Here is a 57671-nt window from a genome sequence, read left to right on the forward strand (position 1 = left end):
GGCTCGGCTCTACAGAAGGCGCGCTGCCTGCTTCCTTCTTCTGGTGGGTGCGGACCGTTGGTCCGCACTGTGCATCAGGCATCCGGACACCTGGCCCAAGAGCAGCCGAGCATGGCTCGGCTCTACAGAAGGCGCGCTGCCCTACCAGACATCATGGTGCTGCTCCTCCGGCTCATCGCCAAGCAGGCGCATCAGCCACGGTGCTCCCACCCGCTGCGGGTACGCCATCATCATCCGCGCGTGCATGTTCTGCAGATCGCCCAGCAACCAAGTCTGGTTGTAGACATCGCCGAACGGGTCCGACCACGCCGTCTGTATCCGCGCGCGCTCACCGCCGTTGAGGTTGGGCATCCTGTCCAACGGCACCTCCAGCACCGGCTCCAGCCCCCGGTTGATGGCTGCGTTCTCCGCCTCCGCCGCACGCATGAGCTCCAGCCGGTGGCTCACCTGCCAGCATGGGAAGGGGAAGCAGCTGCCCGTGGCTTCGATGTACGCCGCCATGTCGGCCAGCATGTGGGCTTTCAGCTGCCACACCCTCTCACTGTCCAGCAGTTGTCGCACCCGCAGGGTGCGCAGCGTTCCCGCGCGGACGTCTTCCGGCGTGGTGAACGGCTCGCCCGGTGTCGGGCCGCCATGGCGCACCAGCACGATGCGGTGGATCGCTTCCTGGGTGATGTTGTCCACGCGCAGCGCGGCGGCCTCCGGATGCACGCGCGGTGGCGGCACGCTCGCCACCCGCCAGTGGTACCAGAGCACCAGCACCATGCCCACCAGGCACAACAAGGTGAACTGCACCCAGCGATCCAGATTGCGGGTGTAGTAGTAGAAACGCGCCCGCCACAGATAGAACGTGCGGTAGCTGATGAATCGGCTTACCCATCGATACATTGCCATCTCCTCGGCAAGGACCCCGGCGCGGCGGGGTTCATTACGCGCACCACGCCGGGGCTGCACGGCTTACCAGCCGATGCCCACGCCGACGCCCATGCTGCGCTCACCGCTGTTGGTGAACGCACCATTGAGGCTGAAGGTGGCCGAACCCTTCTCGTTCAGCACACGCTGGTAGCCCACCGCCATCGCCGACTCACCCTCGCTGTAACCCACGCCCGCACCCAGGCGGTTGTAGGTAGCCAGGCCGGCGGTATTCATCGCCATCGCACTCTGCGCACTGCTCATCGCCGCCATGCGGTTGAAGCGCTTGTCCATCTTGTCCAGGCGGCGTTCGAAGGTGCTGATCGCACCATCGGTGTACTCGTTGGCCCGGGCCAGCATCTTTTCCAGGTCGGCGGTGTCGACCTGCGGCTTGGGCGTGTCGTCCTGCTTCGGCTTCGGCTGCGGCGTCGGCTTGTCACCTTCACCGGTAGAGGCGATCTGCGGCGAGCCGCTGGTTTCCGGCGTCGGCGCGATCTCTTCGGTGGACGGCGAAGGTGTGGATGCCGCCGCCATGGCGCGGGCCTGCGGATGATCGTCGATACGCTGCTCCAGCCCATCCATGCGGCCGTTGATCTGCTGCTGCATCGAATGCAGCTGGCCGCCATTGACCGCATCGCGGCTGCCGGCCGCGATCAGGCCGTTGGCCACGTTGGAGATGACCATGCCGTTGGCACCGGCCAGGGTGAGCTGGTGGGTGCCGTCTGCACGCACCGAGGGAGTTTCCTGGAACACGGAGCGGAGCTGGGATTCGACCTGGTTCACCCGCGAGGTGGTGCTGACGACTGCGCCGTCGAGCGCTTCCAATGCACCATTGAGCGTGGATTGGGACTGGCCCTGCACGTTGAAGCTGGGGCCGACGATGTTGCCATTGGTATCGACTTCTCCGCCGAGGGCGGACAGTGCGCCACGCAGCTGGCCGACGGTGGCGGCGTTGTGGTTGGCGGTGCCGTTGGCGATGTTTACGAGGCGGCGCTTCGTACCAACACTACCAAACGACACAACCCCCGCCTCGGCTGCATAAGAGCCGCTTCCGAGCGCGATAGAACCATCGGCCCCGGAATCGACTCTGGAACCAGCACCAAAAGCAATGGCTCCGATTGCACCGGGCTCGCCGCCCCTACCAACCTCAGCTCCAGTCCCGACGGCGAAGCTGGAATCTGAGCCTTGGAAGACAGTGGACGCCCGTCCGATGGCAATTGAGTTTTTGCCCATTGCCTCGGCGAAAGTTCCAATTGCAGTGCCACCCTCAATGCCCGTCTTTGCCAAGTTTCCAATGGCGAGACCAACCGGACCAGCCTGAGCACTGCCATGCTCAGGAGCCGTACCCACACTGACATACTGGCTGATTCCTTCCATGGCCGAAACACGGCTGTTGGTCTCATAGAGCTGACTACCGCGCACAACATCCGAGCTATCAGCCGACAGCCCTGCCTCAGCCACACCAGTCAAACGCGCACCGCCGTAGTCGATGACGCTCGCATCCAATCCACGCATGGCCTGCTCGCCCATCTCCCGCTCCTTGCGCATCGCCTCCAGATCGTTCCGATTCTGCGAGATCTTCTGCTCGGCGGCGTACAACTGACTGCCGGTTACAGCATCGCGGCTTCCTGGCGCCACTCGACCGTCAGCAAGGTTGGTCAGCACCATGCCATTCACTCCATTAAGCGCGATCTGGCTCATGCCGTCGGCGCGGGTCGAGGGTGATTCCTGGAAGATCGAGCTGAGCTGGCCTTCCACCTTCTCCGCCCGGCGGCCTGCGGTGATCACAGCGCCGTCGAGTGCCACCAGCGCGTCCTCAACGGTGCTCTGAGTTCCACTCTGTACTGCATAAGTAGGGGCAATGATGTTGCCGTTCGCATCCATGCCTGCGCCGCCGCCGAGGGTGGCGAGGGAATCCTTGAGCTGGGAGACAGTGGTGGCGTTGTGGTCAGCGGTGCCTCGGGCGATGTTTACAAGGCGGCGCTGCATGCCGACACCCCCAAATGACGCAACTCCTTCTTCATCTGCTAGGGAACTATTTCCAAGCGCCAGCGAGCCGTGAGCCCCGCTTCCAACTCTTGCGCCAGCACCAATCGCGACACCTTCATTCGCACCGCCCGCGCCTCCACCGACCTGTGCCCCGACCCCCATCGCGAATCCATTCTCGGAGTCCACAGAGACAGTTGCCCCTCTACCAATTGCAGTAGAGTTCCTCCCCATCGCCTCCGCAAATGTCCCTACCGCAGTTCCTCCCTCCAGTCCCGTCTTTGCTGAATTTCCCACCGCAACGCCTGCCGCACCCGCTTCTGCGCGCTCACTGAAGGGTGCTGAGCCGATACTCACAAACTGTGCAATGTCCTCAAGATCTGAGACGCGTGAATTGGTTGAATGCAGCTGCCTACCAGACACAGCCTCAGCACTGCTGGCGCTCAAGATCCCATCTGCCACACCACTGATCTTCCGATTGGCATTGGCGCTGTTACGCACATCCAACGTCGCACCGCTGTTCTTCCCGCCCAGGCGCACATCGCCGGACGCGGAAACCTGCGCCACCAGCCCGCCCAGCACCGCTGTTTCGGCCAGCGCCTTGGTCGCATCCGCCTTTGCCAGGGTCGCGTCCGCAGCCGCAGAGGTGGCCATGCCTTCCACAGCCACCACCTTCTCATTGGTGGCACTGAGCTGTCTGCCATTCACGGCTTCATAGCTGCTGGCACTGATCGCACCATCGGCCACGCCATCCAGTCTCCGGTTCGCATTCGCGCTGTTGCGTACATCCAGCACGGTGCCGCTGTTCTTCTCACCCAGGCGGACAGCCTCCGTGGCCGAAACCTGCCCGACCAGCCCACCCAATATGGTGGCTTCAGCCAAGGCCTTGCTGGCATCAACCTGTGCGGCGTTGGCGGTGGCCTGCGCGTCGTTGGCGGCATTCTGTGCAGTTGTTACCCGGCCGTTGGTTTCATTCAACTGCTTGCCCGTAATGGCCTCGGCACTGCTGCTGCTGACAGCGCCATCCGCCAGGTTGACGATCTTGCGCTTGATACTGGAGCTGCCGACCGAGACCTGATTGATGCCGGTGGTCTGCGAGCCGTTGCCCAGAGCGACACTTCCCGTGTGCGATGCCAGGGCGCGGTCGCCCAACGCAATGGCACTTTCGGCACCCGCCTTTGCAAGATTGCCAAGCGCCGTCGAATACAAACCCGATGCGGCGGCCTCCCGGCCAATGGCGACGGCCTGATTGCCGCTCGCATCTGCCTTGTAGCCCAGCGCGGCGGCATGGGTCGCCGCGGCCGTGGCATCATTGCCTACGGCCACGGCGCGATCGCCCACTGCCGAAGCACGCAGGCCTGCCGCCACCGCGCCGTTGCCACTGCGCGTTGCAGCACCGAGAGCGACTGCACCGGTGGCAGCGCTCTTGTCGCCGTTGGCGTCGACACTGGCCCGAGCATCTGCACCAACTGCGATGCTGTTGGTGTTGTAGGCCTTCGCCGAGCGCCCCATCGCTGCACTCGCAGCGCTTCCGCTTCCCTCCGCTTCTGCCGCCAGCCCGATGGCCGGGGCGGATGCATTCAGGCGCGCGGTTGCCGCGTCTGCGGCGCGCTGTGCATCTGCCAGCTTGGTGTTGGTGGCATTCAACTGTTTGCCGGACACCGCATCTGTGCTGGTCGTGTTCAATCTGGCATCCGCCACGCCCGTGATCGTGCGATTGGCGCTGGCGCTGTTTCGGATGTCCAGCATGGTGCCACCGTTGGATGCGCCGAGGAGGACATCTCCCGAGGTGGATGTCTCGCGCAGAAGGCCCCAAAGCGAGTTGGCCTTCGCCAGTGCGTTGCCAGCATCGATCTTCGCGGAGTCGGCGATGGAGCGCGCTCCGATGACACCGATATTGGTGGCATTCAACTGCTTACCTGACACAGCATCCGTGCTTGTCGTGCTTAGCGTGGCATCTGCCACGCCCGTGATCCTGCGATTTGCACTGGCGCTGTTGCGGACATCGAGCACTGTTCCGCTATTGCTCCCGCCGACGCGGACGTTACTGGAAGGAGACGTCTGATTGAGCAGACCGGTCACGATGTTGGCTCTGAGCAGGGCGGTGTCTGCGGTCGACTGGGCCACGTTGGCGTCGCGCAGCGCAGCGCTGGCATTCGAACTGGCGGTGCCTGCCACGCTTCCAATGGCGCTGACAGTCTGGTTTGTTTCGTACAGTTGCCCGCCCGTTACAGCATCGGTGCTCCCATAGGACGTACTGCCGCGGGCAACGTTGACGATTCTCCGTTTGTTGCTCGAACTCCCGACCGATACGATATTGTCCTCATAGGCTGTGGAACCGTTTCCCAGGGCAACCGAGTTATAGGCCAAGGCATTGGCACGGTACCCCAGTGCCACCCCATCGTATCGAGCGACCGCCTGATGGCCGATTGATACAGCACCGGAAACGCCACTCGTTCCAGCACGAGCGTCTGCGCCAATGGCAATGGCACCCACGCCGCCATTGGTGGTGACCTGCGCGCCACTTCCCACCGCTACGCTGTTGACGCCGCTGCCCCAGGAATTGTTGCCCAGCGCCGTCGAGCCCAGACCATGGGCACGCGCATTCGAACCCACCGCGGTGTTGTAACCACCGGTCACCTCGACGCGGTAGCCAAAGGCAGTGTTGTGATCGCCGTTGCGCTTGATACCGTCCCCCCAGAGCGTCTCACCTACGGCCAGGAGACCGGCGCGGGAAAGGTCACCTGTTGCCTTGAGCGACGAATTCATGCGCACCGTGTTCGTCGCAGAAGCATCCGGCGCGCACTCGGTCTGTTCGGACTCGCAGTGCGCAGGCTCCATCGCCTGCGCCAGCGGCAGGAAGAAGAAACAAGCAGCCAGTACAGCGCAGTTTCCCGACAAGCGTGCTCCGCCACCCTGCGGTTTCCCGCGCAGTGCACTCAACTCACTGCCAACCACCCAGCACTGCTTGGCGGCACTCCAGATACGACGATAGATGTGGTTCATGCTCTCTCCCTTAACAGGACATCGGAAATGAGGCCCCGCGAACAGCGCGGGGCCAGAACGTTCAGGCGCTCGGCGCCAGGGTGGTTACGTGCTCGCGGTAGCCGTCCTTGGACAGGCGGTAATGCAGCTGCACGGTGTTGCCCCGCTGAGGCTGGAACGGCAGCTTCAGCTCCGCATCCGGGTACAGGCTTTTGGCAAAGTCGTGGGTCGTGCAGGCACCACTGCCAGTGCACTCGGCCAGCCCTGTGATGCCGACCCGCAAGGTCCCCACGTTGCGCAGGGTGTCGCCCTGCAGTTGCAGATCCACGCTGCCATTGGCGGGCAGCACGTTCACCAGCGCACCCCAGACCAGGCTGACGCCGACGTTGGCCTGTGCCGCCTGCTCGTCACCCTCGAGCAGGGTCCCGTCCGGTCCCCTGACACCCTCGAAGTAGACGCGGTAGGCCACTTCCTTCTCCACGCTGCGTAGCGGAATCACCCGGATCAGGCGATTGCCTCCGCCAGTCAGTGCGAACTTCCCAGGGGTGATGGCGACCGCGGCGTCGGCCGCCTCCATTTCCACCTCTTCCTCGCCAACCTGGGCAGGATTCGAGATGCGCAACAGGCGTGCCTGCACGTACTGCGGCTGTGTGGAGTGCGAGTAGACGCGGATCTGCGTACCGCGCTTGCCATCGACGGCCGCGCGCATTGGATGGATGGAGAGGTTGGCATGCGCCGGCGGCGCTAGCAGCGCGCTCAACGGCAACAGACAGAACAGCAGCTTCTTCATGATGAGGCTCCGTGGTGATCAGGGTTTGGCGGTCGGCACGCGCAGCTCTACCGTCAGCTCGCCGTCGTAAAGACCGGGCCGCTTGCTGGCGATGGGCGTAGGCGGCGTTTCCAGCACCAGCGGGGTGGGCACGCAGTACACGGGTTGATTGATGCCCGGCAGCATCACCAGGCGCAGCTGCGCGCTGTCGATGCCACGCAGCAGCTGTTCCTCGCCGTGTTTCATGGCCAGCAGGTTTCCGCCGTACTTCAGGCCGACCTGGTAGTCCAGGCGCTGGGTGTCATCACTGCCGCCATCCCCGTGCCAGACCGCATAGTCACGCCCTGGTGGTGGCCGTGGACCGCTGTCGCGCACGGTGACGCCGAGGAACTCGCTCTGCGAGCCCACGCCGTCGTACAGGCACATGTCCACTTCCTTGTAGCCGCCGACCATCTTGCGGATGGGGTCGTAGCGCAGGTCCATGTTGACCAGCGGCGCGATGCCATCGAAGCCAGGAAAGTAGATCGAGATCGCGTCGTAGTCGGTGACGGTGAAATCGAAGTTGAAGGTGGCTGTGGCGACAGGTGCTGCGGCGGGATCGGCCTTGATGTTCAGGCGCATCGCGGCCTTCCAGTGGCCTGCCACGAGCCGCGCAAGCTCAGATGCCGGAACAATCAGAGCAGCACCTGTGCCGATCGGTTCGTCAGATGCACATTGGTACCAGAATACGCTGTTCAGAATGTGCTTCTGACGGTCCCAGTAATCGAAATTGCAGCGAGGACCCGACATAACTCGCTGCAGGCTTCCTACCGCGCGAATCTCCGTACGCAGACCAGTCCTCAGTTCAACGAGACGCAATGCTATCTCTGTTGTTCCCCCTGACGAGCTCGGCTCACCTTCCGTCGGGCACCGCCCAAACTCACTATCAGAAGCAGATCCACAAACCACATGGATCTGCCCATACTTGAACGCCAGATCGTGACTGAACCCCAGCACCGTCCGCGGCGCCCACAGCTCCACATCACCCGGCACCGCCGAGCGATCCCAGCTCATCACGATGTCCCGGCTCTGGTCAGTCGGATGCGTCTCCGGCGGCCACTGCGCCCACGCCCGTGGCATCACCAGAACCAGCGCACACACCAGCATCAACACACACATCCAACGCCGGCTCATGGCGCACCTCCTGCAGCAGCGGTCTGGGGCGTGGCGGCGATCAACGCGCGTTCCTGCAGCAGGCGGGTCACGCGGGCCTGCTGGCGGATCTCGGGGGGCAGCTGGGCCACGGCCAGCGGCTCGCAGTGCACGGCGCCGACCAGCAGCACCACCTGGCGGCGCTCGCGCACCTGCAACGGGCAATGCAGCAGACGGTCGTCCTGCAGCAGGTACAGCGTTGTTTCGCGGCGCGGGAAATCGGCAACGAAGCTGCCGTTGGCGCTGGTGCCGGGCACCGGCGCATTGAGGATGCGGGCGCCGCCCAGGGGCGCCCCCGCAAGGTCCTTGGCGTTGCCGATGAAGGTGTAGGTCACTTCGATCGGCACTGGCATGCGCATCAGCTTGCCGGGCGTGAGGAACATCGGCCGTGCACCGCCCACGCCGGTCACGCGGATCGCGGCGATGCTGTCCAGCGTGCTGGCATCCTGCACTTCGGCGCGCTGCGACTGATAGGCCTGCAGCGGCAGCAGCCGGCGCTCGCCGATCTGCAGACGCTGTCGGCGCAGCCCACCCACCTGCAATTCCGCGGCCACGCCATGCAGGTCGGCATCGTCGAAACCGTCCACCTGCACGGCCAAGCCGGCCTCGGCGCCGTTGGCACCGCTCCAGTAGAAACCACGACGGCCCAGTGCGAAGCCGGAGCTGTGGCTGCCGCTGTAGCCGGTCTCGCCACGCCCGCGCTGCTGATAGTGCGCGATGCTGGCGGTGGTGTTGCCGATGCCGTTCTGCAGCTGGCCACTCAGTGACGCGCTGTAGCGATCGTTGTTGTTGGCGCGCAGTTCGGCGTTCAGCTCCCGATAGTGCGTGTCCCGGTCCTGGCGCAGGCTCTGGCCCACGCTGTAGTCGATGGCCGGGCGCTGATGCTGCGGCTGGCGCACGTCCACCGCGTAGCGGCGCTGGCCGCTGCTGTCATGGTTACGCTGCAGGCGGGTCAGGCTGAGGTTGAAGTAGATGCCACGGTCACGCTCGTTGCTGCCGCGCACGCTGTCGGTGCTGCGCTGCTGCCATAGCCCCACGCGCGTGGACACGCTGAAGTCCTGCCAGCGGTGGCTGCGGCTGAAGCTGGCCTGCCAGGTCCGGCTGAGCACGGGCTCGCGGCGCGGCTCCAGCGGACCGGGCGGCAGCAAGGGATCCAGCCCGAACAACGGGTCCTGCTCGAATTCAGGCCGATGCCAGCCGGTGCGCCAGGTCTGGCGCCGGGTGTAGCCCACGTAGACGTTGCCGCCGGCCAGCGGCAGCGACATCGAACCGCTGAGTGAGTTGGTGCAGCCCAGCTGGTCGCGCGCATCGGCCTCGAACTGGCAGGCCTTGCCGCGCATACGCTGCTGGTAGAGATTCCACGACGCCTTGCGCCGGTACGACAGCTGGTGCTGCTGGCCATTGCTGCCATCGCTGCCGCGCATGCCGCTGAGCGTGGCGCGCATTTCCTGGGTGGCCAGCACGCGGCGCAGGTCCAGGCGCAGCTCGCCGTAGCTGTGGCCGCCGAGGTTGGCGGCACCCGCGGTAAGTGCGGCATCGCGGCCCAGCGGCACGCGCACGCCGGCCATCGCCACACTTTCACCATCAAAGCGATCACTGCGGCGCTCGTTGCGGCGGCCGCCCTGCACGAACCACTGCCACTGGCTGTTGGTCCAGTCGCCGCCCTTGTCGAACGGCGCCTCCTCGGTGCGCACCAGCACACCGTCCTCGTAGATGCGCATGCGCACCAGGTAGTTGCCGAAGGGGAAATTGCGGGTGTCGATCTGGTTGATGCCGGCCTGCAGGTAGAAGGTCTGCAGCAGGCGCTCGCCGTCGAAGACATCGACGCGGGCATCGCGCGCCAGCAGCACGGTCAGCGGCGTCGCCTGCACGGCGGCGTCGGTGTCCACGTAGGCCTGGGTGGTGCCCACGCGCGCGCCTTGGAAGCGGTCCAGCGGCAGCATGCTGAAGCTGAAGGTGCCACCCTGCGGGCTGGACAGGTTGCGGCGATCCATGCGCCCGAGCTGCAGGTAATGCGCCTGGCCCAGGTCATGGCGGTAATAGACGTTGTCGAACTGGAAGTCGTCGTCACTTCGGCTGCGGTAGCGCTGCTGGGTGTAGTACCACTCGGCGGACAGATGACCGCGGTCGAACAGGCCCAGCGTGCCCACGCCGCGCGCGGACAGTGCCTGGTTATCGCGACCACCGCTCACATTGAGCGTCTGCTGGTGCAGGAAGGCGTTCTCGGCATTGGCCGTGACCGTGTGGTAACGCTCCGCTGCCGGCTCGCCGGGAATCCACTGCCGCGCCACGAACAGGCGCACGGCGCCCTCGCCTTCGTCGTACAGCGCGCGCGCCGCGGTGGGCTCTTCGGGCGGGTCCAGATAGCCGCACCCCGCCGTGGCGCCACCAAAGCGGCAGGCCAGGTGACTGTTGCGCGGCAACGGTTGCGACAGCGCCGGTAGCAACGCGGCCTGTGCTTCGGCAGGCAGGGCCAGCGCCTGCAGCACGCGCGCAGGATCTTCCAGCTGCACGTGCTCCAGGGTCACGCGCACCGGCGACAGCCCGGCCGAGCGGCCGAACAGCTGGATGTCGAGTTGTTCGGTCTGGCCATCGACCAGATCCTCGAAACCGGCGGGCACGCCGCGGGCCGCCACCAAGGGAGCAACCATTGCCAGGGCGAGCGCGACCGCCAGCCGAGTGACGGCGGGGGCGTGTCGAATCATGGGGGTACCGCTGTAGAAGCGGCCGGCCCGGCGTGCGGACCGGCGCGCGGGGATTACGGCGTGGTGGCCTTCTGGTTCAACACGACGCTGACGATGCCGGCGTAGCGGCCCTTGGTGGCAATCGGCGCCGGCGTGGTCTGGGCAATGGTCAACGGCATCGAAATCGAGGCGCCCGGAGTGGAGCCGGCGCCGGTGAACAGATCAGCCGCCTTGTACTCGATGGCAGTGGTACCCAGTGCGCGGTTGTTGAGGCTGATGGTCATCGGCACGGTGACGGCGCCGGTCTCGTTGGCCAGCACGAATGGACCGTCGATACGGGCCTCGATATCGGCGGTTTCATCGTTGGAGTGGATGCGGACGCGCTGGGTGTCCGGAATCAGGCCGCGCAGCGGATCGTGGGTCAGCGTGACCAGGTCCGGCAGCGGGGTGCCGTCATCGCGCAGCAGCGCCAGGGTCGGGTCGACGTCGGCGTAGACGGAGATCCTGGTTTCAACAGCGTGCGCGGACAGCGAAGCAGTGGCCAGCGCTGCAGCGAGCGCGGCCTTCTTGATAATGGCGTGCATGATTGTCTCTCTCGGACAAGGGGGAATTTGAAAGCTCCCCTCCCCAAGGAGAAAAGGGAGGGAAGCGCCGCCCGCGGGGATGGGTGCGGGCGACGGAGAGAATGTTAGAAATCCATTGCCATGCAGGCCATTCAAGCATTCCTAAAACGTTGAACGTTAAGGAGAATTTTTGAAGGCGCTCTATGTTTGAGGGTTATGCAATTTCCCTCACTGTTTGAATGCAATAAACCTCATTGCATTGCGTTTGTAGAGTCGGGCATGGCTCGACTCTACTGTGGGGCATCCACGCGTGGCGTGGATCTGCGGGATGGCATCAGGCCGCCTTTCGGCGGCCTGATGGCACGGCGCGGTGGCGTGCGATCAGAAGAAGATCGCGTACAGGATCAGCAGCGGAATCGGCACGCCCAGCAACCAGAGCAGAATCATCTTCATGGCAGGTCTCCTTGCATGGAAGGGTGGATTACAGGTCGCGGCGGCGGCCGCCCCAGGTGGCGCTGAGGCTGGCAAAGAACGCGCCGATCAGCAGGGTGATGAAGAGCCACAATGCGGCGTAGGCGGTCGCCTTCCGCGCGTCGTCGGCAGCCTGCTTGGCGGTATTCCTGGCCTTCTGCAGCGCTGCACGCATGCGGGTCTGCACATCGGTCACGCGGGCCTGCGCTTCAGCCGGGCTCATCCCGGTCTCGCGCGCGATCAGCTGTGACAGGTACTGGGTATCGGCCGGATCCAGGCCTTCCCCCTGCAGGCTGTTGACGATGATGCGGTTCACTTCGGCACGCACTTCGCGGCGATCGCCGATCGGACCGTTGCCCGGCGCCGGTCGCGGCGGTGGGGCCATGCGCGCGTCGCGCGGACCGGCGCCCGCTGCCGGCGGTGGCGCGGCATCCGGGTCCATCGGTGCGCCCGGCGGCGGCGCTGCGGGATCGGCCGGCCCTGCGTGGGTCGTGCTGCGGAACAGCGCATCCACCCAATAGTCGAGGTCGCCTTCCGGTGCAGCCGCCACAGCGCCGCTGGCACCGGCTGCAGCCACGCCGACGGTGGACGCAGCGGCACCGGCAGTGGCGCCGGCCACCTTTGCGCCCGCACCCAGCACGCCACCGATGGCCGACGTCAGCAGGCCCGCGGTCAGCAGCGTGGCCACCGCCCACGACACGAAGCCGTGCGCGGTGTCGCGGAAGTAGGTTTCGTCGCCGTGGATCTGCGTCCACTTGGTACGCAGGCGACCCGCCAGATAGCCACCCAGGCCGGAAGCAGCCAGCGCGGTGAAGGTGAGCCAGGCGATGCTGGACCAGCCGAAGGTTTCCTTGCTGACGCCTTCGAACGACCAGGGCGACACCGACGACAACCCCAGGCCCACGCCGAGGATCAGCAGGATGAGAGAGAGCGCAGCGGCGGCGGCGGCGCCAGCGAAGATGGCTCCCCACGACACCGCGCTTTCGCTGGCGGGAGGAACGATGGGGGCAGTGACGACAGCGGCGACGTCAGCGCCGAGCGGGCCGCGCTCGGGTGGGTCGAATCGGGTACTCATCGGGATGGACGCTCCATTTCAGGTGCTGCGGATGCAGCTGGCGTCCTGAGGCTGCGCGAGCGCTTGTGAAGCTGGTGAGACCCCTGAATCACGCGGTCTTGTCGCGTTGAAGAGCGTGCCAACCAAGGTTGGCACCTACCAAAGGCGGGAACGCGGTAACTCCATGCCACGCGTGGATGGGGAGCGTGCCAACCAAGGGCGGGAACAAGTGGATCCACGCCATGCGTGGATGGTTTTTCGCGAGTGTCGAAAGCGTGCCAACCTTGGTTGGCACCCACCAGGGCGGCAGAAAAAAAACACGCCCCGCGCATGCGGGGCGTTCTCGGCACAACCTACGCGGGGCGATCAGCCCTGGTAGTCGCGCACATCGCTGCCGGTGTAGACCTGGCGCGGACGGCCGATCTTCATTTCCGGATCGACCTGCTGTTCCAGCCAATGCGAGACCCAGCCGGAGGTACGGCCCAGGGCGAACATGACGGTGAACATTTCGGTCGGGATCTGCAGCGCCTTGTAGATGATGCCGCTGTAGAAATCGACGTTCGGGTACAGCTTGCGCGCGACGAAGTACTCGTCCTGCAGCGCGGCCTGTTCCAGCTTCACGGCCACGTCCAGCAGCGGATCCTGCACGCCCAGCTGCTTGAGCACCTTGCTGGTCATCTCGCCGATGACCTTGGCGCGCGGGTCGAAGTTCTTGTAGACGCGGTGGCCGAAGCCCATCAGGCGGAAGCCGGAGGTCTTGTCCTTGGCCTTGACCACGGCAGACTCGACGTTGTCGGCGGTGCCGATCTCTTCCAGCATCTTCAGCACGGCTTCGTTGGCACCACCGTGGGCCGGACCCCACAGCGCGGTGACACCCGCGGCAACCGACGCGTACGGGTTGGCACCGGTCGAACCGACCAGGCGCACGGTCGAGGTCGAGGCGTTCTGCTCGTGGTCGGCGTGCAGGATGAACAGCAGGTCCAGCGCCTTGACCACATCCGGGTTCAGATCGTACTGGCCGTCAGCCGACTCGAAGGTCTGCTTCAGGAAGCGGCTGACGTAGTCCAGCGAGGTGTCCGGCTTGTTGGCGGGCAGGCCCTTGCCATGGCGGTAGATCAGCGCCGACAGGGTCGGCACCTTGGCGATCAGGCGCACGGCGGCCTGGCGGCGCTGCTCGGCGTCGGACAGGTCCAGCGCGTCGTGGTAGATGGCCGACAGCTGCGCGATCGCAGCAGCCAGGATGGCCATCGGGTGGGCGTCCTTGGCGAAGCTGCCGATCAGGGTGTTGATCGAGTCGTCGACATTGGCTTCGGCAGTCAGCTCATCGGTGAAGGCCTTCAGCTGCTCGGCGCTCGGGCGCTCGCCGTTGATCAGCAGGTAGGCCACTTCGACGTAGCTCGACTTTTCCGACAGCTGCTCGATCGGGTAGCCGCGATACAGCAGCACGCCCTTGTCGCCGTCGATGTAAGTGATGGCGGACTTGCAGCTGGCCGTCGCGGTGAAGCCGGAATCGTAGGTGAAGAACCCCGTTTCCTTGGTCAGCTTCGCGATGTCGACGCAGTCGTTGCCAAGGGTGGGTTTGATGACGGGCAGAACGACGGACTTATCGCCGGCGTTGAGCGTGACCTGATCAAGATCGGACACTGTGTGCGCTCCTTCATGGGAAGGCGCCTGCCCAAGCGCATTGGTCAGGCACGTGAATGACGTCCTCGGCCTGTGCCGGGGATCATGCCATTATCGCACAGCAGCATTTGCCCGGCGCTAGACAGAAGTCGTAGACGGCAGGCGGCCAGAACCCGGCCAGCAAGCGGCCCGGATCGGCAAAAGCGTTGTCACACGAACGCAGTGTTCTGTCCATCCAAACGCCCGTTGGGTAGGCGTTGGGGAAAAACAAACGGCCGCGCAGAGCGCGGCCGTCGGTTCGAAGCTGGATCGACAGATCAGCGCGCGTAGCGCTTCTGGAACTTGTCGATACGGCCCGAGGTGTCGATGACCTTGTGCTTGCCCGTGTAGAACGGGTGCGAAGCCGAGGAAATTTCAACCTTCACCAGCGGGTAGTCGTTGCCGTCTTCCCACTTGATGGTTTCCTTCGTCGCCATGGTCGAGCGGGTCAGGATCTTGAAATCGGAGGTGACGTCATGGAAGACGACGTCGCGGTAGTTCGGATGGATATCGGCCTTCATGGGCTCACACCGTAAATGGGCTGGTGGTCAAGAGCGGCATTATAAGCACCGGTTGCCGCCCGGGGCAACCGGTGCCGGTCAATCGGCTTCAGTCCGCGCCCAGGGCCTGGCGTACCAGGGTCTCGAAACGCTGCTGGTCGTAGGCCATCAGCAGATCGCAGTTGTCCGGCTGGCCGGTCTGGCGGTTCCAGTCGACGATGGTGGCGCCGCGGCTGAACGTGCCATTCAGCTCCACGTTCAGCGGACGCGACTCGACCCGCAGCTGCCCTTCCGGGTTCAGTGCCCAGGCCATGGCAACCGCGTCGGCGGTGTACCAGCGGCCACCCTTGCTGTCTTCGGACAGGCCACGGGTCTTGCGCGAGATCAGCTCGTAGAAGCGGGCACGATCGGAGTCGGCCTGCAGCCACTTCTCGGCTTCTTCCAGCGGCAGGCCGTGGGCGACGGTGGCCTCCCAGTCCGACACCAGCAGGTGCTTGAACGAGGTGAACACCACATGCGCCGCTTCCGGATCGAAGGCGATGTTGAATTCGGCCGCCGGGGTGATGTTGCCGTGGCAGGTGACCGCGCCGCCCATCACCACGATGCGCTTGATGCGCTGGGGCAGGGTCGGGTCCAGCTTCAGTGCCAGCGCGAGGTTGGTCAGCGGGCCAAGCATCACCAGCATCAGTTCGCCGGCATGCGCGTGCGACAGGCGCAGGATGGCCAGCGCAGCGTGCTCGGCTTCGGCCTGGCGGCTCGGCGGCGGCAGGTCCACGTCGCCATAGCCATCACGGCCATGCACGTGGGCAGCGTCTACGGAAGGATGCAGCAGCGGATCCGGGCTGCCGGCAAACACCGGCACGTCGGTGCGGCCGACGATGTCGCAGAGCTTGAGGGCGTTGCGGACGGTGTACTGCAGGCCGACATTGCCGGCGGCGATGGTCAGGGCGACCACGTCATGCCGTTCATCGGCAAAGGCCATCAGCAGGGCCAGGGCGTCGTCCACACCGGGGTCGGTGTCGATCAACAGGGGGATCTTGTGGGTCATCGTTGCCGTCTTCAGATCGGCAACGAAGTGTGGACCGGGATGATGACCGTTGCAAGTATGGGGGGGCGGCAGGGCTGCGACCTGCACCCGCGGTAGTGCCGGCCGCTGGCCGACAACTTCAACAGCAACGCCGAAAACGGGTTTCCCGCGGATGGCAGGGAGAGCTCTCTGTAGAGTCGAGCCATGCTCGACTCCCGCGCGCAACGCGCACAGCAGCCGAGCGTGGGCTCGGCTCTACAGTGGATCCACGCCGCGCGTGGATGAGCGTCCCGGGGATGGGGTCAGAGCCCTTTGCTGTGCAAAGGGGCCTGACCCCGCCACTTACGCCGAGGCGTAGCGCACGGCGGTGCCGATCCAGCGCTGCACCACGCGATCGGCCAACGCGGGCTGCTGGGCCAGCAGCCGCTCGGCCAGGTCATGCACGCCGGGCAGCAGGCCGGCATCGCGGGCCAGGTCTGCAATCCGGAAACCGGCCAGGCCGGTCTGGCGGGTGCCCAGCAGTTCGCCGGGGCCGCGCAGTTCCAGATCCTTCTCGGCGATGACGAAACCATCGTTGGTTTCGCGCATGGTCTGCAGGCGCTCGCGCGCCATCTGCGAAAGCGGAGCCTGGTACAGCAGCACGCAGCGCGATACCGCCGAACCACGCCCCACGCGGCCGCGCAGCTGGTGCAGCTGGGCCAGGCCGAGGCGTTCGGCGTTCTCGATCACCATCAACGAAGCATTGGGTACGTCCACGCCCACTTCGATGACCGTGGTCGCGACCAGCAGGTCGATCTCGCCGGTCTTGAACGCCACCATCGTCGCCAGCTTTTCGGCGGCTTTCAGGCGTCCGTGCACCAGCCCCACGCGAACGCCGGGCAGCAGTGCCTGCAGCGATTCGTAGGTGGCCTGCGCCGGGGTGGCATCCAGTTCTTCGCTTTCCTCGATGAGCGTGCACACCCAGTACACCTGCCGCCCTTCCTGGCAGGCCAGCGCGATGCGCTCGATCAGCTCCGGGCGGCGGTCATTGTTGAGGGCGACGGTCTGCACCGGCGTGCGTCCCGGTGGCAGTTCATCGATGGCCGACACATCCAGGTCCGCGTACTCGGACATCGCCAGCGTGCGCGGAATCGGCGTGGCGGTCATCACCAGCTGGTGCGGCACGCTGTTGCCACCCGCGCCCTTGTCGCGCAGCGCCAAGCGCTGGTGCACGCCGAAGCGGTGCTGTTCGTCGACGATGGCCAGAGCCAGATCCTGGAACACCACCGCCTCCTGCATCAGCGCGTGGGTACCGACCACCACCTGCGCTTCGCCACTGGCGACCTGCGCCATCACCTTGGCGCGCGCCTTGCCGGTGACCTTGCCGGCCAGCCAGGCGATACGCACACCGAGCGGCTCCAGCCAGCCGCGCAGGTTGTTGAGATGCTGTTCGGCCAGCAGTTCGGTGGGCGCTGCCAATGCGACCTGCTTGCCCTGCTCCACCGCCAGCATCGCCGCCAGTGCGGCCACCACGGTCTTGCCGGAACCGACGTCGCCCTGCACCAGCCGCAGCATCGGGCTGGGGCGCGCGAGGTCTTCACGGATCTGCTTGAACACGCGCGCCTGCGCGCCGGTGAGCGCGAACGGCAGCTGCTTCAGCAGCGCCTTGGCCAGCTTGCCAGGACCAGCCAGCGGCGGCGCATGGTGTGCCTGCAAGGCAATGCGCTGGCGACGCAGGCTGAGGTGGTGGGCCAGCAGTTCTTCCATCGCCAGGCGGCGCTGCGCCGGGTGGGTGCCGGCGGCCAGCGCGGCGAGGTCGGCATCCGGCGGTGGCCGGTGCACGGTCAGCAGCGCGCTGCGCAGCGACGGCAGGCCCAGGCCATCGAGCCAACCGCTGGGCAGCAGTTCCAGCGTGCTTTCCTCGGGCAGGCGATCCAGGGCCTGGCCGATCAGCTTGCGCATCGTCATCGGGCCCACGCCTTCGACGGTGGGATACACCGGGTCGAGGCGGTCGCCGAGTTCGGGATCATCGTTGCGGCCCAGCACCTGGTAGCTGGGATGGACGATTTCCAGGCCGAGGTGGCCGGGCTTGGGCGTGCCGAAGCAGCGCAGCCGGTTGCCGACCGCGAACTGGCCGACCTGCTGCTGGCGGAAATGGAAGAAGCGCAGCACCAGGGTGCCCTGCCCTTCGTCCTCCACCGCGACCTTCAGCATCGGTCGGTAGCGCATGCCGCGCTCGACCGCGACCACCCGCCCTTCCACCTGCGCCGGCACGCCGTTGCGCAGGTCTTCGATGCGGGTCAGCCGGGTCCGGTCTTCATAGCGCAGGGGCAGGTGAAGCCAGAGATCCTGCAGGGTAGCCAGGCCACGCGCCTGCAGTTTGGCGGCCACGGCCGGACCGACGCCGGCGAGCATCGCCAGGGATGCTTCGCCGGACGGTGACAGGACCGGGGTGACCGCCGCCTTGCGTGCCACGTGGTGGTCAGTCGATGACCATCACCGCATCGACCTCGAAGCTGGCGCCCTTCGGCAGGCCGGACACTTCGATGGTGGAACGGGCCGGGTACGGGGCCTGGAAGTAGTCCTGCATGACCGCGTTGACCTTGGCGAACTCGCCCAGGTCGGTCAGGTACAGGCCCAGACGCACGACCTTGTCCAGCGAGCCGCCGGCGGCTTCGGCCACGGCCTTGAGGTTGTCGAAGGCGCGACGGGCCTGCGCTTCGACGTCGCCAGCGCCGACGATGTCGCCGGTGGCCGGGTCAAGCGGGATCTGGCCGGAGAAGTACACGGTGTTGCCGGCGCGCACGGCCTGCGAGTACGGGCCGATGGCGGCGGGGGCCTTTTCGGTGTTGATGATCTGGCGGGACATGGGTCGCTCCGGTGCTTTGGGGGAAAACAGAGCGGTGATTGTACCGGGTGGGCGCGGCATCGGCTGGGGGTCGGATCCGTTTCCCGGCGGGAAACGGATCCGACCCCGTATGTCGTGTGCGCGGAACGTCATCCACGCATGGCGTGGACCTACTGGCGGCGTACCGACTGCACGACCGACAGGCGGCGCAGGCGGCGCATCACTTCGGCCAGGTGGTTGCGGTCGCGCACCTGGATGTTGAACGCCAGCACGGCGGCGTTGAAATCGCGATCCAGGTAGTCCACGCGCTCGATGTTGGAGTGGCTCTGCGCGATGGCAGCGGCCAGCTGTGCCAGCACGCCGGTGCCGTTCTCCACTTCCACCACCAGCGAGGTGTCGTAGTCGCCGGAGACGGTGGTGTCCCAGCCGATCGGCACCCAGCGCTCGGGCGACTTGCGCAGCTCGGCCAGGTTCGGGCAGTCCATGCGGTGCACCACGATGCCCTTGCCGGCGGTGTGGTAGCCCATGATCTCGTCGCCGGGAATCGGCTGGCAGCAGCCGGCGAAGGTGACCACGCCACGCTCGCTGCCGTTGATCAGGATCTTTTCCTGCGAGTGGTGGCGCGAATGCGGGCCACCACGCAGTTCGGCGTAGGCCATCAGCGCCTGCGCGGCCTGGGTCGGCATCCAGTTGCCCAGTGCGACCTCGGCCAGCAGGGCTTCCAGGCGCGGGAAGCGGTGTTCGGCCAGGAACGCATCCAGGCGCCCCTTCGGCAGCCGCTCCAGCGACGAATCCATCGCTTCCAGCGCACGGTCGAGCATGCGGTGGCCCAGCTGCACGGCATCCTCGTGCTCCAGCTGCTTGAGCTGGTGGCGGATGGCGGTGCGCGCCTTGCTGGTAACCACGAATTCCAGCCACTGCGGTTTCGGCGTGGCCGAGCGTGCGGTGATGATCTCCACCGACTGGCCCGACACCAGCTTGGTGCGCAGTGGCACCAGTTTCTTGTCCACGCGCGAGGCCACCGCCATGTTGCCGACGTCGGTATGCACGGCGTAGGCGAAATCGAGCGCGGTGGAATTGCGCGGCAGGGCCAGGATCTTGCCCTTCGGGGTGAACAGGTAGACCTCGTCCGGGAACAGGTCGACCTTGACGTTGTCCAGGAACTCCAGCGAGGAACCGGCGGCACGCTGCGAGTCGATCAGCTCGACGATCCACGCGTGGGCACGGCTCTGTGCGCTGTTGGGCGAATCGCCGCCGAACTTGTAGGTCCAGTGCGCGGCCACGCCGCGTTCGGCGATCAGGTCCATTTCCTCGGTACGGATCTGCACTTCGATCGGCGAGCCATACGGCCCGAACAGCACCGTGTGCAGCGACTGGTAACCGTTGGCCTTGGGAATGGCGATGAAGTCGCGGAAACGGCCATCCAGCGGCTTGAAGGTGGCATGCACCGAACCCAGCGCGTGGTAGCAGCTGGGCACGCTGCGCACGACCAGGCGGAAGCCGAACACATCCATCACCTGGTCGAAGGATTTGTTCTCGTCGCGCATCTTGTTGTAGATGCTCCACGGGGTCTTGATGCGGCTGATCAGCCGATGCTCGATCCCCTCCTTGGCCAGGCGCTGCGACAGCTGCACTTCCACCTGCGCCATCGCTTCGCGGCGCACCACCGGCTGGCTGCGGATGTGCTTCTCGATGATGGCGTGGCGCCACGGGTACAGCGCCTTGAAACCGAGGTTCTGCAGCTCGCTCTTGACCAGGCTCATGCCCAGGCGCTGGGCGATCGGCGCGTAGATCTCCAGCGTCTCGCGGGCGATGCGGCCGCGCGCTTCGCGGCTCTGCGCACCCAGCGTGCGCATGTTGTGCAGGCGGTCGGCCAGCTTGATCATGATCACGCGCAGGTCGCGCGACATCGCCAGCAGCATCTTGCGGAAGCTCTCGGCGGCCGCCTCCTGGCGGTCGCGGAACTTCAGCTTGTCCAGCTTGGTGACGCCGTCGACCAGTTCGGCCACGGCTTCGCCGAACTCGGCGGCCAGCGCCTCGCGGGTCAGCGGCGTGTCTTCGATGGTGTCGTGCAGGATCGCGGCGATCAGCGCTTCCACGTCCAGGCCGAGCTCGGCCAGCACCTGGGCCACCGCCACCGGGTGGGTGATATAGGGCTCACCCGACTTGCGCGTCTGCCCAGCGTGCGCGGAGGCTCCGACTTCCCAGGCACGGCGCAACAGCGGCAGCTGTTCCGGCGGCAGGTAATGGGCGGCGCGTTCAAGCTGGAGGACGTAGTCGGGTACGGCGGCAGTGGGGGCTGCGGCGACCTTGGCAGTGGGGCCTGGGTTCATGCCCGCAGCCTATTCCAGCGCGACGTTTACGGCAAATCCTGAATGCGAAACAGCCCGCACGGGGCGGGCTGTTCGGTGTATCCAACGATTACGTTGATCGATGCGATCAATCGTCGTTCTTGGACATGTCTTCGTCAGCGACCACTTCGGCGGCAGCCCACTCCAGCGCTTCGCGCTCGGCGCGCTCACGCTCGGCCTTCTCGACTTCGTCGATCAGCGCGTTGTCGATCTTGCGGGCGGCGATTTCGCGCAGCGCCAGCACGGTCGGCTTGTCCTCGGTCTCGCTGTTGTCCAGCGTGGCCTGCACGCCGTTGGCGAGCTGGCGGGCACGCTTGGATGCCATCATGACCAGTTCGAAACGGTTGTTAACGACTTCCAGGCAATCTTCTACGGTGATGCGGGCCATACGGGCTCCCGGCGACCGGTCGGCCGCTCAGTCGAATGAGGGAAAGGGGACGGAGTGTACTGGCAGGAGCTGGACAAAATCAAGCCAACCCCTACCCGATTCTTTTGGAATCAGTCAGTTGCGCCCGGATCGGGAGTCAGCAGGGCCTGGATCAGGCCGGCGTGGCGGACCTTCTGGGCCTCCCGGCGCAGGCGGCTGGCGGTGAAGATGGCGCACAACTCGTCCACGGCGGTGTCGAACACCTCGTTGACGATGACGTAGTCGAACTCGTTGAAGTGCAGCATTTCATCGCGCGCCGCGCCCAGGCGCTGGGCGATGACCGCCTCGCTGTCCTGGCCGCGCTTGCGCATGCGATCCTGCAGGGCCTGCTTGGACGGCGGCAGGATGAACACGGTGACCGTGCCCGGCACCAGCTGGCGCACCTGCTGCGCGCCCTGCCAGTCGATTTCCAGCAGCACGTCCTGGCCGGCGGCCAGCTGCGGCTCCACCGACTGCCGGGCCGTGCCCTTCCAGTCGCCGTGCACCCACGCATGCTCGAAGAAGTCGCCGGCGGCGATCATTTCTTCGAACCTTTCCGCAGAGACGAAATGGTAGTGCTGGCCGTTCACTTCCCCCGGGCGCATCGCGCGCGAGGTGAAGGAGATCGACAGCGCGATCTGCGGGTCACGCGCCAGGGTGGCATTGACGATGCTGCTCTTGCCGGCGCCGGAGGGGGCGGCAACGATGTACAGCGTGCCGCGCGCAACGGCGTCCGACGGCTTCGACGGGGCGCTCATGCGCGGAACCCAACTGGTTGATTTCGCAAAATTTTTCCTCGGTGTTCCAGATCCGGCGCGGAGGATCGCGCCAGGACGGCGGGGGCTGCGCGGAACATCCTGGAACCAGGCCCGGCAGACGCTTCCCCGGGGGGCGGGCACGCAACTTTACCAGAGCGGCCCCGTTGCGCGCCCGCCCCGCCGGCGCCGGGCCTTGTGCCACATGGGCGTGCGGGGGCCTGTGCTATAACCGGGCCGTACCCAACGACAGCCCGGAGGCCCGTGCCTCCCCGCCATCCCAGGAGAACGGCATGCCATCGATGAGCCGCCGCCAGTTCCTGAAAGTGACCGGGACAACCCTGGTCGGCTCCAGCCTGGCATTGATGGGCTTCGCGCCCGGCGTCGCGCTCGCGGAGGTCAGGCAGTACAAGCTGACCCGCGCGACCGAGACCCGCAACACCTGTACCTACTGTTCGGTGGCCTGCGGCATCCTGATGTACAGCCTCGGCGACGGCGCCAAGAACGCCGAGCCGAGCATCTTCCATATCGAGGGTGACCCGGACCATCCGGTCAACCGCGGCACGCTGTGCCCGAAGGGCGCCGGCCTGGCCGACATCATCCACAGCAAGTCGCGCCTGCTCTACCCCGAGTACCGGGCACCGGGCTCCAACGAGTGGAAGCGGCTGAGCTGGGACGATGCGCTGGACCGCATCGCGCGGCTGATGAAGGAAGACCGCGATGCCAACTTCGTGCAGAAGAACGAAGCCGGGCAGACGGTCAACCGCTGGCTGACCACCGGCATGCTGGCGGCCTCGGCCACCAGCAATGAAACCGCGGTGCTGACCCACAAGGTCGTCCGCTCCCTTGGCATGCTGGCATTCGACAACCAGGCACGTGTCTGACACGGCCCGACGGTGGCAGGTCTTGCCCCGACGCTAGGCCGTGGTGCGATGACGAACCACTGGGTCGACATCAAGAATGCCGACCTGATCCTGATCATGGGTGGCAATGCCGCCGAGGCACACCCGTGCGGATTCAAATGGGTGACCGAGGCCAAGGCACACAACAAGGCCCGGCTGATCGTGGTCGATCCGCGCTTCAACCGCTCGGCCGCGGTGGCCGACGTGTACGCGCCGATCCGCACCGGTACCGATATCGTGTTCCTGGGCGGCCTGATCAACTACCTGCTGACCGAGGACCGCATCCAGCACGAGTACGTGCTGAACTACACCGACATGCCGTTCCTGGTGAAGGACGAATTCGCCTTCAAGGGCGGCCTGTATTCGGGTTACAACGAAGAGAAGCGCAGCTACGACCGTTCCAGCTGGGACTACGCCTACGGTGACGACGGCTACGTACGCAGCGACCCGACGCTGAAGGACCCGCGCTGCGTCTACAACCTGCTGAAACAACACTACGCGCGCTACACCGTGGAGATGGTCGAGCGCATCTGCGGCACGCCGGCCGACAGCATCCGCCAGATCTGGGACATGATCGCGTCCACCGCCGGCAAGGACAAGGCGATGACCATCCTGTACGCGCTGGGATGGACGCAGCACTCGATCGGCGCACAGAACGTGCGTGCCGGCACCATGGTGCAGCTGCTGCTGGGCAACATCGGCGTGGCCGGTGGCGGCATGAACGCGCTGCGCGGGCATTCCAACATCCAGGGTCTGACCGACATCGGCCTGATGTCCGACCTGCTGCCCGGCTACCTGACGCTGCCGAGGCAGGACGAGCAGGACTACGACGCCTACATCGCCAAGCGCACGCAGAAGCCGCTGCGCGCCAACCAGATGTCGTTCTGGCAGAACTATCCGAAGTTCCACGTCAGCCTGATGAAATCGTGGTGGGGCGATGCCGCCACCGCCGACAACAACTGGTGCTTCGATTACCTGCCCAAGCTCGACAAGCCGTACGACATGCTGCAGGCGTACGAGCTGATGAACGAGGGCAAGATCCACGGCTACATCTGCCAGGGTTTCAACCCGCTGGCCTCGGCGCCTAACAAGGGCAAGCTGATCAGCGCGTTCTCCAAGCTGAAGTTCATGGTCAGCATGGACCCGCTGGAAACCGAGACCATCGCCTTCTGGCAGAACCACGGCGCGTTGAACGACGTCGACCCGAGCACGATCCAGACCGAAGTATTCCGCCTGCCCACCACGTCCTTCGCCGAGGAGAACGGCGCGGTGGTGAACTCCTCGCGCTGGCTGCAGTGGCACTGGAAGGGCGCCAATCCGCCGGGTGAAGCGCGCAGCGACATCGAGATCATGTCCGAGCTGTTCCATCGCATCAAGGCGATGTACGAGAAGGACGGCGGTGCGTGGTGGGAGCCGGTGCGCGACCTGGCCTGGAAGTATTCCAACCCGGAGCTGCCGACGCCGGAAGAGCTGGCGATGGAATACAACGGCAAGGCGCTGGCCGACGTGTTCGATCCGAAGGATCCGACCAGGCTGGTGCGCAAGGCCGGCGAGCAGCTGGCCGCATTCGGCGACCTGCGCGACGATGGCAGCACCTCCTCCGGCTGCTGGATCTACATCGGTGCCTGGGGCCCCACCGGCAACATGATGGCGCGGCGTGACAACAGCGACCCCACCGGCATCGGCAACACGCTGGGCTGGGCCTGGGCGTGGCCGGCCAATCGCCGCGTGATGTACAACCGCGCGTCGTGCGACGTGGCCGGCCAGCCGTTCGACCCGCGCCGCACGCTGCTGGCCTGGAACGGCAAGAACTGGGGCAGCGTGGACGTACCGGACTTCAAGGCCGACGAAGATCCCGCCGGCGGGATGGGCCCGTTCATCATGAACCCGGAAGGCATCGCCCGCTTCTTCGCCAAGGCCGGCATGGCCGAAGGGCCGTTCCCGGAGCACTACGAGCCATTCGACACGCCACTGCGCAGCAATCCGCTCAGCCCCGGCCAGGCACTGACGCTGAACAACCCGGCCGCCCGCGTATTCGCCAGCGATCGCGCACAGATCGGTTCGCCGGACGAGTTCCCGCATGTGGCCACCACCTACCGCCTGACCGAGCACTTCCACTTCTGGACCAAGCACGGCAAGTTGAACGCCATCATCCAGCCCGAGCAGTTCGTCGAGATCGGCGCGGCCTTGGCCGACGAGCTGGGCATCAGCAACGGCAGCCGCGTGCGGGTCAGTTCCAAGCGTGGCCACATCGAAGCGGTGGCGATGGTGACCAAGCGCATCAAGGCCCTGCAGATCGATGGCCGGACCGTGCACCAGGTGGGCGTGCCGATCCACTGGGGCTTCCTCGGTGCGGCCAAGCCCGGATACATCGCCAATACGCTGACCAACGCCATCGGTGACGGCAACTCGCAGACGCCCGAATCGAAGTGCATCCTGGTCAAGGTCGAGAAGGTGTAGGAGACACGCCATGTCACTGCAATCGCTGGACATCATCCGCCGCTCGGCCACCACCACGCCCTCGCCGGAAGCGCGGGGCGCGCATACCGGCCAGGTCGCCAAATTGATCGATGTGAGCAAATGCATCGGCTGCAAGGCCTGCCAGGTCGCCTGCATGGAATGGAACGACCTGCGCGACGAGGTCGGCAGCTGCGTTGGCAGCTATGACAACCCGCCCGACCTGAGCGACCAGTCGTGGACGGTGATGAAGTTCCGCGAGTACGAGGACGAGAAGGGCAAGCTGGAGTGGCTGATCCGCAAGGAGGGCTGCATGCACTGCAGCGACCCGGGCTGCCTGAAGGCCTGCCCGTCGCCGGGCGCGATCATCCAGTACGCCAACGGCATCGTCGACTTCCAGGAAGAGAACTGCATCGGCTGCGGCTACTGCGTGACCGGTTGCCCGTTCGACGTGCCGCGCATTTCCAAGAAGGACCACAAGGCCTACAAGTGCACGCTGTGCTCGGACCGGGTGGCGGTGGGCCAGGAACCGGCCTGCGTGAAGACCTGCCCGACCGGGGCGATCACCTTCGGCAGCAAGCAGGCGATGACCGAGCACGCGGCCGGCCGCGTGGAAGACCTGAAATCGCGCGGCTACGGGAACGCCGGCCTGTACGACCCGCAGGGCGTGGGTGGCACCCACGTGATGTACGTGCTGCAGCATGTGGACAAGCCGGAGCTGTACGCCGACCTGCCCAAGGACCCGCGGATCAGCCCGATGGTGGAAGTCTGGAAGGGCGTGGCCAAGCCGCTGGGCGTGCTGGCGATCGCCGCCACCGCCTTCGCCGGCTTCCTGCATTACATCGGCATCGGCCGCAACACGGTCAATGACGAGGAAGAAGAGGAAGCCGAACACGAGGCGAAGAAGATCGAAGAGGAGCAGCGGCCATGAAGTACGCCCCGCACCCGCGGCAGATCATCCGCTACCGCGCGCCGACCCGCATCAACCACTGGATCGTGGCGATCTGCTTCGTGCTGACGGCGCTGTCCGGGCTGGCACTGTTCCATCCCGCGCTGTTTCCGCTGACCCAGCTGTTCGGTGGCGGCCCGTGGACGCGCATCCTGCATCCATTCATCGGGCTGGCCATGGTGGTCGGCTTTGCGTTTCTGGCGTTCCGCATGTGGCGCGACAATCTGCCGACGGCCGACGATCGCGCATGGATGCGCGGCATGCGCGATGTGCTGCGCAACGAGGATGAGAGGCTGCCGCCGGTGGGCCGCTTCAATGCCGGCCAGAAGCTCCTGTTCTGGGCGATCATTGGTTGCCTGTCGGCACTGCTGCTGACCGGCTTCGTGATCTGGCGGCAATACTTCAGCCATCTCTTCCCGATCGGGCTGATCCGCTTCTCGGTGCTGGCCCATGCGTTGTTCGGTTGGGTGCTGGTGTGCGCGATCGTGGTGCACATCTATGCGGCGCTCTGGATCAAGGGCTCGGTGCGGGCGATGACCCAGGGCAAGGTGACCTATGGGTGGGCGTACAAGCACCACCGGCAGTGGTTCCGGGACATCCTGCGCGGACGTCGGGAAGAGGGGTAACGGCAGGGCCTGCGGCCCTGCACCCGATTCAAGCCGAGGCAACGGCAACAGCGGCTATCCGTGGGATTACGGCAACAACCGATGGGGTCAGATCCGTTTTCCTATGGAAAACGGATCTGACCCCGACCATTTCAAATGGCCTACAGTGCGCTGGACGCCAGCGCTGACAACGGCGAGGATGGAGGCTGGTTCTTCTGGCTGGCCCTGCATGGCGCAACGCATCCTTGAACCCGGTGAGATCGAGACGCTCGCCTCGCGCGACGTGCCGCGCATCATCCTGCCTGATACCGGGTCGCTGTTCGCCACACGCGCGGCGCGCCTGCGCAGCCTGGCCGCGCACAGCGCCATCGGCGGTTACCTGCAGCTGCTGGCGGCATTGGCCGATGCACAGCAGGCGCTGCTGGAGGAATTGACACCCCAGCAACGCGAGGCGCTGCAGGACCACGCGGCCGCGCAGCAGTCCAGCGCGGCCGCCAGTGCCGGCATGCCGTTGCGGCCCGCCAACACACTTCATCTGGACGGGCGCTGGCGCGACTGGCTGCGCACGCTGTGCCGGCACTGCGCCGACGAAGCGGGGCTACCGGCGGAAACACGGCAGGAATTGCTGCGCGTCGCCGCCGCCGACGACACCTGGCTGGATGCGCAGGCCCACGCCGTGCTGGAACGCGCTGACGCGCCCCCGGTCGACGCGGTCGCTGCGCTGCTGGTGATGAATGCGTTGCAGGTGTATTGGGCAGTACTGGCGGCCAGCTTCCGCCCCAGCGACCTGAAACCGCTGGCCGATGCGCCAGGGCTGTGCCCGCTGTGCGGCACCCTGCCGGTGACCAGCATGGTGCAGGCCCGCCCGCCCTATGCCTCCTACCGCTACCTGTCGTGCTCGTTGTGCGCCTGCCAGTGGCACTACGTGCGCGTGCAGTGCAGCCAGTGTGGCGCCGCTGGCAAGGACATCGCCTATCGCGCCCTGGCTGATGCCGACGGCGATACCGGCCAGGCGGTGCGCGAGAGCGCGGTACGTGCAGAAACCTGCGACCACTGCCACAGCTACCGCAAGATCCTGTATCTGGAAAAAGATCCGTCGCTGGAACCGGTGGCTGATGACCTTGGCACGCTGGCGCTGGACCTGCTGCTGGGCGAGGAAGGCTATGCACGCGCCAGCCAGAATCCGCTGCTGTGGCAATCCGACGGCGAGTGAGGCGATGACAGCCACGCCCCCCACCCCGGCATCGGCTTCCGCGCTGCCCTCGCTGGACCGGTTGCTGCGCCTGCCTGCCTTGGCAACACTGATCGAGGGCCACGGCCGCAGCCGCATCACCCAGTTGCTGCGCGTACATCTGCAGGCGCTGCGTGAGCGCATCAGTGCCACGCAGCTCTCGGCCGAGCAGTTGCATCAGGCCATTGAAGGCCCGGCACTGGTCGCGGCGCTCGACGCCGCACTCATCGCCGATGCACGGCTGAACCTGCAGCCGATGTTCAACCTGACCGGCACCGTGCTGCATACCAACCTGGGTCGCGCCCTGCTGCCCGAGTCCGCGGTGCAGGCCGTCACCCGCGCGATGACCGCACCGGTTGACCTGGAATTCGACATCACCCGCGGCCGCCGCGGCGACCGCGATGCACGGGTGCAGGCGCTGGTCTGCGAGCTGACCGGTGCCGAAGCCGCCACCGTGGTCAACAACAATGCGGCGGCGGTCCTGCTGCTGCTCAACAGCCTGGCCAACCGCCGCGAGGTGGTGGTGTCGCGCGGCGAACTGGTGGAAATCGGCGGTGCCTTCCGCATTCCCGATGTGATGCGCAGTGCCGGCGCGCGGCTGCTGGAAGTGGGCACCACCAACCGCACCCACCCGGCCGACTTCGCCCATGCCATCGGCGCGCGCACCGCACTGCTGATGGAGGTGCACGCCAGCAACTACGCGATCACCGGCTTCACCGCCAAGGTCGACACCGCGGCGATGGCAGCGATCGCGCACGACCATGGCCTGCCGTTGGTGGTGGACCTGGGCAGCGGCAGCCTGTGCGACCTGGCGGCCTTCGGCCTGCCACACGAGCCGACCGTGCAGGAAACACTGGCGGCCGGTGCCGACCTGGTCTCGTTCAGTGGCGACAAGCTGCTGGGTGGGCCGCAGGCCGGCATCATCGCCGGCCGCGCCGACCTGATCGCGCGGATCAACCGCAACCCGCTCAAGCGTGCGCTGCGCATGGACAAGATGGGCCTGGCCGCGCTGGAGGCGGTACTGGCGCTGTACCGCGAGCCGGAGCTGCTGGCGCAACGGCTGCCGACACTGCGTACGCTCTCGCGCACGCAGCAGGACATGGATGCGCAGGCCCAGCGCCTGCTGCCGCCGCTGCGCTCGGCGCTGCCGACCGGCTACATGCTTGAACAGGCACGGATGCACAGCCAGATCGGCAGTGGTGCGCAGCCACAGGCGCAGCTCGGCAGTGCCGGCCTGCGCATCACCACTGCGCAACGTGGCGGCCTGGACCGCCTGGCCAAGCGCCTGCGCCAGCTGCCGCGACCGGTGCTGGGCCGCATCGGCGAGGACGCATTGTGGCTGGACCTGCGTTGCCTGGAACCGGCCGACGAAGCGGACTTCCTCGCCCAATGGAGCATGCTGCAACCATGATCGTCGGCACCGCCGGGCATATCGACCATGGCAAGACGCGCCTGGTGCGGGCACTGACCGGCATCGAAACCGATCGCCTGCAGGAAGAACGCACGCGCGGCATCTCCATTGAACTGGGCTATGCCTATGTCCCGGTGGAAAACGCGAACGGCACGGGCCCCGCCGCGATGCTGGGTTTCGTCGATGTGCCGGGTCATGAGCGCTTCGTCCACACGATGGTGGCCGGCGCCACCGGTATCGATGTCGCCCTGCTGGTCGTCGCCGCCGACGACGGCGTGATGCCGCAGACCCGCGAGCATCTGGCGATCCTGCAGCTGCTGGGCGTGGATCGCGGCGCGGTGGCGCTGACCAAGATCGACCGCGTGGACGCCGCGCGCATCGCCCGGGTCGAGATCGAGATTGCCGCTTTGCTGGCCGGAACGCCGCTGCAGGGTTCCCCCGTGTTCGCCTGCAACAGCACGTCCCCCGATGACGCAGGCATCAACGCCTTGCGCGCCCACCTGCACGCATGGGCCGCCGGCGATGCCAACGCGCGCCAGGCCGCGCTGCGCAGCGAGCTGTTCCGCATGCCGGTGGACCGCGTGTTCTCGCTGGCCGGCCACGGCACATTGGTGACCGGCGCGGTACATGGCGGCGGCGTCACGGTGGGCGAGCACCTGCAACTGATGCCCGCCGCCACCGATGTGCGCATACGCAGCATCCACGCGCAGAACCAGCCCAGCGATCACGCCATGACCGGACAGCGCTGCGCGTTGAACCTGGCCGCCATCGCCCGCGACGAGATTCATCGTGGCGACTGGATTGCCGACCCGCGCGCGCTGCTGGCCACCACCCGCGTCGATGTGCGCCTGCGCTTGTCCGCACGGGCAGCACCACTGCGCGACTGGGCACCCCTGCACATCCACTGGGGCACGATGCACCGGCAGGCCCATGTGGTGCTGCTGGAGGACCGTGACCAAGGTGATGGGCAGTTGGTGCAGCTGGTGTTCGATGCACCGGTCTGTGCGATGTGTGGTGAACGCTTCATCGCCCGCGATTCCGCCGCGACCCACACGCTGGGCGGTGGCGTCGTGCTCGACCCGGACCCGCCACAGCGGCGCCGGCGCAGCCCGGCACGGCTCGCCTGGCTGGGCGCACTGGAGCAGCTGGCCACAGGTGCGGGAATCGGCCCGCTTTTGCAGCAGGCGCCCTTCGGCATTGCCATGGCCGCGCTGCAACGCTACTGCCGGCGCGCGGCCGACCGGATCGATCTTCCTCCAGACGCACAGCGCATCATCACCCGCGAGGACACGGTGGTCATCCTTGCCTCGCACTGGCAGGTGCTGCACGAGCAGGTGATCACATCGCTGCGTAGCTGGCATGAGCGACGCCCGGACGAACCTGGTGTCGACAGCGGGCGCCTGCAGCGCAGCACCCTGCCCGCGCTTGCGACGGGGCTCTGGAATGCGCTGCTGCAGGACCTGCTGGACGACGGCAGCGTGCAACGCGTGGGCGCCTGGTGGCGCCTGCCCGGCCATGACCATGCGCCACCGGAACGCGAGCGCCTGCTGCTGGAACGCGTGCTGCCGCAACTGCACGCCGGTGGCTTCGATCCGCCGTGGGTGCGTACTCTGGCCGCCGACTTCGGACTGACCGAAGACGATGTCCGCGCCGTCCTGCGCCGCGCCGCCGCACGTGGCGAACTGTTCCAGGTGGTGCCGGACCTGTTCTATGCACCCGCACGCATTGCGGAACTCGCCGCGATCGTCGCGCAGCAGTCACAGGCCAGCGGCGCGGTGGATGCGGCGGCCTTCCGCGATGCCATCGGCCTGGGCCGCAAACGCAGCATCCAGATCTTGGAGTTCTTCAATCGCGTTGGCTACACTCGACGCGTCGGTGACCAGCATCGGCCGCGCGGCGACCTGCAGTGGAACGCAGCCCGCGACTGAGCCCACCGGTACCGCCGTACTTTCGGAAGGCATGCGCATCCGGGCATGCGGCTGGGCTTCAAACCCAGTAGGGGGCGTCGATCGTTCCCTGGTAGGTTCGACTCCTGCTGCCTTCCGCCATTCGTGTTTCCGCAGGAGATGTCGGCATGGCCACGCACGCGCAGTCACCCGCCCCATCCACGGCCGATGCCACGCGACGACTGACCTCTCTCGCGCATGGCGGCGGCTGCGGCTGCAAGATCGCGCCGGGCGTGCTGAGCGAACTGCTGCGCGGCGTTCCAGCACTTCCCGCACCGGCCGAACTGCTGGTTGGCCGCGAGACCAGCGACGACGCCGCGGTGTACCGCCTCGATGACCGGCAGGCAATCGTGGCCACCACCGATTTCTTCATGCCTATTGTCGACGACCCGTTCGACTTCGGCCGCGTTGCCGCCACCAACGCGCTGTCGGACCTGTACGCGATGGGCGCGCGGCCGCTGTTCGCGCTGGCCATCGTCGGCATGCCGATCAACACCCTGCCGCAGGACACCATCCGCGGCATCCTGCAAGGTGGCGAACGCGCCTGCGCCGATGCCGGCATCGTGGTGGCCGGCGGTCACAGCATTGACTCGGTGGAACCGATCTACGGCCTGGCCGCGATCGGCGTGCTCGACCCGCAACGGCTCAAGCGCAATGCCGATGCCCGCGCCGGCGATGTGCTGGTGCTGGGCAAGCCGTTGGGCGTGGGCGTGTACTCGTCGGCGCTGAAGAAAGAAGTGCTGGATGCAGAGGGCTACCGGCAGATGATCGCGTCGACCACCCGCCTGAACAGCGTGGGCGTGCCGCTGGCCGCGCTGGACGGCGTGCACGCGATGACCGACGTCACCGGCTTCGGCCTGCTCGGCCACCTGCTGGAAGTGTGCCGCGCCAGCGGCGTCGCTGCCGAAGTGGACAGTGCACAGGTGCCGCTGCTGCCGCAGGCGCTGGAGCTGCTGCAGCGCGGCTGCGTGACCGGCGCCTCCAACCGCAACTGGGCCTCGTACGGCGCCGAAGTGCGCTTCGCCGAGCGCTTGGCCGGCCACTGGCAGCCACTGCTGACCGATCCGCAGACCAGTGGCGGGCTGTTGGTGTCCTGCGCCCCGGAGGCAGTGAATGCGGTGCTGGCCTGCTTCCACGACGCAGGGTTCGGCCAGGCCGCCGTGGTCGGGCGATTGGGTGAAGGAGCGCCGGGCGTCAGCGTGCGCTGATGCGCTGGAACGACAAGGGCGCCCGAAGGCGCCCCTGCTGTATCGCTGGATGCAACATCATTCGATGTTCTGCACCTGCTCGCGGATCTGGTCGATCAGCACCTTCAGCTCCACCGCAGCATTGGACGTGCGGCTGTCCACCGACTTCGAGCCCAGCGTATTGGCTTCGCGGTTGAACTCCTGCAGCAGGAAGTCCAGGCGGCGGCCGACCGGCTCGCGCTGCTTGAGCACGCGGCGGATCTCGACGATATGGCTGCCGAGCCGGTCCAGCTCTTCATCCACGTCCAGCTTCTGCAGCCACAGGACCAGCTCCTGCTCCGCACGGCCCGGGTCGACCGGGTGCGGCAGGTCAGCCAGACGGGCGGCCAGCTTGGCGCGCTGGCCGTCGCGAATGGCCGGAATCAAGGTGCGCACTTCGGTGGCGATGCGTTCGATGCCGTCCACGCGTTCGCTGATGGCCGCAGCCAGCTTGCCGCCTTCGCGCTCACGCGCTTCGACGAAGCCGTCCAGCACCTGGTCCAGCAGGGCCAGCGCCTCGACCTGCAGGGCGGCGGCATCCGTGGCCTCGCCGCGGGTCACGCCCGGCAGCTGCAGCAGATCGGTGAAGCTGACCTGCAGGTTCGGGAAATCGGAGGTCAGGCGGTGGGCCAGGCGGCCCAGCTGGCCCAGCAGGGCCTCGTCCACCTGCAGGTTGGCAGCCGCCTCCGGCGCGCGCAGGCGCATCACCAGATCCAGCTTGCCGCGGCTCAGGCGCGCGGCGATACGCTCGCGCAGCTGCGGTTCGAGCGCCCGCAGTTCCTCGGGCAGGCGGGTGCCGACCTCCAGGAAGCGGTGGTTGACCGAGCGCAGCTCGCAGCCCAGCGTGCCCCACGGGGTGACCCGCTCGCCGCCGGCATAGGCGGTCATGCTTCGAATCATGGAATGTGTCCGGTGCGTGCAAAGGGGGAATGGTACCCTAGCGCCCTCACCAGAGCCCCCTTGCCCGCCCCGTGAAGGCCGCGGGCGTGGCGGCGTACTCCCTCGCCATTACGGAACCCGCACCATGTCCGATTCCCGCCCCAGCGGCCGCCAGCCCGACCAGCTCCGCCCGGTCGTCATCCAACGCGGCTTCACCCGCCACGCCGAAGGTTCGGTGCTGGTGTGCTTCGGCGAAACCCGCGTGCTGTGCACCGCCAGCGTCGAGAACCGCGTGCCGGGCTTCCTGCGCGGCAAGGGCGAAGGCTGGGTCACCGCCGAGTACGGCATGCTGCCGCGCGCCACCCATACCCGCAGCGACCGCGAAGCGGCCCGTGGCAAGCAGGGCGGTCGCACGCTGGAGATCCAGCGCCTGATCGGCCGCAGCCTGCGTGCCTGCGTGGACCGCAATGCGCTGGGCGAACGCACCATCACCCTCGACTGCGACGTGCTGCAGGCCGACGGTGGCACCCGCACCGCCGCCATCACCGGCGCCTATGTGGCCCTGGTCGATGCGGTGAACGTGCTGATGAAGCGTGGCGACATCAAGCGCAACCCGGTCCTGGGCGCAGTTGCAGCAGTGTCGGTGGGCGTGTACCGCGGCACCCCGGTGCTGGACCTGGACTACGCCGAAGACAGCGACTGCGACACCGACATGAACGTGGTGATGAACGACGGTGGCGGCTTCATCGAGCTGCAGGGCACCGCCGAAGGCCACGCCTTCCGTCGCGATGAACTGGACGCGCTGTTGGGCCTGGCCGAGAAGGGCGTGGCCGAGCTGCTGGCCGCGCAGCAGGCGGCGCTGTCGGCATGAACCGGCGCATCGCCCTGACCACCCTGGTGGTTGCCGACTATGACGAAGCCATTGCCTGGTACACCGGCAAGCTCGGCTTCGCATTGCTCGAAGACATCGACCAGGGGCACAAGCGCTGGGTGGTGGTCGGCCCCACCGACGGCAGCGCCGCCGCCCTGCTGCTGGCCCGTGCCAGCGACGAGGCGCAGCGCAGCCGCATCGGCAACCAGACCGGTGGCCGCGTCGCCTTCTTCCTCAACACCGACGACTTCCACCGCGACCACGCGGCGATGCTGGCCGCCGGCGTCGAGTTCCTGGAATCGCCGCGCGAAGAACCCTATGCAACGGTCGCGGTGTTCCGCGATCTGTATGGCAACACCTGGGACCTGTTGGAGCCCCGTCAATGAAGAAGCTGGTACTGGCCAGCCACAACGCTGGCAAGCTGGTGGAGATGCAGGAGATCCTCGCCGATCTGCCGCTGCAGATCACCTCGGCCGCCGAGCTGGGCCTGGGCGATGTGGAAGAGACCGGCCTGACCTTCGTCGAGAACGCGCTGCTGAAGGCACGCGCCGCCTGCGAAGCGACCGGCCTGCCGGCGCTGGCCGATGATTCCGGCCTGATCGTCGATGCCCTGGGTGGTGCACCGGGCCTGTACAGCGCGCGCTATGCCGGCCACCCGACCAACGCCGCTGCCAACAACGCCAAGCTGCTGGACGCGATGGCCGGTATTCCCGATGGCCAGCGCAGTGCCCGCTTCTATGCGGTGATCGTGCTGCTGCGCCACGCCACCGACCCGCAGCCGCTGATCTGCGAAGGCCGCTGGGAAGGGCAGATCATCCGTGAGCTGCGTGGCACGAATGGTTTCGGCTACAACCCGGTGTTCCTGGACACCACCCACGGCCTGACCGCCGCGGAAATGGAGCCGGCGCTGAAGAACGCCATCAGCCACCGTGCCGTTGCCCTGCAGCAGCTCAAGCAACAGCTGGCGACGCTGTACTGACGCCCGACCTGATCGAACCAGGGAAGCCGGCCAACGGCCGGCACTACCGATGAAGCCCATGCCGCACGCCCACGACCACTGCAACCACCTGCCCGGCGAAGCCTGCTCCGCTGACTACGACAGCGCACCGCGGCTGGTGCCGCCACCGCTGTCGCTGTACGTGCACCTGCCGTGGTGCGTGCGCAAATGCCCGTACTGCGATTTCAATTCGCACCAGGCCAAGGGCGAGTTGCCGTTCGAGGCCTACATCGATGCACTGCTGCGCGACCTGGACCAGGACCTGCCGCTGGTCTGGGGCCGGGTGGTGCACAGCGTGTTCTTCGGCGGCGGTACGCCCAGCCTGTTCCCGCCGGAGGCGATCGACCGCTTCCTGCAGCAGGCCAGCGCGCGCCTGCGCTTTGCCCCCAATGCCGAGATCACCCTGGAAACCAACCCGGGCACCGCCGAGCATGGCCGTTTCGACCGCTACCGCGCGGCCGGCGTGAACCGCCTGAGCTTCGGCATCCAGAGTTTCGACGACGCCATGCTCAAGCGCCTCGGCCGCATCCACGACAGTGGCGAAGCCGAGCGCGCGGTGAAGATGGCGCAGGACGCGGGCTACGACAATTTCAACATCGACCTGATGTATGCGCTGCCGGAACAGACCCTGGCCGGCGCCGAGGCCGACCTGGAGCGTGCGTTCGCACTGCAGCCGGCGCACATCTCGCACTACCAGCTGACCCTGGAACCGAACACGGTGTTCTTCGCGCGGCCGCCGCAGGGCATTCCCGACGAAGACAACGCCTGGGACATGCAGGAACACTGCCAGGCGCTGCTGGCGCAGGCCGGCTTTGGCCAGTACGAGGTCAGCGCCTATGCGCGCCCCGGCCGGCAAAGCGCGCACAACCTGAACTACTGGCGTTTCGGCGATTACCTGGGCATCGGTGCCGGTGCGCACGGCAAGATCAGCTCGGGCGCCGAAGAACACGTGCTGCGCCGCTGGAAGCTGAAGCATCCGCAGGCCTACCTGGACAGCGCGGGCACGCCGGCCTCTTTCGGCGGTGACGATGTGATCGCAGCCGAGCGCCTGCCGTTCGAGTACATGCTCAACCTGCTGCGCCTGCACGAAGGGTTCGGCCTTCGCGATTTCGAGTCGCGCACCGGGCTGCCGCGCGGCGTGCTGGACGCTCCGTTGGCCGAGGCCGTCCAGCGCGGCTGGCTGGAGGTGGCGGAGGGTCATGTGCAGCCGACCGAGCTGGGCCGCCGGTTCACCAACGATGTGGTGAGCCTGTTCCTGGAGGAATAAGCCTTCCGCCATACCGGGTAGTGCCGGCCGCTGGCCGGCACTCTGGTAAAGACAGCGCTGCCGGCCAGCGGCAGGCACTACCGTTCATCCGTCGGCCCTGCCCGATGAACGTGAGACACGTTCAGCCTAAAGTAGCGCCGACTGCGGCCGACACGGTAGATTCACAGGATCGATCCGCGGGAATCCGGGTACCGCTCGCCGATGTCAGCTGTCTTTTCCATCACCTCTGCCGACAAAGCACGCCTGGCCGCCAGCGACCTGCCATCGCGGGTGCGTGAACTGCTGGGTGCGTTGATCGGCCTGTGCCGGCAAACGCTGGCCGCGCCCCTGATCCTGACCGTCGAAGCGCTGGAGCAGACGCTGCTGCACGACGCCGACCGTGCACGCAATCCGATGCAGCAGGCGGACCTGATGGCCCAGCGTGGCCAGCTGCACGCCTTCGCCGGCCATTTCGCCGACCGCATGCTCGATGCCGTGGCCGAAGCGCTGGCGGGCCTGCGCGAGCCGTCCACCGCCGCTGTGGCCCCTGCTTCGCCGCCGCTGCTACCGGGCACGCTCGGCCTGTCGCTGGTCGATGAGCACGAGGTGGATCGCGACCTGCTGCTGACCGAAATGATCCGGCGCGAGACCCTGCGTTCAACCAATACGTTGAACCTGCTGGGACAGCGCCTGGGCGTGCTCGCGGCGGCGCCGGCGTTCGAGGCCGACACCCTGCCACTGGCACCGCAGGCCCTGTGCGCGATGGTGCGCCGGATCGCCGAACAGGACGCCCTTGGCGTGGAGGTGCAGCTTGCGCTGTACCGCAGCTTCGAGCGGCAGGTGCTGGAACGCCTGGGCGATGTGCTGGACCGCGCCAATGCGCTGCTGGCCCAGCATGGCGTGCTGCCGGGCCTGGTCTACACCCCGTACCTGGCACGCTCGTCGAGCACCCGGCGGATCATCACCCAGTCGGTGGGCGGCGGCCGCACGACCCAGCCTGCCAAGCGTTCCGCCGCGCCGTTGACCGGCTGGAACGGCTCCGCTCCGGCCGGTTCCTGGTCGAACCTGGTGCAGGACGCATTCAACGACGCGGGTACGCCGGGCGCAGCCACCGCTGGCGTGACCACGTCCACCGGCAGTGCGCTGCATGAATTGCTGCAGCAGGCCCGCCATGCCACTGCCCCTCCTGCGGACACCGCTGCCGTGCCCAGTGCGGCCGTCGATGCGGTCCTCGCGCGGCTGCAGGCCCAGTCCAGCGCGGCCACCGGCGTCGCCGACCTGCAGGCTGCGGTGGTCGCCCAGCTGCGCAGCGAGCACGGCGCGCAGGCCCAGCTGGGCAGCCACGACCGCGACAACCTCGACCTGCTGCGCCTGCTGATGCAGCAGGTGCAGCAACAGCAGCGCCCCGACCCGGTGCCGGCCGCCCTGCTGGCGCGCCTGCAGGTACCACTGGCGCGTGCGGCGATGGCCGACCCCGGCTTCTTCGTGCGCGATGAACACCCTGCACGCGAACTGCTCAACCAGATTGCCGAAGTCGGCGCCAACTGGCTGGGCGACGATGACGTGGACCCCCAGCTGCTGCAGCGCATGGCGCAGAGCGTGCAGGGTCTGCTCGGCCAGGATGCACGCTCGCCCGAGGCCTTCGCCGCCGCCAACGAAGACGTGCAGCAGCATCAGCGCGCGGCGGCCCATCGCGCCGAACTGGCCGAGCGCCGCCACGTCGAGGCCGCGCGTGGCAAGGAACGGCTGGAACTGGCGCGTCGCCAGGCCAATGCGCAGATCGACCAGTGCTGCGACACACAGGCGCCGCCGCGCTTCGTGCAGACCCTGCTGCGCCAGGCCTGGGCCGATGCACTCACCCTCACCCGCCTGCGCCATGGCGAAGATTCGCCGCAGTGGCAGGAACGCCTGCTACAGACCGAGCGCATCGCCGCGGTGACCGCGCAGGCCGTCGATGCCAACGGTGGCACCGATGCAGTGCTGGCCAACGAGGTGGAATCGGCGCTCGTGCAGGTCGGCTATCACGCCGAGGAAGCCGCCGCCGTTGCGCGCCGCCTGGCCACGCCAGGAGGCGAGGATGAAAGCACCTCGCGCACCGAGCTCAGTGCGCGCCTGAAGGCACGTGCACGACTGGGCGAACATGCTGCCAGCGGCAGCGCCGACGCCCCGCGCACGCCGCGCAGCAGCGCCGAAGAGGCGGCCTACCAGCAGCTCGTGACCCTGCCCTTTGGCAGCTGGTTCGACATCGACAACGGTGACGGCACCCTGCGCCGCCAGCGCCTGTCCTGGTACAGCCTGCTGACCGGCCACGCCCTGTTCGTCAATCCGCGCGGGCAGAAGATCGCCGATACCGACCTTGATACGCTGGCCCGGCAGCTCAGCGCCGGACGTGCGCAGCTGGTCACCGAAGACAAGGGGCGGCTGGTCGATCGCGCATGGCAGGCCAGCCTCGGTGCGCTGCGTGCGCTGGCCGGCGGCCGTTACAAGGAGGCGTCCGTTTGAACGTGCAACCGCCGCAGGACACCCGCCGCGCGCCGCGTCGCCAGGTCTCGGACCTGGTACCGGTCACCGACCAGATGCGCGAATGCGTGGTGGGCCGGCTCGGCAATGTCTCCGAGACTGGCATGTTGATGCTGGCCAGCACCCCGCTGCGCGAGGACGCGCTGTACCAGTTCCGCTTCCCGTTGCCGATCAGTGACGGCCGCCACGAGGCCATTGACGTGGGCGTGCACCTGCTGTGGAGCGAGCCGGCGCATGTGCCCGGCCAGAGCTGGACCGGTTTCCGCTTCCTCACCCTGTCACGCGAACATCGGCAGCTGCTGCGCCAGTGGATAGGCGAAGACAGCGACGAGGCACCGGTTTCGACGGCCTGAGTGCCGGTTCCAGCACAGCGGTTTTTCCCGGTATGCGGCAGAATCTAGGGCCGTTTTCCGTGTCGAGCCACCGCAATGATCCAGCAAGACCCCGGCGCCCTGTACCCCGACCACCTGGCCGTGCTGTGCCGACGTGCCGAACAGGCGTTGGCCCGCGGCGGCTTCGACCATCTGGTCGTGCCCAGCGGCACCCTGCACTACCAGGTGTTCGACGATCGCGACTACCCGTACGCGGTCAATCCGCAGTTCAAGGCCTGGCTGCCGCTGACCCGGGTGCCCAACAGCTGGATCGTGTTCACCCCGGGCAAGCGCCCGGCGGTGATCTTCCACCAGCCCTTCGATTACTGGCACGTGGTACCGGACGCACCGAGTGGCTGGTGGGTGGAGCACTTCGACATCCACATCATCCGCAAGCCCGAAGAGGCGCTGGCCCTGCTGCCGGCCGACCCGTCGCGCTGCGCGATCCTCGGCGAGCCGCAGAGCGCGCTGGGCAGGTACGTGCCGAACAACCCGGCACCGGTGGTGAACTACCTGGAATGGCACCGCGGCAGCAAGACGCCGTATGAGATCGCGCTGATGCGCCAGGCGCAGGTGCTGGGCGTGCGCGGCCACCGCGCCGCCGAAGCCGCGTTCCGCAACGGCGCCGACGAATTCAGCATCCACATGGCGTACTGCCAGGCAGTGGGCCAGGATGCCAACGAGCTGCCCTACGGCAACATCGTGGCGCTCAATGAACATGCCGCCGTGCTGCATTACACCGAGCTGGGCCGCAAGGCGCCGCAGCCGCTGCGCAGCTTCCTGATCGATGCAGGCGCCAGCGCGCACGGCTACGCCAGCGACATCACCCGTACCTACGCCGCGCAGGGCCACGACGAATTCGCTGCGATGATTGCTGCCGTCGACGCCGCCCAGCAGCAGATGTGCGCAGCGGTGCGCCCGGGCTTCGACTACAGGCAGCTGCACGTGGACGCACATCTTTCGCTGATGGGCGTGCTGAAGGACTTCGGCGTGATCAAGGTCTCGCCGCAGACCGCGCTGGAGACCGGCGTCAGCGCCGCGTTCTTCCCGCACGGCATCGGCCACCTGATCGGCCTGCAGGTGCACGACGTGGCCGGTTTCGCGGCCAGCGACGAGGGCGGCCGCATCGAGCGCCCGGCGGGCCACCCGTACCTGCGCCTGACCCGCGTACTGGAACCGGGCATGGTGGTGACCATTGAACCGGGCCTGTACTTCATCGACATGCTGTTGAACGAAGTGAAGGACGCCGGCCATGGTGATGCGATCAACTGGGACCGCGTGGATTTCTTCCGTCCGTATGGTGGCATCCGCATTGAAGACGAAGTGCTGTGCACCGAGGGCGAGGCGGACAACCTGACGCGGCCGGCGTTTGCGGCGGCGAACGGCTGAGCCCCTCGTGGTTGGGCGCTGATATCAAAGGCCGCGCTTGGCCGGGCGGGGTGGGTTTGCAGGACACGCCGTAAACCCATCCATGGGGGCTCGATGGCGCCATCCATGGCGCCAACGGTCCTGCAAACCCACCCCGCCCGTCCTTTGACAGTTTCCTGCTGCGTCCAACCACGGAAAAAGAAGAAAGAAAAGCAGAAGCGGGTCGCTCGCTGCGCTCGCTCCGTGTCGACCAAGGTCGACACCTACCAACAGCCGCGCGTGCCAATAACCGCGGTTGCCAACAGCCGCGTGAACCTGTCGAAGGCGGGGTACTGTGGGTTTGCGGGGTGTGAGCGGCATGGATGCCGCGACCAAGCCCCCATGGATGGGTTCACGGCGTCCCCGCACACCCACAGTGCCCCGCCATCCCACGGAATGCGCGCTGTTGCTGTTGCTCTTGCTGTTGCCTCTGCGGGTGCAGGGCTGCAAGCCCTGCAGAACACCCCTTACCCCGCCATCACCGCTTCGATCTCGTCGGCGCTGCGCGCCAGACCTTCGGTCAGCACGCGATGACCGTCGTCGGTGATCAGCACATCATCCTCGGTACGGATGCCGATGCCGCGCCAGCGCGGTTCCACCGTCGTATCGTCCACGCCGATGTACAGCCCCGGCTCGATGGTGAATGCCATGCCCGGCTCCAGCAGCCGCGAATCGCCCGCCAGGCGGTAATCGCCCACATCGTGCACGTCCAGCCCGATCCAGTGCCCGGTCTTGTGCCGGTAGAAACGCTGGTACAGGCCTTCGGACAGGTTCTTTTCCAGCGTCCCCTTCAGCAGGCCCAGCCGCAGCAGGCCCTCGGTCAGGGTCTGCACCGCGGCCAGGTGACCGGCCTCGTACGGCACGCCCGGCCTGGCCTGGGCCAGCGCGGCGGCCTGCGCATCGCCGACCAGGTCGTGCAGTGCACGCTGCTCGGCGCTGAAGCGGCCATTCACCGGAAACGTGCGGGTGATGTCGCTGGCGTAGCCACGGTACTCGGCACCGGCGTCGATCAGCACCAGCTCGCCGTCGCGCGAACGCGCGTTGTTGTCCCGGTAATGCAGGATGCAACCGTTGCGGCCCGCACCGACGATGCTGCAATACGCCGGCACTGCATCGCTGGCGCGGAACACGCGTTCCAGCTCGGCCTGCAGCTCGTATTCGTGGATGCCGGCCCTGGCAGCCTTCATCGCCGCCAGATGCGCACGCACGCTGATCTGCGCGGCGTGGTGCATCAATGCAACTTCCGCACCGGACTTGAACAGGCGCTGCTCGTGCAGCAGATGGCCCAGTTCAAGGAATTCATGCGGCGGCTGCGCGCCGTGGCGCACCTGCGAACGCACGCGGTTGACCCAGCCGATCAGCTTCAGGTCGAAATCGGCGTCGCGACCGAAGTGGTAGTAGACGCGCGAACGGCCTTCCAACAGGCCCGGCAGGATGTCGTCCAGATCATCGATCGGGTACGCATCGTCCATGCCGTACTGCGCCACCGCGCCTTCCTGGCCGGCACGGCTGCCGTCCCAGGCTTCGCGCTCGGCATCACGTTCGCGGCAGAACAGGATGGCCTCGCCGTGGCGCCGGCCCGGGATCAGCACCAATACCGCCTCCGGCTCCGGGAAACCGCTCAGGTACTGGAAGTCCGAGTCCTGGCGGAACGGGTAATGGGTATCGAGGCTGCGCACCTTCTCGGCCGCGGCCGGCAGCACCAGGATCGCGTCCTCGCCGGCCATGTCCATCAGCTGGCGGCGCCGACGCTTGTATTCGCCGGCCGCGATGCCGGTGCGCTGCTTGATGTCCATCAGTTCAGGCGCTGCCGATGGCGCGAGGCCAGCACCACGTCACCGTGCAGCAGCAGTACCGCCACGCGGATGAACTCCTCGATCTCCGACAGGGCTTCGTCGTCATCATCGCCACCCGCTTCGAAATCCTCGCTGGAGGCGCGTGCCAGGCTGGCCATGTCGGTCAGCGCTTCTTCACCCTCTTCGGACAAGGTCGGGCGGCGGCCGCCGCTGCCCAGGCCGAAACCACCCAGGAACGAGCGGGTCCAGCTGAACATGGCATCGGCCTGCGCGGACACGTCGTCGCCGTCTGTCAGCAGCAGTTCGAAGGCGAAGTCGCGGTCTTCCAGCTGCTTGATGGTCGCCTGCAGCAGCTGCCCCAGCACGCTGTCGGCGGCCACCGGCGGCAGGTTGTCGTCGGCCAGCACCCGTGCCGGCCAGTCGTTGCCGGGGGCGCCACCGGCGGCCAGCCAGCCACACAGCGCACCGTGCAGCTCGGCAGCGGTAGCGCCCAGGCCCAGTTCCTGGCTGGCGCGGGTAACGTCGTCGACGGAGGGAAGTTCGGTCATCGTGCGGCTCGTTCGGAGAAGGAAACCCGGGGCGCGCACGCGCGCGCCCGTGAGACCCCGTAGTGTAGCAACCCGGCGGCGTCCTCTCTGCGACCGCCAGGCCTTGCTGCGACAACGCTTGACCGCCCTTGCCCGGCTTGCCTATCGTGCCCGCATGGAACCCGCCGATCCCCTTGCCCAGCTGCAGGACTTCGCCGCCCGCGTGGAAGCGTTGCTCGAACGCAACCAGCGCCTGGCCGAGGAGAACCGCAGCCTGCGCCACCAGCAGGAACAGCTGGTGGCCGAGCGTTCCACGCTGCTGGCCAAGAACGAGCAGGCACGCTCGCGGGTGGAAGCAATGATCAGCCGGCTCAAATCCCTGGAGCAGCACACATGAGCGCCGAACCGGTCAGTGTCCGCATCCTCGATCGTGAATACACGGTGGGTGTCGGCGGCGATGAACGCGACAGCCTGATGGCCGCCGCGCGCCTGCTCGATGCGCGCATGCGCGAAATCCGCGGCAGCAACCGCATGGCCGCCGTCGACCGCGTCGCCGTGCTGGCCGCACTGAACCTGGCCCACGAACTGCAGCTGCTGCGCGACGAGAACGCCCGCCAGGCCGTGGCCCTGCAGCAGACGCTGGCCGACCTGAACAGGCGCCTCGACCGCGCGATCGACGGCACCCCCTAGAAAAAGGGGACGGAGGGGATTAAGGCGCATTCGCCCCATCCGTGCCGGAAACGTCTTAATCCCCTCCGTCCCCTTTTCGCATATCTGAATTGGCACGGACTGTTGCCGACGAACGGCCTATCCAGATCCTGCACGCTGGCTATAATGGCCACGCGTTCTCTGCGGTACTCGACGGCATGTGCAAACATTCGCCTTGTCCCTTAAGAACGACACCGGGAGCGCGACAGCGCCGGGAGTGCAGGTCCGCCTTGTAGCGGGAAGCCCGATGGTTCTCCAGCGTTCCCACTTGAGCCCCCGGGTTCAAGGTCGTTTCGCATGCATCGACATTGCGGAGAATGCAATATTCCAGCAAGGGCGGCGTCTTCGGGCGTCGCCCTTGTTCTTTCCGGCACAATGGCGGCTGATCCTTGCCGCACGCTGCCATGACCGACCCGCGCCAGGCCCTGCGCCACGACCTGCGGCAACGCCGCCGCGACCTTTCCGCCGGTGAGCGCATCGCTGCCGCCGAATCCCTTGCCGATGCCCTGCTCGCCCTGCCGTTCACCCCACGCGAAGGCGCCGTGGCCGGCTACTGGGCGCTGGATGGCGAAATCGCCCTGCACCGCTGGCAGCTGCAACTGCCCGAAGGCCTCACCTACTGCCTGCCGGTGCTGGCCGGCGAGGTGCTGCGCTTCGCGCCGTGGCGGCCGGGGCAGGCGCTGACCAGCAACCGCTACGGCATTCCCGAACCGGACGTAGCGCTGGACGATACGCTGGAACCGGCGCAGATGGCGCTGGTGGTGGCCCCGCTGGTGGGCTTCGACGCACAGTGCCGGCGGCTGGGCATGGGGGGCGGCTGGTATGATCGCAGCTTCGCCTTCCGCCATGACCGGCCGGCGCCGCCCTGGCTGGTCGGTGCTGCGTTCGCGGTGCAGCAGGTCGAGTCCTTGCCGGTGGCGTCGTGGGACGTGCCGGTGGATGCGATCTGCACCGAAGACGGCACCCTGTTCCCCTCCGCTGCCCCCGTGAACGCATGACCGCCCGCAAGCGCTACTGGCTGATGAAGTCCGAACCGGACGCCTTCTCCATCGATGACCTGGCCAAGGTCAAGGTCGAACCCTGGAACGGGGTGCGCAACTACCAGGCGCGCAACTTCATGCGCGATGGCATGCAGGTGGGCGACGGCATCCTGTTCTACCACTCCAATACCAAGGTGCCGGGCATCGTCGGCCTGGCCACGGTGGCCAGCACCGCCTATCCGGACGACACCCAGTTCGATCCAAAATCCGACTACTACGACCCCAAGAGCACGCGCGAGAACCCGCGCTGGATGCTGGTGGACGTGGCCTTCGACCGCAAGCTGAAGCAGGTGATCGCGCTGGACGAGATCAAGCTGCACGCCGAGGAACTGGGCGAAGGCTTCCCGCTGGTTGCCAAGGGCAACCGCCTGTCGGTGTTCCCGGTGACCGCCGCGCAGTTGAAGCTGCTGCTGTCGCTGGAAAAGAAATCCTGATTCCCTGCCTGAGAGTTCTCCCATGTCCGAAGCCAAGCGCCTGGCCGCCGAGAAAGCCATCGAATACGTCGAAGACGGCATGATCGTCGGTGTCGGCACCGGTTCCACCGTGGCCTATTTCATCGATGCTCTGGCCCGCATCCAGCACCGCATCAAGGGCGCCGTGTCCAGCTCCGAGCAGAGCACCGCGCGCCTGAAGCAACACGGCATCGAAGTGATCGAGCTGAACCACAGCGGCAACCTGTCGCTGTACGTGGACGGCGCCGATGAGTGCGATCCGAACAAGTGCCTGATCAAGGGCGGCGGCGCCGCACTGACCCGCGAGAAGATCATCGCCGAGGCCAGCGAGCGCTTCATCTGCATCGTCGACCCGAGCAAGCAGGTGCCGGTGCTGGGCAGGTTCCCGCTGCCGGTGGAAGTGATCCCGATGGCGCGCAGCCTGGTCGCCCGCCAGATCCGCGACATGACCGGCGGCCAGCCGACCTGGCGCGAAGGCGTGGTCACCGACAATGGCAACCAGATCCTGGACATCCACAACCTGCAGATCACCGATCCGGAAAAGCTGGAGCGCGAGCTCAACCAACTGCCGGGCGTGGTCTGCGTGGGCCTGTTCGCGCGCCGTCGCGCCGACGTGGTGATCGTCGGCGGCGAGCCGCCGGTCGTGCTCTGACCCTTCCGAAGGATCCTGACGATGTCGCTGTTGCGTTCGCTGCTGATGCTTCCGCTGCTGGCCCTGGCCGGCTGTGCCACCGACGCGGCCCGCCATTGGGTCGAGCTGGATGGCGCCCGCTACCAGGTGGAGCTGGCCACCAACGATGAAACCCGCGCGCGCGGGCTGATGTTCCGCGACCAGATGGCGGCCGACCACGGCATGCTGTTCATCCACGACCGCGAAGAAATGCAGGCGTACTGGATGAAGAACACCAGGATCGCGCTGGACATCCTGTACTTCGACAGCCAGCGCAGGCTGGTCAGCCAGCAGCGCGACGTACCGCCGTGCTCGGCCGGCGACATGTGCCCGCCCTACCCCAGCGGTGGCCCGGCGCGCTACGTGCTGGAACTCAACGCCGGCCAGGCCGAGAAGCTGCAGTTGAAGGACGGCACGGAGCTGAAATTCGGCCCGGGCATCGAAAAGTAAGGTACGGCCGGGCTGCGCCCGGCACCCGCAGTAGTGCCGGCCGCTGGCCGGCAACCCTGCAGGGGTCAGATCCCTTTCGCACGCGAAAGGGATCTGACCCCTGCATTTTTCACGCGGCACCGCTTGAAACGGCCTGCGAATGACGCCAGTCTGTGGCCATGCAGGACCGGATCACACTCCCCGACTGGGATGCACTGGCCGACCTCGAAGACGAGGCGCTGCCACTGTTGCCGACCGCGCTGCTGATCGCGCGCGATGAATACCCCGATCTGCAGCCGTCGACCTACGATGCGCTGATCCAGAGCCATGTCGACCACCTCCGCTCGGAAGTGGAGAGCATCGACAACAGTCCATTGAAGATGGCGGCGATCAACCGCCACCTGTTCGACGAGCTGGGCTACAGCGGCGACCACGACGAGTATTACGACCCGCGCAACAGCTACCTCAACCAGGTATTCGAGCGCCGGCTGGGCAACCCGATCTCGCTGGCGCTGGTGCAGATGGAAGTCGCGCGGCGGCTGGGCATTCCGCTCGACGGCGTGTCCTTCCCCGGCCACTTCCTGGTGCGCCTGCCGGTGGACGACGGCGTGCTGGTGATGGACCCGTTCAATGGTGGTCGCCCGCTGGACGTGGACGAACTGCGCGAACGCGCCAAGTCACACCTGGGCGGGCAGATGCCCGACGACCAGGTGCTGGCGCAGATTCTGGACCCGGCGCCGGCGCGCGCGATCCTGATGCGTATGCTGCGCAACCTGCACGGCGTGTATGCCGAGGCCGGCGAATGGGACCGCGCCGCGCGCAGTGCCGACCGCCTGCTGAAGCTCGCCCCGGAGCAGGACGATGCGCTGCGTGACCGCGGCCTGGCCTACCTGCAACTGGAGTATCTGGCCGGTGCCCGCCACGATCTGGGGCAGTACCTGAAGCGCAACCCGGAAGCCAGTGATGCGCAGTGGCTGCGCGAGAAGCTGATCGACCTCGGCGGACCGATGCCGCGGCTGCATTGAGGGTGCCGGGGTGTGGACCAACAGTCCACACCTACCCTCATCAATCGACCTCGACCATCTCGAAATCGGCCTTGGTGACCCCGCAGTCCGGGCAGGTCCAGGTCTCCGGAATGTCCTCCCAGCGCGTCCCCGGCGCGATGCCCTCCTCCGGCAGGCCCTCCGCTTCGTTGTACAGGAAGCCGCAGACCACGCACATCCAGGTGCGCAAGGTGGTGGGGGTGGCATCGCTCATCGGATAATCAGGGCTGGATTCACGGGCCGCCATTGTCCCATCGCGGTCCACTCACCGGTAGCCATCGATGACTTCTGCTTCCCCGGCGCCCCGCGGCGTCTACCTGATCACCCCGGACGAGCCCGATACCGCACGCCTGCTGGCCCGTACCGCGCCGCTGCTGGCCGCTGGCGCCACCTGGCTGCAGTACCGCAACAAGACCGCCAGTGACGCGCTGCGGCGGGAGCAGGCCACCGCCCTGCAGGCGCTGTGCGCGGAACACGGCGTGCCGCTGATCGTCAACGACGACCCGGCGCTCGCCAAAGCCGTTGGCGCGGCGGGGGTGCACCTGGGCGGCACCGACGGTGACATCCCCAGCGCACGCGCCCTGCTCGGTGCCGAGGCCATCATCGGCGCCTCCTGCTACGACCAGCTTGCCAATGCAGAGAAGGCCGTGGCCGCCGGCGCCAGCTACGTGGCCTTCGGCGCGTTCTTCCCGACCACGACCAAGGTCACCAGCAGCCGCGCGCATACCGACCTGCTGCGGCAAAGCGCCGCACTGGGCGTGCCGCGGGTGGCGATCGGCGGCCTGACGCCGGACAATGTCGGTCCCATCATCGACGCCGGCGCCGATCTGGTCGCCGTGGTCAGCAGCGTGTTCGCCGCCGAAGACCCGGTCGCGACCCAGCGCGCCTACCTCGCCCAGTTCGCGTAACGCCCAGGAAAGCCCCATGAACCACGACCAGTCCCACGCCCTGTTCTCCCGCGCCCAGCAACTGCTGCCGGGCGGCGTCAATTCGCCGGTACGCGCGTTCAAATCGGTCGGTGGCGAACCGTTCTTCGTCGAGCGCGCCGACGGCGCCTACCTGTACGACGTCGACGGCAACCGCTACATCGACTACGTCGGTTCCTGGGGCCCGATGATCGTCGGCCACAACCACCCGGCCGTGCGCCAGGCGGTGAAGAAGGCGATCGACAACGGCCTGTCCTTCGGCGCGCCGTGCGCAGCCGAAGTGACCATGGCCGAGACCATCACCCGCCTGGTGCCGTCGTGCGAGATGGTGCGCATGGTCAACTCCGGCACCGAGGCCACGCTGTCGGCGATCCGCCTGGCGCGTGGTGCGACCGGCCGCAACCGCATCGTGAAGTTCGAAGGCTGCTATCACGGCCATGGCGACTCGTTCCTGGTCAAGGCCGGCAGCGGCATGCTGACCCTGGGCGTGCCGACCTCGCCGGGCGTCCCGGCCGGGCTGAGCGAACTGACCCTGACCCTGCCCTACAACGATTTCGAAGCGGCCACTGCGCTGTTCGCGCAGCAGGGTGACGACATTGCCGGCCTGATCATCGAGCCGGTGGTCGGCAACGCCAACTGCATCCCGCCGCGCGAGGGCTACCTGCAGCACCTGCGCGAACTGTGCACGAAGCATGGCGCGCTGCTGATCTTCGACGAGGTGATGACCGGCTTCCGCGTCGCCCTCGGCGGTGCGCAGGCGCACTACGGCATCACCCCGGACCTGACCACCTTCGGCAAGATCATTGGCGGCGGCATGCCGGTCGGGGCCTACGGTGGCCGCCGCGAGCTGATGCAGCAGATCGCCCCGGCCGGCCCGATCTACCAGGCAGGTACGCTGAGCGGCAACCCGGTGGCGATGGCCGCCGGTCTGGCGATGCTGGAACTGATCCAGCAGCCGGGCTTCCACGCCGACCTGGCCGAGCGCACCGCGCGCCTGTGTGCCGGCCTGGAAGCGGCCGCCGCCGAAGCCGGCGTGGCCGTGACCACCACCCGCGTGGGCGGGATGTTCGGGCTGTTCTTCACCAGCGAGAAGGTGGAGACCTATGCGCAGGCCACTGCCTGTGACATCCCGGCGTTCAACCGCTTCTTCCATGCGATGCTGGACCAGGGCGTGTTCCTGGCGCCGTCGGCGTACGAAGCCGGTTTCCTGTCCAGCGCGCACGACGATGCGGTGATCGAGGCCACCCTCGCCGCTGCACGCGTGGCGTTCAAGGCCACCAAGGGCTGATCGCAAAAAGGGGACGGAGGGGATTAAGTCGTTTGTGCACAAACGACTTAATCCCCTCCGTCCCCTTTTTTTCTAACCGAAGAGGAACTTGCCCTTCATCATCGCGAAGTGGCCGGGGAACGAACAGAAGAAGGTGTAGTCGCCACCTTTCTGCAGGCCCTGGGTAGAGAAACGCACGCGCGTGGTCTCGCCGCCGCCGATCACCTTGGTGTGCGCCAGCACGCGCTTGTCGGCCTTCGGCAGGTAGCTGTCAGCCAGGGTCATGCGCATGCCCGCCATCGCCACCGGCTGGTAATCAGCGCTGCGGGTCAGCACCCAGTTGTGGCCCATCGCGGTGACCGCCAGCTTGCCGGTATGGCGCAGGGTCAGGTCCACGGCGGTGCAATCAGCGGCAACCTTGATCTCGCGGCTGCTGAAGCTCATCTGGTCGGTGCTGTCGATGCTCACCGCACACACCCGCGCCATCGCCGACGGCGCCAGCATCAGCGCACCCAGTCCCACTGCCACCCTCCAAGCCTTCATCATTGCATCTCCTGCGGATTCAAGCGCCATTCTAGGCAGCCCCCTGCGGCGCCGTCTGCGACCGTCTGTCGCATGCCAGCTCCAGGGTTTCCCGCGCACTCATCGCAATGGCATGCTCAGCCGATGCGGATCGACCTGTTGCTGCTGGATGTGGATGGCGTGCTGGTGCAGTACCAGCGCGGGCAACGCGTGCTGCATCTGGCCCGGACACTGCAGGTTCCGACGCACGCCGTACAGGCCGCGCTGTACGACAGCGGGCTGGAAGCAGCGCATGACAATGGCACGCTGGATGGCCCGGCCTATCTGGCGCAGCTGGGAGAGCTTCTGGGCACGACTGTCGATGTGGCTGCATGGACCGCGGCGCGACGGGCCGCCAGCCATCCTCAGGCGGCCGTGTTGCAACGATTGCAGGCCCTGCAACTGCCAATCGCGGTGCTGACCAACAACGGCGCGCTGATGCAGCAGGCATTGCCCACCCTGCTGCCGGAACTGTTTCCTGCCCTGCAGGCGCGCGTGTTCTGCAGTGCGGATTTCGGCCTGCGCAAACCGGCGCCGGCGGTGTTTCTGCGCACGCTGGAAGCGCTGGGCGTGGCACCTTCGCGCACGCTGTTCGTCGATGACCTGTTCGCCAATGTGCGTGGCGCGCGCGCTGCCGGCCTGCACGCGGAAACCGTGCGCGATGGCCGGGGATTGGGCAAGGTGTTGAAGCGCTACCGGATTGCGTGAACCACTGTAGAGCCGAGCCCATGCTCGGCTGCTGTGGCCTGGCATCGCGATGAACCGAGCATGGGCTCGGCTCTACGGGCATTCCTCAGCAACGGGGTCAGAGCCCTCTCCGCAGGAGAGGGATCCGACCCCGGCATGATGGCCTCAGCGCGCGGCGATGAACGCGGCAATCGCCGCGCGCAGGCGCTTCAGGCCTTCGGCCACTTCTTCGTCGGTGATGTTCAGCGACGGCACGAAGCGCAGCACGTCCGGGCCGGCCTGCAGGGTCAGCAGGCCCTGCTCGGCGGCGTGGTCGAGGATCGCACCGGCCTGGCCGGCGAAGTCCTTGCTCAGCACCGTGCCCAGCATCAGGCCACGACCACGCACGTCGCTGAACACACCGAACTCGTCGTTGATGCGGGCGAAGCCATCGCGCAGCGCCTTGGACTGGCGACTGACGTTGGCGGCGATCTCCGCCGAGGCCAGCTTGCGCAGCGCCACGCGGGCCACCGCAGCAGCCAGCGGGTTGCCACCAAAGGTGGTGCCGTGCGCGCCGAACTGCATGGTCTCGGCCACCTTCGGGCCGGCCAGCATCGCGCCGATCGGGAAGCCGCCACCGAGTGCCTTGGCCAGGGTAACCATGTCCGGCACCACGTCGTCCTGCCAGTGCGCGAACAGCGTGCCGGTGCGGCCCATGCCGGCCTGGATCTCGTCCAGCACCAGCAGTGCGTTGTGCTGGTCGCACAGTTCGCGCACGCGCTTGAGGAAACCGGACTTGGCCGGCATCACGCCGCCCTCGCCCTGGATCGGCTCCAGCATCACCGCCGCCACGTCGCCGGCGGCCATCGCGGTTTCCAGCTGTACTTCATCGTTGAAATCGATGTAGCGGAAGCCGCCGGGCAGCGGCTCGTAGCCTTCCTGGTACTTCGGCTGGGCAGTGGCGGTCACCGCGCCCAGGGTGCGGCCGTGGAAACTGCCACGGAAGGTGATGATCACCCGCTTGTCGGCCGGGCGGCCCTGGCTGGAGGCCCACTTGCGGACCATCTTGATCGCCACTTCGTTGGCTTCGGCGCCGGAGTTGCACAGGAACACGCGCTCGGCGAAGCGGCTGGCCTTCACCAGCTCCTCGGCCAGGTGCAGCGGCGGTGCGCTGTAGAACACGTTGCTGGTGTGCCACAGCTTGCCGGCCTGCTCGACCAGTGCGGCCACCAGGTCCGGATCGTTGTGGCCCAGCCCGCACACGGCGATGCCGGCAGCCAGGTCGATGAACTCACGGCCCTGGCTGTCCCACACGCGGGCGCCCTGGCCTCGCTCCAGTACCACCTGACGGGGCTTGTAGACCGGCAGGTAATAGTGCGAAAGGGAGATCAGCGGATCGGTAGCGGCGGTCATGGCAGTCGGCAGGGTTCAGGAATCCCCATTCTCGCGCCGGAACCCCTGCGGCACAATGCGCCCATGCGACCGTTTTCTGCCCCCCAGCTGAACCCCGCCACCGAGACCGGCTGGCGCCGCCGGTGGTTCGACATCATCTACCGCCACGACTCGCGGCCCTCGCGCAATTTCGACCTGATCCTGGTAGTGGCGATCGTCGCCAGCATCCTGGTGGTGATGATCGACAGCGTGCAGCACCTGCATGCCGAATGGTCCACCGGCCTGTACATCCTGGAATGGGCTTTCACGATCATCTTCACCGCCGAGTACCTGCTGCGGCTGGCCGTGGTCAAGCGCCCGCTGCGTTACGCGGTGAGCATCTGGGGCATCATCGACCTGCTGTCGATCCTGCCCGCCTACCTGTCGATGTTCATTCCTGGCGCGCAGAGCCTGCTGGTGGTACGCGCGCTGCGCATCCTGCGCGTGTTCCGCATCCTCAAGCTGACCCGCTACATCGAGGAAAGCGGCGTGCTGATGACGTCGCTGTGGCGCAGCAGGCGCAAGGTGCTGGTGTTCCTGTTCACGGTGATCACCATCACCATCATCGCCGGCGCGCTGATGTACGTGATCGAGGGCCCCGAACACGGCTTCACCAACATCCCGGCCAGCATGTACTGGGCGGTGGTGACCATGGCCACGGTCGGCTTCGGCGACATCGTGCCGCAGACCGTGCTTGGCCGCTTCGTCACGTCGGTGCTGATCCTGATCGGCTACAGCATCATCGCCGTGCCCACCGGCATCTACACCGCGGAGCTGGCCAGCACCATGCGTGAAGCCGAGCTGGCCGCGCGCCGCGATGCGCGTGGCTGCCCGCACTGCGGGCTGGAAGGCCACGAGCCGGATGCACGGCATTGCCGCAAGTGCGGGGGTGAACTACCGGATGCATTCAGCCATTGAGGCACATGCCGGCCAGCGGCCGGCACTACCAAACCCGCAGGGTGCGTGCCGGGCGTGACCCGGCACTACCCCCGGTAGCTCCACGCCATGCGTGGATCCTCCTCAACGCATGCGGTTGCTGGTGGTCACCAGGTCGTTGTAGGCATCCAGGATCGTCGACTGCGCGCCCTCAGGATCGGTGGTGAGCCAGCTGCCCGACGCCTTGCGCTCGGCGGCCAACGCATCGGCGGTGATCGGCTTGCCCTGCTCCAGACGCTCGACACCGCGACCGGCGGTACGCACCAGCTTGTCGGCCGAACGCTGCACATGACCCCACATCGGGTCGTCCTTGCCGACACCACTGTTCTGGATTTCCGTCACCAGCGCCTGATAGTCGGCCAGCTGGCCGCGCAACGCCGCAACGTCCGGTGCGTCGCTCTGGAACGCCATCGCCAGCTGCTTGCCATCGCCGACAAGGCGCAGGTGGTAATAGGCCAGCGAGCGGCCTTCGCTTTCCTCGATCTGCTTCAGCTGGGCGGCGCGGCGATCGTTCTCGTTCTTTTCCAGCGCAGCATCCATCGCTTCGCTGGCCTTGAAGAAATCAGCATAGGCCTGCATCAGCGGGGTATGCTGGCTGCGCATCCCTTCGCCACCATCGCGACGATAGTCCTCGCGGGTGAAGTACCCATCGGCACGCTCGATCAGGGTGTTCAGTGCCTGGAATGCCCGCTGGTACTGTCGCGCTGGTGCATCCAGCGGCGTGGCAGGGGTCTTTGCCAGCGCATCGGTCAGCGGCTGGCCGCAATGGTCGACCCGGTGCGACAACAGCTTGCCGGGTGAACGCGGCTGCGCTTCCTTGCCGGTCGGGCCGGCCTCGGGATCCTTCATCCAGCCCGTATAGGTCTGGAAACCCTCGCGGATGGGCTGTTCGACGCCGTTGTAACACTCGATGTAGGCGTTCACCTTCCCCAGCCCGGGGTCGGCGACCGCCAGCCCCGCCGGGTTGTTGCAGCCGGCCAGCGCGCCAAGCAGGAGAACGGGAATCAGGCGTGTGGATGCGTTCAAATCAGTTCCTTGCACCAGTGAAAACTGCAGGCATCTTCATGCATGGCGCGGGCGCGCGCTCCAGCACCTCGGGAAGGTGCTGGCATTCGGGGCTGCGGGGCGCGTCATGTCGCAATCATCCTGCTCGATCGCGACAAAAATAACGTTGAGCTTCGCTACTGGCGGTTGCTCTGGAAAACCAGCGCGTTGTATTCCTGCATCAGCTTGTTGGCGGAGCCACGCGGCGCCATCGAGGGCGAATCCAGCATGCGTCGTTCGAAATCGCTGTAAGGCTTTTTCTCGCTGACGCGCTGCAGCCGCTCCTTGCCTTCGCGACGGAAGTTCTCGGCTTCACGCTCGAAGCTGTTCCAGTCCAGCTTGCCCGGCTCCTGATCAGCCACCTTCGCATGCGCTTCGTCGGAAATGCGGTTGAACGCATCCAGGCGCTCGCGCGCCTTGGCCTGATCGAAGTCATCCTCACTCATCAGATCCATGATGGCCTTGGCTTCCAGCATCATTGCCAGACGGTAGTACTCGCGCGTGCGTCCCTCGGCCTGTTCCAATACCTTGAGCTGCTCGCGCTGGGCGGCGTCGTTCTGGCGCTCCAGCTCGGCGTTGAACGTTTCGCTGGCAGTCACGAACTCCTTGAAGGCGGCCATCAAGGGCGCGTGCAGCTGCTTTCCCTTGGCGAACTGGTCGTCTTCGTAGTCCTGGCGATCGTAATAGTCGTGCGCGTCCTTGCTGAGCGGCACCAGTGCCTTCAGCGCCTGCTGGTAATGGCCAGCAGCGGCATCGAGCTCAGCCAGCGCCGGCTTGGCAGCCATCGCCTCGGTCACGGGGCCATCGCACTGCTTCATGTCGTAATCGCTGATCTCGAACGGACCGTACACCTGGGTCTCGCGCCCGCTCGGGCCGGCCTCGACGTCCTTGATCCAGCGCGTATAGGACTCGATGCTGCCGTGGGTCTTCGAATCAAGCGTGTTGAAGCAGCCGATGTAGGCGTTGAGCTTGGCGGTCAACTGCTGCTGTGCGTCGGACGGCGCCGCGCTGGCGTCGGGCGTGCTGGAAGGGCCGGCGTCGCCAGTGGTTGCCGGTGCCTTGCCGCCGCAGGCAGCCAGGACAATCGACAGCGAAGCGGCCAGCGCCGCGACGGAAAGAGTGCGTGACATGGGTTCACGTCCTTGTTGAAAACGATTACAGCCGCGCATTCTAGCGCAGCAGGCCGAAGGTCGCAGCCCTCGGCCTCTGCCGGCGACGCGCGATCACTCCAGGAACAGATCCGGCAACAACGGACGCGATGGATCCACCGCATAGCCGGACAGATCGGTGATACCCGCCTGTGCCAGCACGTCATCGTCGATCAGGAACTGGCCGTGGAAACCCGCCGCCTCGCGCACCAGCACCGCGTGCGCAGCATCGGCCATGATCTGCGGCGTGCGGCAGCCGGCCGCATCGACGCCCGGAATCATGTTGATCGCATCGGTGGCGATCACCGTGCGCGGCCACAGCGCGTTCACCGCCACACCCTGCGGGCCGAATTCCGCGGCCAGGCCGAGCGTGACGAAGCTCATGCCCATCTTCGCCAGCGTGTAGCCGGTATGCGCGCCCCACCACTTCGGTTCCAGGCTCGGCGGCGGCGCGAGAGTGAGGATGTGCGGGTTCGGCGCCTGCAGCAGGTACGGCAGGCAGGCCTGCGCGCACAGGAAGCTGCCGCGCGAATTGACCTGCTGCATCAGGTCGAAGCGCTTCATCGGCGTATCCAGCGTGCCACGCAGCCAGATCGCGCTGGCATTGTTGACCAGGATGTCGATGCCACCGAAGGTGTCGACCGTGGCCGCAACCGCCGCATGCACCTGCTCTTCCTCGCGGATGTCGCACTTCAGGGCCAGGCCCTGCCCGCCTGCCGCCGTCACCGCTTCGGCCGCGGTATGGATGGTGCCCGGCAGCTTCGGATTCGGCACCGACGACTTGGCCGCAATGGCCACGTTGGCGCCGTCGCGCGCAGCGCGCAGTGCGATGGCCAGGCCGATGCCACGCGAGGCACCGGTGATGAAAAGCGTTTTGCCCTGCAGACTGCCCACGTCCCACACTCCAGCGTATGCAATGAGCCGCTAGTATGCCGCGCCGACGTGGAGTTCACCCGGCCTTGACGATACTTGGGCCTCCAGACAACGCACGAGGTCCACGCCATGCGCCGTTCCCGCCTGTTGCTGCCTGCCCTGGGGCTTGCCCTGCTGACCGCCTGCCAGGGCCGTTCGCCGGAACCGGGCAAGGAGCCACCTGCCGGTGACACGCCCAGCGCGGAGAAGGCCGCCGCCGACGGCAAGCTGCGCTGGAGCGAGGCCGTGGTGTGGGATGGCGACCTCAACGCCTGCCGCCAGGGCGAGAACGCCGCCACGCGTGATTGCCTGCGCGATGCGATGCGCGCCGGCGGCGCCAGCGCCGATGCGATCACCGCCGCCGAACAGCTGTCCACCGGGGGCGAGCTGGCCTACGTGACGGCCTGGCACGAGAACGAAGGCCTGGGCATTGCGACGGTCGAGTATCCGTTCCGCGCCAACACCAACGAGGGCACCCGCCTGGTCGACGCCACCGGCAAGCGCATCGATGTGGATGCCGTGCAGCTGGACGACACCCTGCGTGCCGACCCCGCCGTGCAGGCCCTGCTGAAGGACCACCCGCAGGCCACGCCGTTCGCACCGGCGCAGTCGGCCGGGGCCACGCCGCTGGAGAACGGCGGCGTCCGCCTGCTGTACCGCACGCCGCTGCGCGACTGCCACGCCTGCCCGGATGTGGGCCAGCTGCAGATCGCCTACGACTTCGATGCCAAGCGCAACTTCATTGGCCAGCAGGTGGTGCCGGCGACGCCGTAAGGTCACCCGCCTCTGTAGAGCCGAGCCATGCTCGGCTCTACATTTCCATTCCTGGTACAGCACTTCCACGCCATCACCACGGGCAAGACGTCTCACCTGATCCAACGTATCCACCGCCATGACGGAGTACGTGACCTCCACACCGGAGTGCAGGCGTCCTTCGGCAGTGTCCTCATCAGT

The 57671-nt window shown here is 66.8% G+C and carries 50 protein-coding genes, 1 tRNA gene and 1 other RNA gene; 28 read left to right on the forward strand and 24 right to left on the reverse strand.

Annotated elements, in window-relative coordinates:
• Positions 1 to 141 precede the first annotated feature (141 nt).
• The 15 genes from AC5P56_RS00005 to gmk all read right to left on the reverse strand — a co-directional run bounded on the left by AC5P56_RS00005 (position 142) and on the right by gmk (position 22146).
• Positions 142 to 888: a hypothetical protein gene (locus AC5P56_RS00005; protein ID WP_445978744.1), complete on the reverse strand. Its 747-nt coding sequence runs from the start codon at positions 886 to 888 to the stop codon at positions 142 to 144.
• A gap of 69 nt (positions 889 to 957) precedes the next feature.
• Positions 958 to 5904: an ESPR-type extended signal peptide-containing protein gene (locus tag AC5P56_RS00010; protein WP_495231373.1), complete on the reverse strand. Its 4947-nt coding sequence runs from the start codon at positions 5902 to 5904 to the stop codon at positions 958 to 960.
• A gap of 61 nt (positions 5905 to 5965) precedes the next feature.
• Positions 5966 to 6673: a pilus assembly protein gene (locus AC5P56_RS00015; protein WP_481453521.1), complete on the reverse strand. Its 708-nt coding sequence runs from the start codon at positions 6671 to 6673 to the stop codon at positions 5966 to 5968.
• 18 nt (positions 6674 to 6691) lie between these two features.
• Positions 6692 to 7825 carry a CblD like pilus biogenesis initiator family protein gene (locus AC5P56_RS00020; RefSeq protein WP_049404505.1) on the reverse strand — a complete coding sequence of 378 codons (1134 nt, stop codon included), beginning with the start codon at positions 7823 to 7825 and terminating at the stop codon, positions 6692 to 6694.
• Complete coding sequence (locus tag AC5P56_RS00025) at positions 7822 to 10548, reverse strand: TcfC E-set like domain-containing protein (RefSeq protein ID WP_495231374.1); 2727 nt, start codon at positions 10546 to 10548, stop codon at positions 7822 to 7824. Before AC5P56_RS00025 ends, AC5P56_RS00020 begins: the two co-directional genes overlap by 4 nt.
• A 53-nt stretch (positions 10549 to 10601) precedes the next feature.
• On the reverse strand, positions 10602 to 11111 hold the full coding sequence (locus AC5P56_RS00030; protein WP_227864377.1) for a CS1 type fimbrial major subunit: 510 nt from the start codon (positions 11109 to 11111) through the stop codon (positions 10602 to 10604).
• Positions 11112 to 11571: 460 nt separating this feature from the next.
• Entirely contained in the window at positions 11572 to 12636 is a 1065-nt protein-coding gene (locus AC5P56_RS00035) for a hypothetical protein (protein ID WP_445391887.1), read from the reverse strand.
• Between the two features lie 345 nt (positions 12637 to 12981).
• Positions 12982 to 14259: a citrate synthase gene (locus AC5P56_RS00040; RefSeq protein ID WP_049440467.1), complete on the reverse strand. Its 1278-nt coding sequence runs from the start codon at positions 14257 to 14259 to the stop codon at positions 12982 to 12984.
• Between the two features lie 296 nt (positions 14260 to 14555).
• Positions 14556 to 14798 (reverse strand): type B 50S ribosomal protein L31, encoded by a 243-nt coding sequence (locus tag AC5P56_RS00045; protein WP_010484049.1) that lies wholly within the window; start codon positions 14796 to 14798, stop codon positions 14556 to 14558.
• A gap of 88 nt (positions 14799 to 14886) precedes the next feature.
• Positions 14887 to 15825 carry a nucleoside hydrolase gene (locus tag AC5P56_RS00050; RefSeq protein WP_032956077.1) on the reverse strand — a complete coding sequence of 313 codons (939 nt, stop codon included), beginning with the start codon at positions 15823 to 15825 and terminating at the stop codon, positions 14887 to 14889.
• A gap of 321 nt (positions 15826 to 16146) precedes the next feature.
• Positions 16147 to 18258 carry an ATP-dependent DNA helicase RecG gene (gene recG, locus AC5P56_RS00055; RefSeq protein WP_241887076.1) on the reverse strand — a complete coding sequence of 704 codons (2112 nt, stop codon included), beginning with the start codon at positions 18256 to 18258 and terminating at the stop codon, positions 16147 to 16149.
• Positions 18259 to 18265: 7 nt separating this feature from the next.
• Positions 18266 to 18652 (reverse strand): RidA family protein, encoded by a 387-nt coding sequence (locus AC5P56_RS00060; protein ID WP_005418954.1) that lies wholly within the window; start codon positions 18650 to 18652, stop codon positions 18266 to 18268.
• Positions 18653 to 18801: 149 nt separating this feature from the next.
• Positions 18802 to 20964, reverse strand: a complete 2163-nt coding sequence (locus tag AC5P56_RS00065) for a RelA/SpoT family protein (protein ID WP_005418955.1) — start codon at positions 20962 to 20964, stop codon at positions 18802 to 18804.
• 106 nt (positions 20965 to 21070) lie between these two features.
• Positions 21071 to 21370 carry a DNA-directed RNA polymerase subunit omega gene (rpoZ, locus tag AC5P56_RS00070; RefSeq protein WP_005410877.1) on the reverse strand — a complete coding sequence of 100 codons (300 nt, stop codon included), beginning with the start codon at positions 21368 to 21370 and terminating at the stop codon, positions 21071 to 21073.
• 110 nt (positions 21371 to 21480) lie between these two features.
• The gene (gene gmk, locus AC5P56_RS00075; RefSeq protein ID WP_032956072.1) at positions 21481 to 22146 is read right to left on the reverse strand and encodes a guanylate kinase; all 666 of its coding nucleotides are present in this window, start codon (positions 22144 to 22146) and stop codon (positions 21481 to 21483) included.
• A 290-nt stretch (positions 22147 to 22436) separates the two neighbouring features.
• Between gmk and fdnG the strand changes: the two genes are divergently transcribed.
• The 8 genes from fdnG (at position 22437) to selD (ending at position 32852) form a co-directional block, all read left to right on the forward strand.
• On the forward strand, positions 22437 to 25505 hold the full coding sequence (fdnG, locus tag AC5P56_RS00080) for a formate dehydrogenase-N subunit alpha (protein ID WP_495231375.1): 3069 nt from the start codon (positions 22437 to 22439) through the stop codon (positions 25503 to 25505).
• A gap of 10 nt (positions 25506 to 25515) precedes the next feature.
• A complete protein-coding gene (gene fdxH, locus AC5P56_RS00085; protein WP_014648273.1) occupies positions 25516 to 26433 on the forward strand; it encodes a formate dehydrogenase subunit beta in 918 nt (305 codons plus the stop codon).
• Positions 26430 to 27077: a formate dehydrogenase subunit gamma gene (locus tag AC5P56_RS00090; RefSeq protein ID WP_014648274.1), complete on the forward strand. Its 648-nt coding sequence runs from the start codon at positions 26430 to 26432 to the stop codon at positions 27075 to 27077. The genes fdxH and AC5P56_RS00090 overlap by 4 nt, the downstream gene beginning before the upstream one ends.
• Before the next feature lie 208 nt (positions 27078 to 27285).
• Complete coding sequence (fdhE, locus tag AC5P56_RS00095; protein WP_049440477.1) at positions 27286 to 28269, forward strand: formate dehydrogenase accessory protein FdhE; 984 nt, start codon at positions 27286 to 27288, stop codon at positions 28267 to 28269.
• A 4-nt stretch (positions 28270 to 28273) separates the two neighbouring features.
• Positions 28274 to 29698 carry an L-seryl-tRNA(Sec) selenium transferase gene (gene selA / locus AC5P56_RS00100; RefSeq protein WP_495231376.1) on the forward strand — a complete coding sequence of 475 codons (1425 nt, stop codon included), beginning with the start codon at positions 28274 to 28276 and terminating at the stop codon, positions 29696 to 29698.
• Positions 29695 to 31626: a selenocysteine-specific translation elongation factor gene (selB, locus tag AC5P56_RS00105; protein WP_495231377.1), complete on the forward strand. Its 1932-nt coding sequence runs from the start codon at positions 29695 to 29697 to the stop codon at positions 31624 to 31626. The genes selA and selB overlap by 4 nt, the downstream gene beginning before the upstream one ends.
• 24 nt (positions 31627 to 31650) lie before the next feature.
• Positions 31651 to 31746 (forward strand) — tRNA-Sec (locus tag AC5P56_RS00110).
• 26 nt (positions 31747 to 31772) lie between these two features.
• On the forward strand, positions 31773 to 32852 hold the full coding sequence (gene selD, locus AC5P56_RS00115) for a selenide, water dikinase SelD (RefSeq protein WP_126411320.1): 1080 nt from the start codon (positions 31773 to 31775) through the stop codon (positions 32850 to 32852).
• A gap of 57 nt (positions 32853 to 32909) precedes the next feature.
• On the opposite strand, the gene AC5P56_RS00120 is transcribed toward selD, so the two are convergent.
• On the reverse strand, positions 32910 to 33770 hold the full coding sequence (locus AC5P56_RS00120) for a YicC/YloC family endoribonuclease (RefSeq protein WP_005410888.1): 861 nt from the start codon (positions 33768 to 33770) through the stop codon (positions 32910 to 32912).
• Positions 33771 to 33894: 124 nt separating this feature from the next.
• Between AC5P56_RS00120 and rph the strand changes: the two genes are divergently transcribed.
• The 7 genes from rph (at position 33895) to pepQ (ending at position 41143) form a co-directional block, all read left to right on the forward strand.
• Positions 33895 to 34620, forward strand: a complete 726-nt coding sequence (gene rph / locus AC5P56_RS00125; RefSeq protein ID WP_014648280.1) for a ribonuclease PH — start codon at positions 33895 to 33897, stop codon at positions 34618 to 34620.
• Complete coding sequence (locus AC5P56_RS00130; RefSeq protein ID WP_288496531.1) at positions 34617 to 35006, forward strand: VOC family protein; 390 nt, start codon at positions 34617 to 34619, stop codon at positions 35004 to 35006. The genes rph and AC5P56_RS00130 overlap by 4 nt, the downstream gene beginning before the upstream one ends.
• Complete coding sequence (gene rdgB / locus AC5P56_RS00135; protein ID WP_134809243.1) at positions 35003 to 35599, forward strand: RdgB/HAM1 family non-canonical purine NTP pyrophosphatase; 597 nt, start codon at positions 35003 to 35005, stop codon at positions 35597 to 35599. The genes AC5P56_RS00130 and rdgB overlap by 4 nt, the downstream gene beginning before the upstream one ends.
• Before the next feature lie 58 nt (positions 35600 to 35657).
• A complete protein-coding gene (hemW, locus tag AC5P56_RS00140; RefSeq protein WP_288496532.1) occupies positions 35658 to 36884 on the forward strand; it encodes a radical SAM family heme chaperone HemW in 1227 nt (408 codons plus the stop codon).
• Positions 36885 to 37085: 201 nt separating this feature from the next.
• Complete coding sequence (locus AC5P56_RS00145; RefSeq protein ID WP_227864383.1) at positions 37086 to 39365, forward strand: DUF1631 family protein; 2280 nt, start codon at positions 37086 to 37088, stop codon at positions 39363 to 39365.
• On the forward strand, positions 39362 to 39736 hold the full coding sequence (locus AC5P56_RS00150) for a PilZ domain-containing protein (protein WP_049440486.1): 375 nt from the start codon (positions 39362 to 39364) through the stop codon (positions 39734 to 39736). The genes AC5P56_RS00145 and AC5P56_RS00150 overlap by 4 nt, the downstream gene beginning before the upstream one ends.
• A gap of 75 nt (positions 39737 to 39811) precedes the next feature.
• Positions 39812 to 41143, forward strand: coding sequence for a Xaa-Pro dipeptidase (pepQ, locus tag AC5P56_RS00155; protein ID WP_046432334.1), 1332 nt, complete (start codon positions 39812 to 39814; stop codon positions 41141 to 41143).
• 485 nt (positions 41144 to 41628) lie between these two features.
• Here the strand turns inward: pepQ and AC5P56_RS00160 are convergent, their stop codons facing one another.
• Together AC5P56_RS00160 and AC5P56_RS00165 are read right to left on the reverse strand one after the other, a co-directional pair.
• Positions 41629 to 42951 (reverse strand): aminopeptidase P N-terminal domain-containing protein, encoded by a 1323-nt coding sequence (locus tag AC5P56_RS00160; RefSeq protein ID WP_087786593.1) that lies wholly within the window; start codon positions 42949 to 42951, stop codon positions 41629 to 41631.
• A 5-nt stretch (positions 42952 to 42956) separates the two neighbouring features.
• Complete coding sequence (locus tag AC5P56_RS00165) at positions 42957 to 43505, reverse strand: YecA/YgfB family protein (protein ID WP_014648288.1); 549 nt, start codon at positions 43503 to 43505, stop codon at positions 42957 to 42959.
• Positions 43506 to 43659: 154 nt separating this feature from the next.
• Between AC5P56_RS00165 and AC5P56_RS00170 the strand changes: the two genes are divergently transcribed.
• The 8 genes from AC5P56_RS00170 (at position 43660) to AC5P56_RS00205 (ending at position 47808) form a co-directional block, all read left to right on the forward strand.
• On the forward strand, positions 43660 to 43881 hold the full coding sequence (locus tag AC5P56_RS00170; protein WP_005410898.1) for a TIGR02449 family protein: 222 nt from the start codon (positions 43660 to 43662) through the stop codon (positions 43879 to 43881).
• Positions 43878 to 44174 (forward strand): cell division protein ZapA, encoded by a 297-nt coding sequence (locus AC5P56_RS00175; protein ID WP_005410899.1) that lies wholly within the window; start codon positions 43878 to 43880, stop codon positions 44172 to 44174. The genes AC5P56_RS00170 and AC5P56_RS00175 overlap by 4 nt, the downstream gene beginning before the upstream one ends.
• A 153-nt stretch (positions 44175 to 44327) precedes the next feature.
• Positions 44328 to 44513, forward strand: a non-coding RNA gene (gene ssrS / locus AC5P56_RS00180) — 6S RNA.
• A gap of 83 nt (positions 44514 to 44596) precedes the next feature.
• A complete protein-coding gene (locus tag AC5P56_RS00185) occupies positions 44597 to 45190 on the forward strand; it encodes a 5-formyltetrahydrofolate cyclo-ligase (protein ID WP_014648289.1) in 594 nt (197 codons plus the stop codon).
• The gene (locus AC5P56_RS00190; protein ID WP_495231378.1) at positions 45187 to 45666 is read left to right on the forward strand and encodes an EVE domain-containing protein; all 480 of its coding nucleotides are present in this window, start codon (positions 45187 to 45189) and stop codon (positions 45664 to 45666) included. The genes AC5P56_RS00185 and AC5P56_RS00190 overlap by 4 nt, the downstream gene beginning before the upstream one ends.
• Before the next feature lie 22 nt (positions 45667 to 45688).
• Positions 45689 to 46336: a ribose-5-phosphate isomerase RpiA gene (rpiA, locus tag AC5P56_RS00195; RefSeq protein WP_014648291.1), complete on the forward strand. Its 648-nt coding sequence runs from the start codon at positions 45689 to 45691 to the stop codon at positions 46334 to 46336.
• A gap of 21 nt (positions 46337 to 46357) precedes the next feature.
• Positions 46358 to 46804 (forward strand): DUF192 domain-containing protein, encoded by a 447-nt coding sequence (locus AC5P56_RS00200; RefSeq protein WP_014648292.1) that lies wholly within the window; start codon positions 46358 to 46360, stop codon positions 46802 to 46804.
• A gap of 158 nt (positions 46805 to 46962) precedes the next feature.
• Positions 46963 to 47808 (forward strand): SirB1 family protein, encoded by an 846-nt coding sequence (locus tag AC5P56_RS00205; protein ID WP_024957828.1) that lies wholly within the window; start codon positions 46963 to 46965, stop codon positions 47806 to 47808.
• A 40-nt stretch (positions 47809 to 47848) separates the two neighbouring features.
• Here AC5P56_RS00205 and AC5P56_RS00210 read toward each other — a convergent pair whose 3' ends face one another.
• Positions 47849 to 48073 carry a rubredoxin gene (locus AC5P56_RS00210; RefSeq protein ID WP_075076014.1) on the reverse strand — a complete coding sequence of 75 codons (225 nt, stop codon included), beginning with the start codon at positions 48071 to 48073 and terminating at the stop codon, positions 47849 to 47851.
• Between the two features lie 34 nt (positions 48074 to 48107).
• Here AC5P56_RS00210 and thiE point away from each other — a divergent pair, with 34 nt between their 5' ends.
• Entirely contained in the window at positions 48108 to 48734 is a 627-nt protein-coding gene (gene thiE / locus AC5P56_RS00215; protein ID WP_046432341.1) for a thiamine phosphate synthase, read from the forward strand.
• Positions 48735 to 48750: 16 nt separating this feature from the next.
• Positions 48751 to 50040, forward strand: a complete 1290-nt coding sequence (gene hemL / locus AC5P56_RS00220) for a glutamate-1-semialdehyde 2,1-aminomutase (RefSeq protein WP_495231379.1) — start codon at positions 48751 to 48753, stop codon at positions 50038 to 50040.
• Between the two features lie 72 nt (positions 50041 to 50112).
• Here hemL and azu read toward each other — a convergent pair whose 3' ends face one another.
• Positions 50113 to 50562 (reverse strand): azurin, encoded by a 450-nt coding sequence (gene azu / locus AC5P56_RS00225; protein ID WP_032956045.1) that lies wholly within the window; start codon positions 50560 to 50562, stop codon positions 50113 to 50115.
• 123 nt (positions 50563 to 50685) lie between these two features.
• On the opposite strand from azu, the gene AC5P56_RS00230 reads away from it, so the two are divergent.
• Positions 50686 to 51288 (forward strand): HAD-IA family hydrolase, encoded by a 603-nt coding sequence (locus AC5P56_RS00230; protein ID WP_014648298.1) that lies wholly within the window; start codon positions 50686 to 50688, stop codon positions 51286 to 51288.
• A gap of 144 nt (positions 51289 to 51432) precedes the next feature.
• Here AC5P56_RS00230 and AC5P56_RS00235 read toward each other — a convergent pair whose 3' ends face one another.
• On the reverse strand, positions 51433 to 52659 hold the full coding sequence (locus tag AC5P56_RS00235) for an acetylornithine transaminase (protein WP_180835287.1): 1227 nt from the start codon (positions 52657 to 52659) through the stop codon (positions 51433 to 51435).
• Between the two features lie 63 nt (positions 52660 to 52722).
• Between AC5P56_RS00235 and AC5P56_RS00240 the strand changes: the two genes are divergently transcribed.
• Positions 52723 to 53595, forward strand: coding sequence for an ion transporter (locus AC5P56_RS00240; protein ID WP_014648300.1), 873 nt, complete (start codon positions 52723 to 52725; stop codon positions 53593 to 53595).
• Between the two features lie 102 nt (positions 53596 to 53697).
• Here the strand turns inward: AC5P56_RS00240 and AC5P56_RS00245 are convergent, their stop codons facing one another.
• The 3 genes from AC5P56_RS00245 to AC5P56_RS00255 all read right to left on the reverse strand — a co-directional run bounded on the left by AC5P56_RS00245 (position 53698) and on the right by AC5P56_RS00255 (position 56699).
• On the reverse strand, positions 53698 to 54639 hold the full coding sequence (locus AC5P56_RS00245) for a YiiG family protein (RefSeq protein ID WP_046432346.1): 942 nt from the start codon (positions 54637 to 54639) through the stop codon (positions 53698 to 53700).
• 155 nt (positions 54640 to 54794) lie between these two features.
• Positions 54795 to 55787 carry a YiiG family protein gene (locus AC5P56_RS00250; protein WP_241887083.1) on the reverse strand — a complete coding sequence of 331 codons (993 nt, stop codon included), beginning with the start codon at positions 55785 to 55787 and terminating at the stop codon, positions 54795 to 54797.
• Between the two features lie 93 nt (positions 55788 to 55880).
• On the reverse strand, positions 55881 to 56699 hold the full coding sequence (locus AC5P56_RS00255) for an SDR family oxidoreductase (protein WP_014648303.1): 819 nt from the start codon (positions 56697 to 56699) through the stop codon (positions 55881 to 55883).
• Positions 56700 to 56807: 108 nt separating this feature from the next.
• Here AC5P56_RS00255 and AC5P56_RS00260 point away from each other — a divergent pair, with 108 nt between their 5' ends.
• Positions 56808 to 57491, forward strand: coding sequence for a hypothetical protein (locus AC5P56_RS00260; RefSeq protein WP_032956036.1), 684 nt, complete (start codon positions 56808 to 56810; stop codon positions 57489 to 57491).
• The last annotated feature ends 180 nt before the right edge of the window (positions 57492 to 57671 follow it).

The sequence above is a fragment of the Stenotrophomonas sp. YJH_SMC_131 genome (assembly GCF_059367975.1).

Bases quoted from the DNA above. Each gene is read 5' to 3' on its own strand.
- AC5P56_RS00005 (WP_445978744.1), bottom strand. From the start codon at position 888: ATGTATCGATGGGTAAGCCGATTCATCAGCTACCGCACGTTCTATCTG.
- AC5P56_RS00010 (WP_495231373.1), bottom strand. From the start codon at position 5,904: ATGAACCACATCTATCGTCGTATCTGGAGTGCCGCCAAGCAGTGCTGG.
- AC5P56_RS00015 (WP_481453521.1), bottom strand. From the start codon at position 6,673: ATGAAGAAGCTGCTGTTCTGTCTGTTGCCGTTGAGCGCGCTGCTAGCG.
- AC5P56_RS00020 (WP_049404505.1), bottom strand. From the start codon at position 7,825: ATGAGCCGGCGTTGGATGTGTGTGTTGATGCTGGTGTGTGCGCTGGTT.
- AC5P56_RS00025 (WP_495231374.1), bottom strand. From the start codon at position 10,548: ATGATTCGACACGCCCCCGCCGTCACTCGGCTGGCGGTCGCGCTCGCC.
- AC5P56_RS00030 (WP_227864377.1), bottom strand. From the start codon at position 11,111: ATGCACGCCATTATCAAGAAGGCCGCGCTCGCTGCAGCGCTGGCCACT.
- AC5P56_RS00035 (WP_445391887.1), bottom strand. From the start codon at position 12,636: ATGAGTACCCGATTCGACCCACCCGAGCGCGGCCCGCTCGGCGCTGAC.
- AC5P56_RS00045 (WP_010484049.1), bottom strand. From the start codon at position 14,798: ATGAAGGCCGATATCCATCCGAACTACCGCGACGTCGTCTTCCATGAC.
- AC5P56_RS00050 (WP_032956077.1), bottom strand. From the start codon at position 15,825: ATGACCCACAAGATCCCCCTGTTGATCGACACCGACCCCGGTGTGGAC.
- AC5P56_RS00060 (WP_005418954.1), bottom strand. From the start codon at position 18,652: ATGTCCCGCCAGATCATCAACACCGAAAAGGCCCCCGCCGCCATCGGC.
- AC5P56_RS00065 (WP_005418955.1), bottom strand. From the start codon at position 20,964: ATGAACCCAGGCCCCACTGCCAAGGTCGCCGCAGCCCCCACTGCCGCC.
- rpoZ (WP_005410877.1), bottom strand. From the start codon at position 21,370: ATGGCCCGCATCACCGTAGAAGATTGCCTGGAAGTCGTTAACAACCGT.
- gmk (WP_032956072.1), bottom strand. From the start codon at position 22,146: ATGAGCGCCCCGTCGAAGCCGTCGGACGCCGTTGCGCGCGGCACGCTG.
- fdxH (WP_014648273.1), top strand. From the start codon at position 25,516: ATGTCACTGCAATCGCTGGACATCATCCGCCGCTCGGCCACCACCACG.
- AC5P56_RS00090 (WP_014648274.1), top strand. From the start codon at position 26,430: ATGAAGTACGCCCCGCACCCGCGGCAGATCATCCGCTACCGCGCGCCG.
- fdhE (WP_049440477.1), top strand. From the start codon at position 27,286: ATGGCGCAACGCATCCTTGAACCCGGTGAGATCGAGACGCTCGCCTCG.
- selA (WP_495231376.1), top strand. From the start codon at position 28,274: ATGACAGCCACGCCCCCCACCCCGGCATCGGCTTCCGCGCTGCCCTCG.
- selB (WP_495231377.1), top strand. From the start codon at position 29,695: ATGATCGTCGGCACCGCCGGGCATATCGACCATGGCAAGACGCGCCTG.
- selD (WP_126411320.1), top strand. From the start codon at position 31,773: ATGGCCACGCACGCGCAGTCACCCGCCCCATCCACGGCCGATGCCACG.
- AC5P56_RS00120 (WP_005410888.1), bottom strand. From the start codon at position 33,770: ATGATTCGAAGCATGACCGCCTATGCCGGCGGCGAGCGGGTCACCCCG.
- rph (WP_014648280.1), top strand. From the start codon at position 33,895: ATGTCCGATTCCCGCCCCAGCGGCCGCCAGCCCGACCAGCTCCGCCCG.
- AC5P56_RS00130 (WP_288496531.1), top strand. From the start codon at position 34,617: ATGAACCGGCGCATCGCCCTGACCACCCTGGTGGTTGCCGACTATGAC.
- rdgB (WP_134809243.1), top strand. From the start codon at position 35,003: ATGAAGAAGCTGGTACTGGCCAGCCACAACGCTGGCAAGCTGGTGGAG.
- hemW (WP_288496532.1), top strand. From the start codon at position 35,658: ATGCCGCACGCCCACGACCACTGCAACCACCTGCCCGGCGAAGCCTGC.
- AC5P56_RS00145 (WP_227864383.1), top strand. From the start codon at position 37,086: ATGTCAGCTGTCTTTTCCATCACCTCTGCCGACAAAGCACGCCTGGCC.
- pepQ (WP_046432334.1), top strand. From the start codon at position 39,812: ATGATCCAGCAAGACCCCGGCGCCCTGTACCCCGACCACCTGGCCGTG.
- AC5P56_RS00165 (WP_014648288.1), bottom strand. From the start codon at position 43,505: ATGACCGAACTTCCCTCCGTCGACGACGTTACCCGCGCCAGCCAGGAA.
- AC5P56_RS00170 (WP_005410898.1), top strand. From the start codon at position 43,660: ATGGAACCCGCCGATCCCCTTGCCCAGCTGCAGGACTTCGCCGCCCGC.
- AC5P56_RS00175 (WP_005410899.1), top strand. From the start codon at position 43,878: ATGAGCGCCGAACCGGTCAGTGTCCGCATCCTCGATCGTGAATACACG.
- AC5P56_RS00185 (WP_014648289.1), top strand. From the start codon at position 44,597: ATGACCGACCCGCGCCAGGCCCTGCGCCACGACCTGCGGCAACGCCGC.
- AC5P56_RS00190 (WP_495231378.1), top strand. From the start codon at position 45,187: ATGACCGCCCGCAAGCGCTACTGGCTGATGAAGTCCGAACCGGACGCC.
- rpiA (WP_014648291.1), top strand. From the start codon at position 45,689: ATGTCCGAAGCCAAGCGCCTGGCCGCCGAGAAAGCCATCGAATACGTC.
- AC5P56_RS00200 (WP_014648292.1), top strand. From the start codon at position 46,358: ATGTCGCTGTTGCGTTCGCTGCTGATGCTTCCGCTGCTGGCCCTGGCC.
- AC5P56_RS00205 (WP_024957828.1), top strand. From the start codon at position 46,963: ATGCAGGACCGGATCACACTCCCCGACTGGGATGCACTGGCCGACCTC.
- AC5P56_RS00210 (WP_075076014.1), bottom strand. From the start codon at position 48,073: ATGGCGGCCCGTGAATCCAGCCCTGATTATCCGATGAGCGATGCCACC.
- thiE (WP_046432341.1), top strand. From the start codon at position 48,108: ATGACTTCTGCTTCCCCGGCGCCCCGCGGCGTCTACCTGATCACCCCG.
- hemL (WP_495231379.1), top strand. From the start codon at position 48,751: ATGAACCACGACCAGTCCCACGCCCTGTTCTCCCGCGCCCAGCAACTG.
- azu (WP_032956045.1), bottom strand. From the start codon at position 50,562: ATGAAGGCTTGGAGGGTGGCAGTGGGACTGGGTGCGCTGATGCTGGCG.
- AC5P56_RS00230 (WP_014648298.1), top strand. From the start codon at position 50,686: ATGCGGATCGACCTGTTGCTGCTGGATGTGGATGGCGTGCTGGTGCAG.
- AC5P56_RS00235 (WP_180835287.1), bottom strand. From the start codon at position 52,659: ATGACCGCCGCTACCGATCCGCTGATCTCCCTTTCGCACTATTACCTG.
- AC5P56_RS00240 (WP_014648300.1), top strand. From the start codon at position 52,723: ATGCGACCGTTTTCTGCCCCCCAGCTGAACCCCGCCACCGAGACCGGC.
- AC5P56_RS00250 (WP_241887083.1), bottom strand. From the start codon at position 55,787: ATGTCACGCACTCTTTCCGTCGCGGCGCTGGCCGCTTCGCTGTCGATT.
- AC5P56_RS00260 (WP_032956036.1), top strand. From the start codon at position 56,808: ATGCGCCGTTCCCGCCTGTTGCTGCCTGCCCTGGGGCTTGCCCTGCTG.